Source organism: Oliverpabstia intestinalis (assembly GCF_009696065.1).
Lineage (GTDB): Bacteria > Bacillota > Clostridia > Lachnospirales > Lachnospiraceae > Oliverpabstia > Oliverpabstia intestinalis.
The window spans coordinates 1-57671 of sequence record NZ_VUMS01000003.1 but is presented as its reverse complement, the minus strand read 5'-3'; the positions used below and the strand labels follow the sequence as shown (position 1 = coordinate 57671).

The following is a 57671-nucleotide window of genomic DNA, read 5'->3' as shown; positions in this document are numbered from 1 at the left end:
TGATAGAGGTTTTCTGACTGCTGATACTTCTGTCTTCGGTCTTCCCTGGTATTTTCCGCCTGATTTCGGCGTTCTCTCTCTTTTTCCACCAGTTCCTGGCTCAGATTCTCGGAAACCGGCTCCGCCGGAGCCGGATGATGGAGGGAACCACATACCGGACAGGGATAATTGTCCTGTAGCCCGGAAGCAAGAATCCCTGCCTGTCCGGCAAGATATTCCTGATACAGAGTTTCATAACGTTGGGCCTGCTGCCGGTAAGAAAGGTCTGCTTTCCGGTAACTGTCTGCTGCCTGCTGCCGGTGTATTTCCAGACGCTGTGCTTCTTTCAGATGGCTCTGCAACTGTCCGTACTGTTCAAGTGCCTGTCGCAGCCGTTCAAGCACCGGCACTTCTTTCTCCTCCAGTTTCTGCACATAACTATTCCAGGTTTTCTCCTTTTCTTTCAGTTTTTCTGTTTCCTCTTTCCGTTCCTCCAGCCACGCTTTCAGCTGTTTTTCCTGCATCTGCATCCGTTCTCTGCTCTCTGCAGTCTCCCGGTAGCCTACATAAACCATTTCTACTTTTGCCGCCCGCTTTGCGGCACCGATCCGTTCCTTTTCCTGTTCCTTTTCTTCTCTTTTCTCTTCCAGCACACGAATCTGTTTTTCCAGCTGCGCAAGTTTTGAAAAACTCTCTGCTCTCTCTTTTTCCACACTGTAGCGCTGATTCAGTTTTTCCAGCGTCGCAGTTGTTTTTTTCATTTCTTTCCGGCTCTGTTCATACTGCAATTTATCTTCTTCCAGCATGCGCTCTGCAAAAGCAAGCACAGCCTCAAGATCCGGTTCTTTCTGTCCTGTCCGGAGCAGTTCCTCCTTTTCCTGAACCGTGCTTTCCGAAACTTCCAGCTGTTCTATCTCCCGCAGACAGGACTTTCTGTTATCCTCCAGCTCACCGTAACACCGTTTGTTCCTGTTTTTCAGTTCCTCCTGCACCCGTCCGAAGATTCTTGTATCAAAGATCCGGGAGAAAATTTCTTTTCGCTCATCGGACTTTGCCAGCAGCAGCCGCAGAAAATCTCCCTGTGCGATCATCGCGATCTGCATAAACTGCCTGGCATCCACACCGAGGATTTCCACCAGTTTCCGGTTAACTTCCTGTCTGTTTCCCGGATACAGACTGCCATCCGGCTGATACAGCTCCACGCTGCCCCGCTCCTTTGTCATCGTCCTTCCACCGTCTTTGTTCCGTCGTTTGCTCTCCCTCTCATACTCCGGACTTCGAAGCACCCGCCAGACCTGTCCCCCGGTGGAAAATGTCAGATCCACATATGTCTTCGTCCCATCCGGCGCGTACTGGCTGCGCATCATGGTTCCGTCTCTCCGTCCACCGCTGGTCTGTCCATACAGTGCATAGGTGATCCCGTCAAAGATCGTTGTCTTACCTGCCCCGGTATCTCCCGTGATCAGAAACACACCCTGCTGCACCTGCCCGAAATCTATTGTCACGCAGTCCGCATAAGAGCCAAATGCGGACATCGTCAGTATCATCGGTCTCATCCTTCTTCCTCCCTGATTTTCGCAAATACTTCTTCCAGCACTGCCGCCTCTTCTTCCTGCAGCTTCCGTCCCTGAATCTGGGAAAAGAACTGTTCAAAAACCAGTTTCGGATCTGTCTGTGTATCCTCTGCCTGTCCGTCTTCCCATTCTTGTACAAGCTTCCGGTTTCTCTCTGTCCTCACTTCCAGAATATGCGTAAAGATCCGTTCCAGCTGTTCCTTCGGCTGATACAGTTCCTCTTCATCCGTCAGAACAATACTGACATAATCCTCGCAGATACTGTCTTTGTTCGCTTCCAGAATCTCTTCCAGTCTTCCCCTGATCACGCATATCTCCCGTAACGGATGCAGCGGATGCAGCTGAATCACCGGTTCCTGTCCCGGTGCTTTCAGAATCACTTCTGTCACCGATTTTTCCTGTTCCCACTCACTGAGCGAGTATTTTAACATCGAACCACAGTAACGGATACTTTCTCTTCCCATCGACTGCGGGCGGTGGATATGTCCCAGTGCCACATAGGAAAACGGCGCAAGACACGAAATATCCACCTGATCAAGTCCTCCCACACTTATCGTCTCGGAATCACTGGTTTTCGGTGTCTCACCACCTGCAGTATAGAACTGATGGGAAATCAGTATATTTCGTTTCTCCGTATCCACCTGCTCTCTCTCCAGAAGAAATTTTACCGCCTCATTATAATCCCTGCGTATCTCTTCCCATCCGTTTTTCACTTTTATCTCTGTTTCCCCGTCGCGGTCTCTTTGTTCTCCTGCTCCGTCCTCTCTGTCTGTTTCCTTTTTGCTCTCTTCCATTAGTTTTCGCACATATCCAGGTTTCACAAACGGAAGCATCCATACCTCTGTCTCTCCCCATTCATCTTGAAAAGTGACCTTTTTCAGATGGTCTTCCGGTATCTGTGGACAGGTTCCCGCCACATAGATCTGTTGCCTGCTCAGAATCTTTGCACCGAACGCCAGTCGTTCCGGAGAATCATGATTCCCGCTGATGATCAGCACCGGAATCTTCGGTTCCAGCTGGCTTACTTTGGTAAGAAACCGGTCAAATACCGTAACCGCTTCCGCTGCAGGTACTGATTTGTCATACACATCACCAGCGATCAGGACACCGTCCGGTCGTTTCTCCCGGATCAATTCATAAATCTCTGTCAGGATCCACTCCTGATCTTCCAGCAGAGAATATCCATATAACTGCTTCCCGATATGCAGATCGGATAAATGAAAAAAATGCATTGCCTCGCCTTCTTTCTGTTAGATTTCTCACATTATCGCGACAGTCGTCAAGGTCTCGTGCAGGCACGGACTTTGACTCGTTGCTCGCATAGACTATGAGAAACACGCTCCGCGAGTTTCTCAAACTACCGCGGCAGTCGTCAAGGTCTCGTGCAAGCACGGACTTTGACTCGTTGCTCGCGTAAACTATAAAATTCCCCACACAACCGGTCATTGGCCGGATGGCAGGGAATTTTGATCCTTATTCTTGCTCCTGTGTTTCCTTTTTCTCTTCTTTTGTTTCTGTCACTTCTGCAACCTCTTCCTCAGATGCTTCCTGAACCTCTTCTGTTACGTTGGCATCTTCTTTCTCCAGTTCCCTGGTCAGTTCCAGTGGTGTGATATTCTCCGGTGTTACCTGTGTTGCATGCTCCATCAGACTTTTCTTCTGTCCTGCTTTTTTCGGTTGAACGGAAGTTTTATCTGCTTCCTTTCCTTTTTTCCGATTGTTCGGTTCTACCGCATAGATACGATCCGGATGATTTTTCGCTACCTTTTTCAGGCCACTAACCGCCCAGAGCAGAAACAACGGTAACAGCAGATTGGAAATGATCATAAACGGACTGATCATATGCATTGCTGTCAGTGCAACACCCGCCAGAACTTCGAGACCCAGAATTCCCAGGCTCATTTTCCACAAAAGTGCAACCTTATCCAGCCGATTGTTTAACCGGAAACAAAAGATTCCAACCATGGTTTCGATCACTGCCTGAATATAATATACTACGCTGCATGCGCGAAGTGTTCCGCTTGTAATGTCAATCTGTTTTAATGCCTCCAGAACCTCTTCATTCCCCTTGTCCGCCATTCCTGCCATTGACCAGCACCGCATACCGTAGGACAGGCTGGATGTCAGAGCTGTCATAACCAGCATGATTCCCACCAGCATAACGATCATCTTGCCGTTAAGGGCCCGGCGCATTTCCTTCTGATCCTGATATTGATACATAGTTTTCCTCCGTTCTCCTGTTTCTTTTTCACTGTCCGTAACTGCTTTATAACTTTACAGTTACCACTATTTTTCAATTTTAATGAAGAATCTTTTGTTTGTCAAACTGAAACAGAGACTTTATTCTTTTTTTACATTTGTTTTCTTACGATCCGATATTCGTCGTCCAGCTGATAATACGGACACTGGTAAAAAGTATCACTTAAAAACCGATACATCTCATCTTCATCCAGATCCACTTCGCAGCAGTAGCAATCGGATTCTTCATCGTATACATAATTCGCACAACTCTCACAGTTTGTCTGTTCTGCCATCACTTTTCCCCCGTTTTCTTATTTGCAGTCCTTTTTCCGGCTCTGCTTTCGCTGTGTAGAGAGCCCTGTTTTTTATTATATCCGCTCTCTTACTCCGATACAAGTGGAAATCTATTTTTCCATCTCAAAATAAAATGCTTGCTTTTTATCCGCTGATATGATATTATAAAGGTCGGTTTTAGCGAACCGTTTTTCATGCCGCTGTGGCGGAATTGGCAGACGCACTTGACTCAAAATCAAGCGGTTAACAGCCGTGCCGGTTCGAGTCCGGCCAGCGGCATCCGAGCTGTTGCATACATCATATGCAGCAGCTTTTTCTTTACACGGACGTATATTTCTGCTAATAAAATCAATCCATTGGATTAATTATTGATATTCACTGAAAAAAATCCCCTGTTGGAAATCCTGAACTTCCACAGGGGATTTTTTTATTGTATATCAATAAAACATAATTCTTCCCGTTTTCCTGAAATTAGTTTACGTGAATGTGTTCTCTTGATTTTTCTGCAATCTCTGCTTTGATCTTTTCTACAAAAGTATCCAGTGGCAGAACCGTAGTTTCTTTTTCGCCATGCAGACGGAAGGAAACGGTTCTGTCGTCTTTTTCATTGAATCCGACAACCAGCAGATACGGTACTTTTTCTACCTGACCTTCACGCATACGATACCCAAGTTTTTCTGCACGGTCATCCAGTTCCACACGGACATCTGCTGCTTCCAATGCATCCACGATTTCCTGTGCATATGCATTCAGACCTTCATCGTCGGTCTTAACCGGCATAACACGTGCCTGAACAGGTGCCAGCCAGGTCGGCAGGTTTCCTTTGGTCTCTTCCAGAATGTATGCCATGAAACGATCCAGAGATCCAAGAATTGCGCGGTGCAAAACAACCGGTGTCTGTTTTTCTCCGTTGCTGTCGATGTAGGACAGATTGAATTTCGCCGGCAAGCAGAAGTCCAGCTGACAGGTAGACAGGGTAATCTCGTTACCGATGGCAGGCTGTACATTGACATCCAGTTTCGGGCCATAGAATGCAGCTTCTCCGATTTCTTCGGTGTATTCGATTCCGATGCTGTTCATTACATCACGCAGTGCATCTTCTGCTGTGTTCCACATCTCATCATCATCATGATATTTTTCTTTGTTTTCCGGATCACGCAGAGACAGTACACAACGATAATTGGTGATTCCGAAATCTTTATAGGTACTGAAGATCAGTTCTACTACTTTTGTAAATTCATCCTTGATCTGTTCCGGTGTTACAAACAGATGGGCATCGTTCTGACAGAAATGTCTTCCCCGTTCGATACCTTTCAGCGTTCCGCTGCTCTCATAACGGAAGTCATGCGCAATCTCGCCGATACGGATCGGCAGGTTTTTATAAGAATGTCTTTTATTTGCATAAATCATCATATGATGCGGACAGTTCATCGGACGAAGAACAAAAGATTCCCCTTCCATCTCCATCGGCGGGAACATGTTCTCTTTGTAATGATCCCAGTGGCCGGAAGTCTTATACAGGTTGACAGTACCAACACAAGGTGTCATAACATGCAGATAACCCAGTTTACGTTCTTTTTCCTTGATGTAATTTTCCAGCTCCTGCCAGATTGTATATCCTTTCGGCAGGAACATCGGCAGACCACGTCCAACCAGATCGTCAACCATGAACAAATTCATATCTTTTCCAATCTTTCTGTGATCTCTTTCTTTTGCTTCCTCCAGTAACTGCAGATGTGCTTCCAGTTCTTCTGCGGTCGGGAAACATACACCGTAGATACGCTGCAGCATTTTGTTTTTACTGTCACCCTTCCAGTAAGCTCCGGAGTGACGAATCAGTTTAAAATGTTTACAAAGTTTTACATTATCCACGTGAGGTCCACGACACAAATCGGTAAAGTCACCCTGATCGTAAACAGTGATATTTCCCTCTTCCAGATCTGCGATCAGATCCAGTTTATAAGGATCATCGGCGAACATTTCCAGTGCTTCTTCTTTAGACACTTCACGACGGATGATCTTTTTGCCGGATTTTACAACTTTTTTCATCTCTTTTGTGATCTTTTCGATGTCCTCATCACGAATTACATCCTCTCCAAGATCAATATCATAATAGAAGCCCTCTGCAACAACAGGTCCAACCCAGAACTTTGCCTGTGGATACAGATGTTTGATCGCCTGAGCCATTACATGGGCACAGGAATGATTCAATGTTTTTAACTGTTCATCTTCTTTAAAATTTACCATTTTTCTTCTCCTTTTTACCATTGTCAGCGAGAAAAACACGCTATTGCGGCAGTAGTCAAGATTCCATGAAAGAACAGACTTTAACTCATTACCCGAGTAACGAAAAAACACCCTTAGATGACAGACTGCCACCTAAGGGTGCTATTATGCACGGTTCCACCTTATTTTTCTCTTATTGCCTGTAACAGAGCAACCCGGTAACGCTTCGGATGAAATCTCATCCTTCTACGCACAACTCAGAAGTGGTTTTCCTGCAACCTGTCCATAAGAAACTTCCACCATACATTTCTCTCTCTGTATAGATCTGACTGCATTACTTTCTTCGTCAACGCTTTTTCATACTATTTTCTAAACCGAGTTCATTATAATATAATACCGATGGAAATTCAATGCTTTTTTACTCAATTTCCACTTCGTTTCCTGTTCTTTCCCCTTTTGTAAACGCCATTGCATTGTTAAGAGTTGTCTCACTGATGGCATCCAATGCTTCATAAGTGAAGAATCCCTGATGAGAGGTAATAATAACATTCGGGAAGGACAGCAATCTCGCCGTCACTGAAGTCTCCATAATCTCATCGGAACGGTCTTCAAATACATTTTTCTTTTCTTCTTCGTATACATCCAGGCCGACTGCAAAGAATTTTCTTGCACGGATTCCCTCGATCAGATCTTCTGTCTTTACCAGACCACCACGGGAGGTATTGACCAGGATCACACCATCTTTCATCTTTCTGATAGATTCCCGATTGATCATATGATAGGTCTCATCCATCAGTGGGCAGTGAAGGGAAATCAGGTCACTCTGCGCCAGCAGTTCATCCAACGATACGTATTTTACGAAATCCAGTGCCGGATTCTGATATTTATCATAGGCAATGACATTCATGCCAAATCCATGACAGATTCTCGCCATTGCCGCACCGATTTTACCGGTTCCCACGATACCGGCTGTTTTCCGGTAGAAATTTACTCCCTGCATACCACCAAGGCTGAAGTCGTTTTCGCGAACTCTCACATAGGCTTTGTGGATTCTCCGGGTGGCAGCCAGTGCCAGTGCCATCGCGTGTTCTGCTACAGCTTCCGGGGAATATCCGGGCACACGCATGACTTTGATTCCACATGCGGTCGCTTTCTCCACATCCACATTGTTAAATCCCGCACAGCGCATCAGAATCAGTTTCACTCCACACGCAGACAGGACATCGATCGTTTCGGTTCCCACATCACTGCTGACAAATGCACAGATCGCATCGTATCCTTTTGCCAGTTTTGCAGTACTCGGAACCAGTTCAGATTTCAGATATTCGATCTGAATATCCGGATAGTCTTTTGCTTTTGCTTCAAAAGACTCTTTATCATAACTTTTTGTATCATAAAATAAAATCTTCACAGCATGCTCCTCCTTTTTCTGTTTTTTTCATATAGAAACATTATTTTCCAGACAGTTTTCTGTCTTTCTTATTATATCCTTTCTTCTTTTTCCTGTATACATTTTTTTAGAAATTGATAGATTTCCTCATCAGTAGGCGGACATCCCTGCAGACAGGAAGCAAACCCCCTGGTGCAGCTGCCGATTCCAAGCGTTCCTGTCTTTCCCCGATATCCCTGTCCGATACATATCTTCGTATCCAGTTTTTCCAGAACGCCTTCTTCTTTTAACTGGTCGAGTGCAGGAATCAGATATCCGTAACAGGCACTGCAGGACTCCACCTCCTCTACGGCATCCGCTACTTCCACTACTTTTCTCCTTCCGGTCTTTACCACCTGTGAAACCGGTGGATTCAGTTCCCGGATCCGGGCCTGTGTCCAGTCTGCACATCCGGCCCCCAGCGCTTCTGCCATTCGGATATACGGCACTTCTTCCACCCCATACCCCATCTCATGGCAGACAAATGCATCGACCAGTACCGGATCTCTTCCGGCGATCAAACGGTTCATCTCCACCGGATTGCCTCCGTCCTCAAAGTCCCAGTCCCCGCAGATATTGTCAACCAGAATAAAATCCTGATGCAGCCCGACTGCCAGGTGTGCAATCGGTTTATGCAGTCCCATCGCGTGAAAATGACGTTTTTCCCGGTTTGGAAGCAGTCCCTTCATATTCTTCAGTGCACAGGTGATCTTCGTCTGGCAATGCCCCTTCATCACCGGTACATTGATCAGAAAATCGAGACTTTTTGCCTCCCGGCAGATCTCAAGTTCCATCCCTCCGCACTCCGTCAGTTCTCCGGGATCTGCCTGCATATCTTTAAATGGAACCTTGTACATTTCGCTCAGCTTCTCATATCCACAGACTTGCATGGATTCTCTCGTCTTATCCCCTACCCAGGAACCTTCCAGCATGATGATATTCTGAAATCCCGCTTCCTGCAGATATTCGATGATTCCAGCCACAATTTCAGGATGAGTTGTTGCCCCCAGAAAAGCCTCCGACGGAGCCACCAGGTTCGGCTTGATCCCAATCTTTTTCCCCCTCGCTCCGATCTGTGCTTCCAGTCCGGCAGCATACAGGATCTCTTTTGTCATCTCTTTATACTCTGTTCCATGAATCAACAGTAATTCTTCTTTTTCCATATCTGTTCCTTTCTGTCTGCTTTTTACGTAAGAGTCAAAAAACCCCGGAGTTCACCCCGGGGTTTTTATTTTTCTGTTTTATCGTAACTGTTCAGTACTCTCGCAGAATGCTACCTACTGAATAGTTGCGCTTTATCTTCTTTTCAGGAAATCCGGAATCTGGATATCTTTTCTCGGAACAGTACTGCTGGTCGGTGCTCCCGGATTTGCTTTTGGCATCTGGAAACTCGGCATCGTCATACCCTGGGAAAATGCAGGTTTTTCCGGTGCTGCTTCTTTTACCTGTGCAGTCTGTACTGGCTGAGCAGGTACTGCAGAAGCTTTGCTTACGCTTGCCTGTTTTGCAGTTGCATCATTCAGTCCGGTTGCAATAACCGTGATCTTAGCAGAATCTACTGCGGTATCATCATACATGGCACCAAAGATGATGTTTGCATCTTCGCCTGCCAGGTTCTGTACATAGCTTGCAGCATCATTTGCATCCATCAGGGAGATATCTCCGGAGATGTTAATGATCACATGGCTTGCACCCTGGATGGTTGTCTCAAGCAACGGACTGGATACAGCCTGCTGTACAGCTTCCAGTGCTTTGTCGTCGCCCTTTGCCTCGCCGATACCGATATGAGCGATTCCTTTGTCTTTCATGACAGTCTGAACATCTGCGAAATCCAGGTTGATCAGTGCCGGCATGTTGATCAGGTCTGTGATGCCCTGTACTGCCTGCTGTAAAACTTCATCTGCTTTCTTCAGTGCTTCCGGCATCGTAGTCCGACGGTCAACGATCTCAAGCAGTTTATCATTCGGGATAACGATCAGAGTGTCTACGTTGTCTTTTAATTTATCAATTCCCATCAGAGCGTTGCTCATACGGGTTTTTGCCTCAAAACGGAACGGTTTTGTCACAACACCGACAGTCAGGATGCCCATCTCTTTTGCAATACCTGCAACAACCGGTGCAGCACCTGTTCCGGTTCCGCCACCCATACCACAGGTAACGAATACCATGTCAGCACCTTCCATCAGCTGACGGATCTCTTCCATACTCTCTTCTGCCGCTTTTTCACCGATCTCAGGCTTTGCTCCGGCTCCAAGACCTTTTGTCAGTTTCTCACCTATCTGTAATACGGTAGGAGCTTTGCAAAGAGTCAAAGCCTGTTTATCAGTGTTTACCCCGATAAACTCCACACCGCCGATTGTTTCTTCTACCATGCGGTTTACTGCATTATTACCGGCTCCACCTACACCAATTACTATAATCTTTGCAGATGATTCCGCTTCATTTGTCATAATCTCTAACAAAGTACTTCCTCCTTTTTTGCTTGCGCTTATATTTATTCCCTTCAGGGTACTTTTGCCTTATCTTAAAGAGTTACATATGGTTATATAATATAATTTCTTCTCTGATTAATCAACTATTTTTTTCAGATTTCATGTTTTTTTTCGAATTTTGTAAGGTTTTTCCGGATTTTGTTTTCCTGCGGTTTACTCCCCCGCAGTTTTCTGTGTCTCCGACGTATCTGTACCGTTTTGTTCTGTTCCTGCCCCGGTGTCCGTCATCCCCCCGTCCTCTTCGGTAGTACTGTTATCGCTTCCGTCTCCGGATCCGTTGTCCTGTGTGCTGTCATCCTGTGTCTTTGTATCTTCACCGGAAGCATCAGGATCTGTCACGGTGTCTCCTTGTGTATCACTTTCATCTGTTGCAGAATCTGCGCTGCCCTCTCCCTCTCCTGCCGGATCCTGAGATCCGTCTTCAGTTTGTGTATCTGCCGCCGGATCTTCCGTATCTTCGCCGAAGTCTCTTCCCTCAATCTGTGCAATTTCCATTTTCAGTGTATACAGCGTCTCTTTCGAAAAGATAATGTTGGTAATATCCGTTTCATAATCTTCCAGGTGGAGAATACCCGTAAAATCAGATAATTTTGGAAGAATTGCCGCTACTCTGGTAATCTTTTCCTCCAACAGCGTATCTTTTCCCAGATTGCAGTGGATGTTTCCGTTGTTATACACCAGAATAATCTCCTGATTCTCATCAAAACACACCATCTCCGGAAGAATTTCATACTTTTCCACCATACGGGTGATTCCAAGAATTGTATTATAGATACCATCTGCAATCGCCGGAATCGTATCTCCGAGTGCGATACCTTTTTCCTTATCTGTGATGCCGATAACTCTTGGCACATCTGTTACTGCTGCCTTAAATTTTGTCGCGTTTTCATTCCCGGTATCAGACTCTACAGCCTGCAGTACCTGTCCCTCTGTACTGTCTGCCTGTTGCGTATCACTCTCTGTACCATCTTCTTTCTGTGCATCTTCTGTATCTGCCCTGTCCGTTGTATCGGCACTTTCTCCTGTCAGAGCTTCCAGTGCCGCATCCGCTTCTTTTGCGGCAGCTTCCTGTGAGGCCTGCTCCTTTAACTGATTCAGTTCTTCTTCTTCCTGATCCATGGAATCAATTTCATCCTGCTCCATAGCAGTCACTTCCACCACAAGTCCGTCCTTGTTAAAATACAGCCTCTCTGTTCCCTGTGTGATATAACCGACAATTTTTTTCTCATTTACATGGATCCGAATGGTATGGGCATTGACTCTCTCAAGATCAAAAGAATCCACAAACGGAATATTTTCTGCATTTTTATGTCTTTCAAATAACATCGCAAGCACCGTGTTAGATGTCAATGGTGTTGTCATCACATATTCTTTTACTTCTTCATCGGTGTATCTGGTATTTCCCACCACATACACTTTGTCCACCCGAAACAAAAAGAAAAATGCCAGCAGAGCCGGCAGCACGATGGCTGCCACAGCTCCGGCTGTAATCATTTTTCCTTCTTTTGTCAGCTCTATTCTTCTGAATCTTTTTTTCATTCTTCCACCTGTTCCCTTATTCTGATTACCGCACCCAATTGCCCGAACAACTGATCCGGTCGTTCATATCCCCGTTCTATATACTCCGCATGTTTCACGACGCTTTCTCCCTGTGCTGAAAGCCCCGCCACCACAAGCGCAGCACCTCCACGCAGTTCCCTGGCACATACCGTTGTCCCCGTCAGTTTTCTGCCACCACAGACAACCGCCTGTCTGCCGGTAACCGTGATCCTGCCTCCCATTTTTCTCAGCTCTTCCACTATCTGAAAGCGTTTTTCAAAAATCCTTTCTTCGATCCTGCTTTCTCCCGGAACTGTAAGAAGCACCGACATCAAAATTGACTGCATATCCGTGGGAAATCCGGGATACGGCATCGTACACACCTGCTCCACCGGAAAACGGATTCCGGCTGCATTCGCCCTTAGTGTACCACTCCTCATCTCCCATTGTCCACCCATTTTCTCATATACCCGAAGTACAGATTTCATTTCCTGCGGATCCACATCTTTCAGACCGATCTGACCTCTTGTGGCTGCAGCAGCATACAGACAGGTTCCCGCTACGATCCGGTCTGTAGGAATCGTATATTCCACATCCCGCAAAGCCGCGGCTCTGCGCATCCAGATTTTTCTTGTTCCGATCCCACGGATTTCCGCTCCCATCGCCTGTAAAAAATGACATAGATGCATGATTTCCGGCTCCAGGGCACAGTTTTCAAGAAGCGTTTCCCCCTGTGCCGTAACACCTGCAAGCAAAGCATTTTCCGTAGCACCCACACTGGAAATCGGAAAATGAATATGTGCACCGGAAAGACCCTCCGGACATTCTCCGCAGATCTCCCCCTCTATTTCCCTGATCAGGACACCCATTTTTTTCATTGCATCCAGATGCAGATCAACAGGACGTGCCCCGATCGTACAGCCGCCGGGATAACCGATCCGGATCCGCTTACATCTTCCAAGCATACTTCCGAGCAGCAGGATGGAAGATCGCATCGTGCGCGTCTCTTCTCCGGGAATACCGGTCTCACAGATCTTATTACAGTCCAGCTCCAGTGTATGGCCACTCCACGCGGTCTTTACTCCGATCGACCGCAGGATTGCTTCCATTTCAAACACATCTGCAATCCGGGGACAGTTGTGAAGCACGGTCCTTCCCTCATGCAGCACTGCAGCCGCCATCATTGGCAGGGCAGCATTCTTCGATCCCTGAACCTTTACTTCTCCTTCCAGCGGACCATTTCCACGCATCCATATTTCACTCACTCGTTTGCTCCCACATGCCCTGTTATCTTATTCTATGCAGCACGGGAATATCTGGTGACTGACAATGCAAGCCCCATCTCTCCCATCAAAAACAATACAGATGTTCCTCCATAACTGATAAACGGCAATGTAATCCCGGTATTGGGAATCGTATTTGTAACAACAGCAATATTCAGGATTACCTGGAGTGCAATATGGCCCATGATTCCGGCGCCTATCAGTTCTCCCAGCAGATCCTCTGCCCGAACTGCTGCCACCATGAGTCTCCAGATCAGGCCTCCAAACAGAAGGATAACCAGTATAGCTCCAAACAGTCCTGTTTCCTCACAGATGATGGAAAAAATCATATCATTTTGTGCTTCGGGTACAAATCCCAATTTTTGCAGACTGTTTCCCATCCCACGCCCGAAGATTCCCCCACTTCCGATCGCATACAAGCCCTGGATCGTCTGAAACCCTTTTTCATATTTTTCCGGATCCCTCCAGATGGCAAGGCGTTCGAGCCGATAACTTTCCATACTCAAAAAAATCGCGACAAATCCAATCCCCGCGGCTCCTATTCCAAGAAAAGGCAGATACCTCGGGTGTGCCACAAAGATCAGAATCACGCCGATACCAAGAATAATAATCGCCGTACTCAGATTATTTGTTCCCACCAGCCCGACAATCGGTAACAGCGCCGCCATCGTCCGGAGCATAAACCAGAGACTGTCTGTCTTTTTCTTCCGGTTGCTGATCCTGAATGACAGAAACAGTATTACCGCTGCTTTTGCAAATTCCGCCGGCTGAAACGACAATGGTCCCAGTGCCAGCCAGCGTTTTGACCCATTATAGGATCTTCCTACAAATAAGACAGCCGTAGACAACGCGATGGAACACAGATACAGTACCGTGGCAAAAGCCGCCACCCGATGATAATCGATCCGTGCCATCACCCAAAAAGCAATCATGCCCAGCACACTGGCAAATAACTGCTTTTTCAGATAGTATCCTGCATCTCCAAACTTTACTTTTCCATTATATGTACCTGTACTATATAAAAAAAATAATCCGGCCAGTGTCAATATCGCTACGAAAAGGATCAGAAGCTCATCTTCCTTCCCTTCTTTTTGTACTTTTTTCATAGATTTTACACGCTTTTTTTTTCAGTCTATGAATCGCAAAAATATTCAGTACTTTTTTAATAAATTTCCATTGACAAATATCGTTTTTTTTTTATAATTGATTTTAATAATAGTAAACACAGAATTTAGTAATACGATACTTTCCCGATTATCGGTAAGACGGGGCTCTTTACCTGCCACATGGCTGATAATCGGGATTTTCGTGTGCCTTTTAAAGGAGTTTTTATGGACATTGGAACAAAACTGAAAAGTCTGCGGACACAGAATGGACTGACTCAGCAGGAACTGGCAGACCGGGCTGAACTTACCAAAGGATTCATCTCCCAGGTTGAGCGAAACCTTACCTCACCATCCATCAGTACCCTCGCAGATATCCTGCAGTGTCTTGGCAGCAACCTTCAGGAATTTTTTACAGATGACACACCGGAACAGATTGTCTTTCGAGAAGAAGATTATTTTCTGAAAGATGATCCTGAACTTGGACACCAGATTGAATGGCTGGTTCCAAACGCACAGAAAAATCAGATGGAACCCATCCGTATGACCCTTGCTCCCCGGGGGCGTTCCTGTGTGGAACCCCCTCATGCAGGCGAGGAAATGGGCTATGTGCTGGAAGGAAGTATCCTTCTTACGCTGGGTAAGAAAACCTACCGCATACAAAAAGGAGAAACGTTTTATTTTCCCGCCGGCCAGGAACACTGGCTGGAAGCCGGAAAATGGGGTGCTACGATCCTGTGGATCTCCTCCCCGCCAAATTTCTGATGATAAAAAGGAGATAACTGTTCAGTACCTTCACAGTTACGAGCCAAAATGCATAAAAAATCACCTTCGTTGATGGCATTTTGGCTTGTATGTCTCGGGATTTTGACATATTCATGTCAAAACACCTCGCGGGACAGTGGCTACTGAATAGTTACAAAAGGAGACACTATGAGCAATCGATTAATAGATTTACAGCATATTACCAAAATCTTTGACGGTGAAAAGATTCTCGACGATCTGAATCTCTATATCCGCGAGAACGAATTTCTCACCCTTCTCGGTCCGTCCGGCTGTGGTAAAACTACAACGCTTCGAATCATCGGCGGTTTTTTATTTCCGGATGAGGGAAGTGTTATCTTTGACGGAAAAAACATCACACAGCTGGCTCCGAATAAACGCCAGTTGAATACCGTATTTCAGAAATACGCCCTCTTCCCGAATATGAATGTGGCAGAAAACATTGCCTTCGGTCTCAGGATAAAAAAGAAAAGCAAAGCCTATATTGATGACAAGATCAAATATGCACTGAAACTGGTGAATCTGGATGGCTATGAAAAGCGTAAAATCGATGCTTTGAGCGGTGGTCAGCAACAGAGAATCGCCATTGCCCGTGCCATTGTCAATGAACCGAAAGTGCTTCTTCTCGACGAGCCCCTGGGTGCTCTGGATCTCAAGATGCGCCAGGACATGCAGTACGAACTGATCCGTCTGAAAAATGAGCTGGGAATCACATTTGTCTACGTTACCCACGATCAGGAAGAAGCTCTCACCATGTCCGATACTATTGTGGTTATGAACGGCGGTTATATCCAGCAGATCGGTACGCCGGAAGATATCTACAACGAGCCACAAAACGCTTTCGTTGCCGATTTTATCGGTGACAGTAACCTTTTAGGCGGTACCATGATCCAGGATCGTCTGGTGGAAATTCTCGGTGCCAAATTCTTATGTGTAGATGAGGGCTTCGGAACTAATAACCCGGTAGACGTAGTCATCCGTCCGGAAGATGTAGAACTGGTGAAACCGGAAGTCGGTATTATCAAAGGCCGTGTGACTTCCGTCATCTTCAAAGGCGTACATTATGAGATGACTGTTCTGGCCAATAATTTTGAATGGCTGGTACACAGCACGGATATGTATCCGGCAGACAGTGAAGTGGGGATTTTTGTCAAGCCGTTCAATATTCAGATCATGCATAAACCGGAATCTGAGGATGAAAAGGCGGTGGATATTAATGAATAGCCCTAAAAAAACCTGGTTTGCTTTTCCCTATATTCTGTGGATCATCGGATTTACCCTGATCCCGCTGGGACTGGTTCTCTATTACGCCTTTACCGGCGCAGACGGTGGTTTTACTCTGGCAAATGTTCTCGCCATTACAGAACCTGTACATCTGAAGTCTCTGTGGACTTCTCTTAAAATGGCGTTTCTTACGACTTTGATCTGTTTTATCCTTGCTTACCCGCTGGGACTGGTGCTATGCAGTTTGAATCTGAAGAAAAGTAATTTCATCATTTTTCTTTTTATTCTTCCGATGTGGATGAACTTTCTGCTTCGAACCATGGCATGGCAGCTGATTCTCTCTACTAACGGCGTATTAAATACTCTGCTTGGCTTCCTGCATCTTCCGAAGGTGCATATTATTTATACCTTCCAGGCAGTTTTAATTGGTATGGTTTATGATTTTCTGCCATTTATGATCCTTCCGATTTATAATTCTCTTTCTTCCATCGGAGACGATGTTGTGGAAGCCGGAAAGGATCTGGGAGCCGGCTATTTTACCATTCTGCGAAAAATCATTTTCCCGCTGTCTCTTCCCGGAGTCATCAGCGGGATCACGATGGTATTTGTTCCGTCCATGACTTCCTTTGTTATTTCAAACATTCTGGGTGGATCCAATACCTTACTGATCGGAAATATCATTGAACAGGAATTTACCTACAATTTTAACTGGAATCTGGGCAGCGGGCTTTCCTTTGTACTGCTGGTATTTACTCTGATAAGTATGGGGCTGATGTCCGTCTTTGATAAATCAGAAGGAGGAACTAACAAATGGTAAAAACATGGGTCAAACGACTGTATATGGCATTCATCTTTCTGTTGTTGTATCTGCCGATTATCGTTCTGGTTGTACTGTCTTTTAACAAATCCAAGGCCAGAGTTACCTGGAGTGGATTTACTTTTCAATGGTATGCAAACCTTTTTGATAACAGTCGGATCACGGATGCCTTCACCACCACCCTGACACTGGCTTTCGGCTCTGCACTGGCAGCCACCATTATCGGTGTGGTTGGTGCCATCGGCATCAGCGCAATGAAAAAGCGAAATTACTCTATCATGCTGGGAGCTACCAATATCCCGATGTTAAATGCCGAGATCGTTACTGCATTGTCTCTGACACTGTTATTTATCCGTTTTATCAAATTGGGAATTACCACAGTATTTATCGGGCATGTGACATTCGGTGTTCCGTATGTGATTTTAAATGTCCTGCCCCGTCTTCGGACTCTCAATAAAAATGCATATGAGGCTGCACTTGATCTTGGAGCCACCCCACTGTATGCCTTTTTCAAAGTCTGCTGGCCGGAACTGATGCCGGGCATCATGTCCGGTTTTCTGATGGCAGCCACAATGTCGATGGATGATTTTGTGATCACCTATTTTACCAGAGGGCCTGGGATCAACACCATCTCTACGATGGTATATTCTGAAGTGAAACGTGGAATCCAGCCGGAAATGTATGCACTTTCCACGCTCCTGTTTCTGCTGATTCTTGTTCTGCTGCTGCTCTTTAACTTCTTATCCGGAAGAAAAAACAGTATGGAGGTGTAAAAAGAGACTCATGAATATGAAACATAAATTACTGATAGTATCGGTACTTTCCGGATCCCTTTTTCTTCTTGGCGGGTGTGGCTATAACAAAAATAATTCTTTGGTTGTTTTTAACTACGGAGATTATCTGGATCCTTCCATCATCGATTCTTTTGAGAAAGAAACCGGCATCAAGATCCTGTATGAAGAATATCAGTCCCCGGAAGAAATGTATATGAAATATAAGGCAGATATTGTGGACTATGATGTAATCTGTTCTTCCGATTATATTCTGGAAAAGCTTCGTACAGAAGATGAACTTCTTCCGATCAACTTTGACAATATTCCGAATGCTGCCAATGTAGACGAACATCTCTGGGAATTTTCGAAGACATTTGACCCTGAAAACAAATATACGATTCCTCATTACTGGGGTACACTGGGCATTCTTTATAACACACGTCTGGTGGATGAAAAGGTGGATTCCTGGGATATTCTTTTTAATTCAAAATACAGTGGCCAGATCATCATGGAAAACAGTGTCCGGGATTCCTTCGTTCCTGCGCTGAAGATGCTTGGGTATTCCATTAATACGGATAATACGGATGAACTGGATGAGGCGGAAAAGATTTTAATTGAACAGCGACCGATGGTACAGGCGTATCTGCTGGATTCCGCACGTGACGAAATGATCGCTGAAAATGCTGCTATCGCACTGGTGTATTCCGGAGAAGCTCCTTATGCGACAGAGTATAATGACGATCTGGCTTATGTGGTTCCGAAAGAAGGATCCAACGTCTGGGTAGATTCCTGGGCAGTCACAAAGGACTGTAAGAATACGGAAAATGCGGAAAAGTTCCTGAATTATCTGCTTCGGGTGGATATTTCAAAGATCAGTTTTGAGTATAATCATTATGGAACGCCGAATAAAAAGCTGGCTGAGATTCTGCCTGCAAAGTATACGGAGGATCCGGCACTGTTTCCTCCCAGTGATGTGCTGGATAATTGTGAGATTTTCAGGTCATTGGACCGGGGGACGCAGGATTATTACAGTAAGTTGTGGAAGGAGATTAAACTGGACTAAAAAGTTTGATTTTTCCCTTACGCCGGACGCAAAAAGCACCGGACTCCAGGGGCAGGCAGCGTGGGCAGTGCAACTTTGAACTAGCCACTAACTGCGACTATATTCACTTGGGTCAGCTGACCCAAGCGAAAGTCTCCGTAAGTGTCGGATTTCAAAGCTTGCCCTAAACGCCCACAAAGTGCTGCCTGCCCCTGGAGTCCGGTGTTTTTTGCTGTTGTTTGGAAGGGGAAATCCAGATTCCGCGCCTAATGTGGAATCTGGATTTGATTTTTTACTGTTTCTTTGATTATAATTTGATGATTTAAATTATTTTAATCTTTTCAAATTATCGGTTTTGTATTTACTGTCTTAGATATTTGTATAAGTTTATCTAAGAAAAATAGTAACTATTCAGTAGCCACTGTCCCGCGAGGTGTTTTGACATGAATATGTCAAAATCCCGAGACATACAAGCCAAAATGCCATCACCGAAGGTGATTTTTTATGCATTTTGGCTCGTAACTGTGAAGGTACTGAACAGTTACGAAAAATGTATTTTTACCCCAGATCCAGGTTTCGGATGTCTTTCGGGATGGGAGCTGTCAGGTGGAGTTTTTCGCCGGTGTAGGGTTGATACAGGGTGACTCCGTAGGCGTGAAGAGCTGCCCGGTGGAGTTGGGTCTGATCTCCGCCGTAGAGGGGATCGCCGAGTAGAGGGTACTTCAAGGTTGCCATGTGGAGGCGGATTTGGTGGGTTCTGCCGGTTTCCAGGTGGAGGGCGAAGCATTGGTTGTCTTTGCCGATCCAGAGGGATTTATAGAGGGTTCTGGCGGGTTTGCCGAGAGGAGTAGGAATCATGCGCAGACGGTTTTCAGGATCAGGAGCCATTGGAGTGTCGATTCGAGTCCATCCGTCCTGATCTGCCGTTGTCTCGTATTCTTCCATCCGCCGGATGATTTCACTCCATCCGGGGAATTTTTCCACTTTGTTTTTTTCTTCGACATCTTTCTTATGTTTTTCTTCTGCCTGACCTGTGTGTTCCGGAGTTCTTTCGATGTTTTTCAGATTACCCGTCTGGTTTTTGTGTTCACGGAATGGTTCCCTGCGTACAGGAATTTCTCCCTGCTCCTGTTTTTTGGTATCATCGTTCCATTTTACAGAAATCTCTGTCACGGCAAGATAGGTTTTCTGTAATTCTCCCCGCTCTCTCTGTTTTTGCAGTCTGGCGGCTGCGGTCTGGTTTTTGGCGAAGAGAACGATGCCAGATGTGTCTTTATCCAGGCGGCCGATGGGGCGGACGGTGTGGGACTCCTGCCGAAAAGCATAGTAGGCACTTACCTGGTTTGCCAGGGTGTCTTCATAGTGGCCGCCCTGAGGGTGAGTGACCACACCTGCCGGTTTGTTGACAGCTAAAAGGTCCTGGTCTTCGTAAAGAATATCCAGGACCTCTGTATTGACTGCCAGATGAGCGGAAGTCTGTGTTTCCGTCTCCAACAGGATCTCTATGATATCACCGGGCAGAGTTTTTTCTGTGACTCTGCACCGGGTACCATTTTTCCGGATTCCGTCAGGATGGAATTTTGCACGGCTGATTTCTTTTTTTGTGAAACCTGCCTGTTTTCTCAATACTTCCTGTACGATTCCTCCTTCTTCTACCTGAAGGCTCCATACCCTCCGGCTCTCGTTACGCATCTGCCTCCGGCAGGGCGTATACATATTCTTTGAACATCCGACCACGCTGTTCGTAGTTGTCGAACTGTCCCCAGCTTGCACATGCCGGTGATAAGAGAACCGCATCGCCTTTGTTTGCTTTTTCGGCACAAATCTTTACGGCTTCTTCCAGATTATCAGCCAGAATCGTATTCATAAATCCACACTTGTGGGCGGTCTCTTCGATCTTTTCTCTCGTTTGACCAATCAGCACCAGGAAACGAACTTTTCCGTCAAAAGCTTCGATCCACTCGTCGTAAGAAGACTGTTTGTCATATCCTCCACCGATCAGCAGTGTCGGACGGTCCATGGCCTGGATTCCTTTGATAGCCGCATCCGGGTTGGTTCCTTTGGAATCGTTATAATATACCACTCCGTTTTTCTCTGTCACATATTCGATCCGGTGCTCTACTGCCACAAAGTTTTCCACACTTTTTTTGATATTTTCCACCGGAACACCTGCATAATATGCCATGGCTGCTGCCGCCATTGTATTTTCGTGGTTATGTCGGCCAAGGATCTTCAGGCGGTCTGTGGTCGTGATCACGAATTCTTTTTCTCCGGCTCTTAAAACAATCTCTTTTCCTCTCAGGAAAATACCCTGTGGAAGTTCTCTGAGGCTGGAAAAATAGACAACCTTTGCTTTCACCTGTCCGCTTTCCCCGAAAGTTCTCAGCACCTCATCTTCATAATTCAGTACACAGACCTGATCTTTGGTCTGGTTGCCGGTAATCAGTTCTTTCACACGGATATATTCTTCCATCGTATGATGACGGTTCAGATGATCCTCTGTGATATTCAAAATTGCACTGACAGCAGGCTGGAAGTCCTGGATGGTCTCTAACTGGAAGCTGCTGATTTCCGCCACTGTCACAGTCTCTTCTTTTGTGTCCAGAGCTACAGAAGTATACGGTGTTCCAATATTTCCAACCACATAGACACTGTCCAGATAATCACTCATGATTTTTCCAAGCATGGCAGTTGTCGTTGTCTTTCCGTTGGTTCCTGTGATCGCCAGGACTTTTCCTTTACCCATCTGATAAGCAAGTTCTACCTCACCCCAGATCGGAAGTCCCTGTGTGCGAAGTGTCTTCACAATCGGAAGATCCGTCGGAACTCCAGGACTCATCACTACCAGATCCAGTGTTTTTCTCGCCTCTTCAGACAGTTCTCCGAGAATAATATCTACATTCTCCGGCTGTTCCAGTCTGGCTTTGATCGCCTCCGGATCCTGTTTGTCGTTTCCATCATAAATCACCGGACAAGCTCCCACTTTACAGAGCAGATCCGCTGCACCGATACCGCTGATACCGGCGCCAAATACTAATACACGTTTTCCTTCTAACTTCATGGTTCTCTCCCCGTTCTTTCAATGTGCTTAGAGTGCCAGCAGACCGATCATACACAGGATTGCTGTGATAATGGAGAAAACTGCCACAACTCTTGTCTCAGACCATCCACACAATTCAAAATGATGGTGGATCGGTGCCATCTTAAAGAATCTCTTTCCTCCGGTCTTTTTAAAATACGTAACCTGTATAATAACAGATGCCACCTCAATCAGATAAATAAGGCCTACCAGAATCAGAAACAGCGGCATCTGCAACATGTAAGCAGTACCTGCAACAAATCCTCCCAGTGCCAGTGAGCCGGTATCTCCCATAAATACTTTCGCCGGAAATACATTGAACAGCAAAAATCCCATCAGTGCGCCGACAACCGCACAGGTAATCGGTTCAATACCGCTTTGTGTTCCCACTGCCACTACCGTAAAGAATGTTGCCACCATTACGGTTACGCTGGATGCCAGACCATCCAGACCATCTGTAAAATTGACACCGTTTACCGTACCGATCACCGCTACAAATAAAAGCGGTACTGCCACCCAGCCGATATTCCAGTAATATCCATGACTGAAAGGTACCAACAGTGTCAGTTTAACGTCAGTAAAGCGAATCAGATAAAAAGCAAAAATTGCAGTTACCACGATCTGGCCTGCCATCTTCTGTGCCGGAAGCAGTCCATCGGAGCGTTTCAGCACAACCTTCAGATAATCATCCAGAAATCCGATCAGACCAAATCCCAGCGTAAGAAATAAGATCGGAATGATCTTCGGATAATCTTTTATATAAAGCAAAGATGTCACTGTTACTGCAATCAGAAAGATCAGACCACCCATGGTCGGAGTTCCCGCCTTGGAAAGATGGGACTTCACACCGTCGGTACGTTCCGTCTGGGATGCTTTCAGTCTCCTCAGAAACGGAATAATCACTGGTGCCAGAATCACACTGATCACAAAAGAAATAATCACCGGTATCACAATTTTAAAATCCATACTTCACCTCGTACATTATGAACATTTTTCTGTTCAGTTTTTTTACGTTCTAAGTATAATACTTTTCCCTCTATTCATCAACCGTTATTCCACACGCTTCACACAAATGCTTCCGAAAATTCCGTGATTCTGTCATTCTGTTTTGCTCTCCTCTATCACGACTACTGTTTTATCTATTCCCAGATACGGCAGCACATTCTCAAAAATCGTTTTCATCACCGGGGCTGCTATTGTTCCGCCATAATAGATTCCCTGCGGATTATAGATGATACAGACCCCGAGGATCACCGGATCATCGGCCGGAGCAAAACCGAGAAAAGAGGAAATATACCGGTTGGCACTTCTGGGCAATGTCTGAGAAGTAGCTGTTTTCCCGCCGATCCGATATCCTTCCACCTGCCCGTTTTTTCCTCCACCCTCTTTCACTACCATTTCCAGGGCATAGCGCATTTTCTCCGATGTCTGACCCGAAAGAATTTTCTTTTTTTTCTCATATGAATACGTTTTTATGACCTTTCCATCCCGGTTTTGCACCTTTACTCCGAAATGGGGTGTGATCCTCTCCCCACCGTTGATCAGAGAGGCGGCTGTCGTTGCCAGCTGCAGAGGAGTAATCTGGAATGACTGACCGAATGCGATAGTTGCCAGTTCCACCTGTCCGATATTTTCTTTTTTATGCATAATGGTTCCCGCTTCCCCCGGCAGATCAATACCTGTTTTTTCCAATAAACCGAATTTTTGAAAATAATCGTAATATTTTTCCACACCCAGCCGTAATGCCACATCAATAAAAACCGGATTACAGGAATTTTCAATTCCCTGTACAAAGGTCTGTGCTCCATGTCCGGTTCTTCTTGCACAGTGAATCCGCCGATCTTCCACCACCCGAAAGCCAGGACAGGAAAACTGATCCTGCAACGTTACCACACCGGCTTCAAGCCCGGCTGATGCCGTGATAATTTTAAATGTAGACCCTGGTTCATACGTGTCATTGATACAGGTATTTCGCCACATCCGATTTAGCGCATCCGTCCGTTCCTTCCGGTCTGATGCAGTCACAGACTCCGGCAGTGTGTACGGATCATTCAGATCAAATTCCGGTACATTTACACAGGCATAGATTTCGCCGTTTTGAGGATTAAGCAGAAGAACCGATACTTTCTCCGCTTCTTTTTGTTCCATCACACGTTCAGCCTCCTGCTGGGCATACATCTGCATATTATAATCCAGACTGATACAGAGATCGAATCCCGCTACCGGTTCCTTTCGTTTTTCCCCGATTCCATTTTGCTCGATTCCTCTGGCATCCGTTGTTGTGAGAATTGTCCCGTTGATTCCTTTTAACACTTCTTCGTATTTTACTTCCAGTCCGATGATTCCCTGATTATCTCCTCCGGTAAATCCAAGTACCCGGGAAGCAAGCCCGCCATACGGATAAAATCTTCGAAAATCCTCGTCCACTTTTACGCCGGCAAGCTGATATTCCCGGATCTTATCCCCCACTTCTTTTTCCACATTTGTTTTTACTCTTTCGATCGAGGATATTTTATTCACCCGTTTTCGTGCTTCCGCCTCATCGATTCCCAGCTCTTTTGTCAGCATCGCAATTACCTTTTCCGGTTCTTTGATCTGGCTGTGAATCACGGATATCGTACAAACTGTTTTATTATCTGCCAGTACAACTCCGTTCGCATCGAGAATTCGCCCTCTCGCGGCCTTGATCTTACGCTCTCTTTCGTGCAGATCATCGGCTTTTTTCGCATAATATTCCGACTGTACTACCATCAGATTGACCAATCGCCCTATCAAAGCTGTCAGCATAAACATACATCCCAGAAAAACCACCAGCGTTTTTTTCTTATGAAATGTTTTATTTTTCTCCATAAAAAACCCCGCAGAAGCTTTCCATTTAATGTATGGTCACTTCTGCGAGGTTATTCGTATTCCTGTTTTTACTTAATTTCCACTTTGTATGGCCGCTTCTTCATCAGTGATACCTTCACTCTCCTGCTTATTGTCAAGCTTGGTTTCACTGTCATCCTCCGGCGGTGCAGCCGTTGTTGTATCATCGGTGCTGTCAGACTGTCTGTTGGACTCTGCCTTCTGATTGATCAAATTTTCCAGATAAGTCATCTTTGCATTTGCTTTATCCGTTACCTCTTCATCCTGGAAAATGTTCAGATACGGAAGAATCTCTGTCATAACACCTTTATAAATATACTGTGCATACAGGCTATCTGCCTGATATTCTGTATTTGGTTCGTCAACAACCACATACACAACCACCTGCGGATCATCCAGCGGTGCGAAACCGATAAATGATACCAGATATTTTTTTTCCTCACGGGGATATTTCTGTGCAGTTCCTGTTTTCCCGCCCATACTGTAACCGTCTACCTTCGCTGCTGCTCCGGTACCATCAGACTCCATAACAGTCCCCATATACTGGCGGATCAGTGCTGATACATCACTGGATACAGTCTGTTTTGTTACTACAGGCTGCACATCTTTGATCACATCACCGTCCTCGTTCAATATTTTACTGACCACATGTGGCTGATAATAATATCCACCATTGATCACAGAACAGATTGCCGCAATCTCCTGAATCATCGTACAGGTATATCCCTGTCCGAAGGAAGCACTGGCAAGTTCGGTACTTCCCGATGAAAGACTTTCTTCGGTGTGAAGTATACCTGTTGCTTCTCCCGGAAGATCAATACCCGTAGTAGCACCGAAATTAAATATTTTCTGGTACTTCAGGAATTCCTCCGATCCCAGAAGAGCGCCGATTTGCATCAAACCATCGTTACAGGAATGCTTGATCAGATCTGACAGGGTTTCCGTTCCATGTGCTCCCGGATAGATAGCGCATCTGATTCTGGTCCCGCCAAACATCTGGTAACCGTCGCAGACAAACGTATCCGATGGCTGCACCACATCCGCATCCAATGCTGCACCAATGGTCAGCGGTTTTACCGTTGAGCCCGGTTCAAAAGCATCGCTGATACAATAATTTTTCCAGATACCGTAAAGATTCTCCAGCATCGTATCATTATCCATCCCATTGATCTCATCCTGCGAATAATAGGAAGTAAGATCTCTTGGATCGTTCAGATCATACGGATTATCCGTCGCCATGGCAAGAATCTCACCATTTTTCGGATTCGCAACAATGACACCTACATTTGCCGCTCCTTCGGCCCCTCTCGGACCATTTGCCATACCATCCATAAAATTGCTAATATATTTTTCTACTACCTGCTGAATATTAAGATCAATAGTTGATTCCACACTGTTGCCGTTAATCGGATCGATAATATTCTGTTCTACATCAGCATCTGAGTTGTAATATCCGAACTGTCTTCCGTTAACTCCGTTCAGAGTACTGGAATAATAGCCTTCGATTCCCCAGTCCGCGCTGTTTCCCGTATACGTAAATCCAACCAGATGACTGGCTGTGGAATTCAGAGGATATACTCTCCGGTAATCTTCTTCAAACCATACCCCTTTGATGTTCGAACGCTCTGCAATTTCTTCTTTTGTCAGTTTTTCTTTTGCTTCTTCACCGGATACATCGGTATAATCTTCAAACGCTTTCTTCTGATTGATAGAAACATTGCTTTGCAAAATCTGATACTGACTGTCTTTTGTAGTCTCATCTTCCAGTTTCTTTCGAACAGTTTCTTCATCCAGCCCCATCACATCAACCAGCGCTTTTATGGTTGGTTCTACATATTCTTCTTTTGTGTTGACTACTTTGCAGTCCAGAATAACTTTATATACTTTCTCACTGGTCGCCAGTACTACCCCGTTTCTGTCTGTGATATCTCCACGTTTGAACGGAATCACACGGCTGTCGTACTTTTGCTGCGACTGACTTAATACCTGTTTGCTGTACTGATTTCCCTGGCTGGCATTGATCACTGTGATTCGTATACCTAAACCTACGAAAGCCAGTACGACCATTCCAAACAGCCATACCAGCTTCATACGCATCTTACTATTTATCTTTCTTGTTAAAAGGGGATTCCCCCTTTTCTTTCTTCTCTTTCTTTGCACGCAACCACCTTATTTTGTCGTATCAGGTACATCTTTATACTGACGTACATAACTGTTTCCTGCAGTATCAAACTGATAAATCTGATCTTCCTGCGGATAAGTCATCCCCAGTTCGTTCATCGCCTTATCTTTTATCTTTTCCAGATCCACTGATGAAATGACACTGTTGTATAATGCATCATTGTCTGCTTTCAGCTGACTCAGTTCTGACTCTGCAGTGGCAATCTCCTTTGTCTGTGTCGTGATCGCAGACTTCATCTGCAGATAACGGACACACATAAACAGAGCTGCCGCTGATACCACTGCCAGAAACATTACATAACCGCGGCTCATCGCTCTGGTTCTTGCCCGATTTCTGGAAGTTGTCCGACGAACCGGTCTCACTTCCGGTTCTTCCTGTGGTATGGCCTGAATCTTGCGGACAGTATTACCATCTATCACATACTGTTCCACTGTTCGTTCCGATCTGGAATTTACCCTTCTGTTTTGCTTTCTGGCCATTGTTGCTGTCTCCTTACTTAGCTTCGGATATCTGACGTTCAAATACCCGCAATTTTGCACTCTGTGAGCGACTGTTCCACTCCAGTTCTTCCTCAGACGGAAGAATCGGTTTTCTTGTTATCACTCTGCCCTTGGATACTTTTCCGCATACACACACAGGAAAGTTCGGCGGACAGGTACATGGATTTTCATTTCTTCGGAAAATCGTCTTTACGATACGGTCTTCCAGAGAATGGAAGGTAATAATGCAGATCCTTCCTCCGTCATTTAAAAAGTCAATCATTCCATCCAGCGAATCACGCAGAACGTCAAGCTCATGATTCAGTTCAATCCTGAGCGCCTGAAATGTTCTCTTGGAGGGATGTCCTCCCGTTGCCCGGACTTTCATCGGAATGGCTCTTTTTATAATCTCCGTTAATTCTCCTGTGGTATGAATCGGTGTCTCCTGTCTTGCCAGACAGATATGTTTTGCAATATTTTTTGCAAACTTGTCCTCTCCATAGTCACGAATAATCCTGTACAGTTCACTCTCGCTATAAGTATTTACGATATCTTCCGCAGTTTTGGTCTGCCGCTGATCCATACGCATATCCAGAGGCACATCCTCCCGGTACGTAAAACCGCGTTCTGCATGATCCAGCTGATAGGAAGATACTCCCAAATCCAGCACAATACCATCAACAGAGTTGATTCCCCTTTTTTTTAATTCCGGGACCATGTGGCAATAATTACTGCGAATGATCATCGTGCGATCCTGATAGTCCCGCAGTCGTTCACTTGCCGCCTGTATTGCCGCATCGTCCTGGTCTATTCCTATTAATCTCCCCGTGGCAGATAATAATTTGCATACTTCCGAGGCATGTCCTGCCCCTCCCAAAGTTCCGTCAACATAGATGCCGTCCGGCTTCACATTCAGATTGTCTATGGTCTCTTTCAGTAATACCGATTTGTGTTTAAACTCCATCTAACACTCTTACTCCTTTTTTCACCGGATCTAGATGATAATTCCCATCTCCTGCATATCTTCTGCAATCGCATCCATATCATCATAGTCATTATTTTCACTCCACTTCGCCTTGCTCCAGACTTCGATCCGGTTCAGATTACCGGTGAGTACCACATCTTTCTCCAGACCTGCAAATTCCCGTAACGTTGCCGGTACCAGAATTCTCCCCTGTCGATCCAGTTCACATGTTGTCGCACCTGCCACAAAGAATCGTGAAAATTTTCTCGCATTTTTGTTTGTAAGCGGTAAAGCTTCCAGTTTCTTCTCAAAGATCTTCCACTGTTCCATAGGATAAATAGAAAGGCAGCCGTCTAAACCCTTTGTTAACACGAATTCATCTCCCAGTTCTTCGCGAAACTTAGACGGAATAATCAATCTTCCTTTTGTGTCAATTGTATGACTGTATTCTCCCATGAACATAGAATCTACCCTCTTTGAGTGCCGGGGAATTCCCCGGAATCATGAAATAAACGGTTCTCCCCAACCTTTTATTTCAGGTGCTTTCTGGAATCGGCTGCCACACACTCTCCCTTTCGCACCACTTTTCTCCACTTTCTACCACTTATGCTCTTTATTTTAAACCAAATGCAGTAAGAATACAAGGGGAAATTTTGGAAAAAAAATGAGGAAAAGCTTATCTTTTCCTCATTTTTCTGCATTTGTAACTGCCCGGTACCATCGCGGGATACTGCCTGTCGAACAGTTGCCTATATTTTTTTCTGTTTATTCGCTTATACATTGAAACGGAATAAAATTACATCTCCGTCTTTTACCACATACTCTTTTCCTTCCATGCGGACCAGACCTTTTTCTCTTGCTCCGGCATAAGAACCGGACTCCAGAAGGTCTTTATAGTTGACAACTTCTGCCTTGATAAATCCTCTCTCAAAATCGGTATGGATCTTTCCGGCTGCCTGCGGTGCCTTTGTTCCCACTTTAATCGTCCATGCACGTGTCTCATCCTCACCGGCAGTCAGATAACTCATCAGTCCCAGCAGTTCATAACTTGCTTTTATCAGTTTCTCCAGACCGGATTCCTGAATTCCCAGATCATCCAGGAACATTTTTTTCTCATCATCTTCCAGCTCGGCGATCTCCTGTTCGATCTCCGCACAGATAACAAACACACCACTGTTCTGCTCTTTTGCCAGTTCCCGGACAGCCTGTACATGCGGGTTTGAAGCACCATCATCTGCCAGATCATCCTCCGAAACATTTGCTGCAAAGATAACCGGTTTTGCTGTCAGCAGATTATACTCCTGCAGCCATGCCTCTTCATCTTCGTTTTCTGTTTCCAGGGTAATCGCCGGTTTTCCGTCTTCCAGATGTGCTTTGATTCTCTGCTGCAGTTCCAGCTCTTTCGCTGCTGTCTTATCCATTCTGGCTGCCTTGGTTGTCTTGGCAATTCTTCTCTCCAGAATCTCCAGATCCGAGAAGATCAGCTCCAGGTTGATCGTCTCAATATCACGTACCGGATCAATCTTTCCATCTACATGGATAACATTGGAATCTTCAAAACATCGAACCACATGAACGATCGCATCCACCTCTCGGATATTCGCAAGGAACTGATTGCCCAGGCCTTCTCCCTTGGAAGCACCTTTTACAAGACCCGCAATATCCACAAACTCAATCACCGCCGGAGTCACCTTCTTGGAATGATAAAAATCTCCTAACAATTTCAGTCTCTCATCCGGCACTGCCACAATACCCACATTCGGATCAATCGTACAGAACGGATAATTGGCAGACTCAGCCCCTGCCTTTGTCAGTGAGTTAAACAAGGTACTCTTTCCCACATTCGGAAGCCCAACGATACCTAACTTCATACTATATACCTCTTTCCTAAATTTCCTTTATTTTATAGCCTTTTGCTCTTCGCAATCGCATCGAGTGCCACAATAAGCGCCATTTACACAACACCATAAAGTCTATCATATTTCCCCCACACAGGCAAGTTTTCTTTTCTCCCCATTTGAATCCTCTCCCCATACCAGCCTCCTTCCCCCTTTGAACACCCAGCCGTCAGCCCACCCCATCCTCCACCAACCGCCCGCTAGTTGAGCACGCGTTTGAGACTACAGGCTCAAACCGAGCGTAGACCCGGGCAGCTGGTGGAGGATGGGGTGGGCTGACGGCGTCCCCTGTGTCCCAAAAAACTATCTTAATAAAATATAATAGCCGGGTGACCTCCCAGTGCAAGGGGAAAAGCAAAACATACACACTGGGAGTCCCCGGTTACTACCAAAAATCTATTCAGTTTCCGAAACCTCAGACTGGAATCCCGTCTTTTTTAAAACGTAACCTTCAACGTCTTAATCTCATAAGGTTTCATCTCGAAAGTCGCCTGATTTCCTGTAAATTCTACAGGATCTGCTCCTTCCTCCATCATATTACACTCGACAACAGATGTCAATTCCTTACCGAAAATTAGTGTCACCGGAGTTCTTCTGTTATAGCACTCGTACAGACGAACGATGACAGCATCTGAATCTTCCGCTTTTTTTACAACCTCAATCACTGCATTATCCTGATCAGAGGAAACCAGAGAATATTCCGGAGCAAGTGTTCCTCCTTCATTCTCTTTCCAGCTGTAGGTCAGAGGGTTATTGATCTGGTAAGCCTGTTTTACCGTACCGGCTTCTCGCCAGCCACCCTGATGTGGATAAATAGAATAGGTAAATTCATGCAGTTCTTTATCAGCTTCCGGATTCGGATGAATAGCAGATTTCAGCATGGACATACCGATCACACCATTACGGACACCAACACCATACTTGCAGTCATTTAACATACTGACACCGTAGCCATCCTCGGACACATCCATCCATTTATGGTGGCAAACTTCAAATTTTGCAAAATCCCAGGAAGTATTGTCATGGGTATCACGTTTTACGTTACCATACTGGATATCAAATGTAGCTTCGTTGGTATGTACATCGATCGGGAAGTAGTCTTTTACAAAGATCTGATGCTCTTTCCAGTCAATTACATTCTTGATATCGATTCTCGGAATGTCATGATACAGATAAATAAACTGTGTGATCGTGGAATCCAGATATTTACGCTCTACTTTTACGCAGGCTCTTACCGGACCATTTTCCACTACTTCCATCGCAGATACCTGATCGATATCCCAGGATTTTTCTGTATAATAATTGTTTACATCCCATGCATCATAGTTATGCGGGCGGTCTTCGTAACTTACGATCACGTTACCTGCTTTGCCAGGTTTCAGTATATCACGGTTTGCTTTCTTATCATAGATCTTCGCAAACTGACCTTTTTCATTATATTCCACCTTGAAGTATTCATTTTCCATCACTTCTGTGGAAACTTCCATGGACGGTGTTGTATCTGCTGCTTCTTCTTTCACGATATAAGTCTTATATCCTTTTCCTGGGACGCCTGCGGCAAAGAATACATATGTGCCGTCTGCGGTTTTCTGAACAGCCAGTTTGGTCTCGCCATCGTAAACTGCAGGTTCTCCCATTCCTTCCGGAACAGTAAAGGTTACCAGATCGTACGCTGCTGCACTGTTCGGGTTATATACAACCAGCGAATGCTTCGGTGCTTTTACACCGGCAGCGATATGAGCCAGCGTTGCATCAGTCAGCGCTTTATTTTGTGCAAAGATGCCTTCGTACTCTGCTTTGGAATCATCATACACTTCTTTGATCGAAGATCCCGGCAGAATATCGTGGAACTGGTTACGCAGGATGACCTCCCAGCCCTCATGCAGCTCTTTTTCCGGATATGCACCGCCTGCGGTCTGTGCATCCAGCATTGCGTACATTTCTTCGTTCTGATATGCAAATTCTGCTTTCCGGTTGAACTTTTTGTTTCTTGCCATAGAAGTATAAGTACCTCTGTGGTATTCCAGATACAGTTCACCTACCCATGTCGGCAGATATTTTTTATCGGTTACATGTTTATCCAGAACATGGAAGAATTCTTTTGCAGTAGACATCTTGGTTCTCGGCATACCCGGGAGACCTTTTGCCAGACGTCTCTGGTTCTCCAGCATATCTTTGGTTGGACCGCCGCCACCATCTCCGAAGCCGAAGCTGCAAAGTACTTCTTCGTTCAGATATTTCTGGCTGTATCGTGCCCATGCACCCTTCATCTGGCTCGGATTGATATATCCGTTATAAGTGGTAAAGTGTTCTGTCTCTGTACCACCCTCTACTGCTGCCTTATTATAGTCACGGGTCGGAACAAAATGTGTCAGTACACGGCTTCCGTCGATACCTTCCCATTCGAATGTATCATACGGCATCTTGTTAAACTCGTTCCAGCTGATCTTTGTTGTCATGAAATACGGAATTCCACATTTCTGCAGAATCTGCGGAAGTGCTGCGGAATAACCGAATACGTCAGGAAGCCACAGGATCTCATTGTCCACGCCGAACTCTTCTTTGAAGAATCTCTGTCCGTGTACAAACTGGCGAACCAGTGCTTCACCGGAAGCGATATTACAGTCTGCCTCTACGAACATACCACCGTCCGGCTCCCAGCGTCCTTCTTTGACTCTTTCTTTGATCTGTTCATACACATCCGGAGCATTTTTCTTCACATATTTGTACAGCTGTGGCTGGCTGGACATAAATACATATTCCGGATATTCTTTCATCAGTTCCAGTACGGTAGAAAAACTTCGGACTGCCTTGTCTTCTGTCACGCGCAGCGTCCACAGCCATGCACAGTCAATGTGTGTATGTCCTACACAGTAGATGATCGGGCTTTTCTCACCGTCACAATATTTCTCATAAAATTCTTTTGTGATGTACTCCTGTGCTTTTTCCAGGCTTTGATAATACTCTTTGGAACCTTCTTTTCTCATATCCAGCAGATTCAGAGATTCGTTCAGTGCCTGAATAATCGTAATATATGCCTGATCTTCCGTGTTCAGCAGTCTGGCACTCTGGTACGGAACTTCCAGGTCATAGTAATATTTCTCAGTCTTACGATCCAGTACTTTCAGGCTGGAGTTCATCTTCAGACTGAAGTTCTGGTCTCCGGTAAATGCGGAAAGAACAATGCGATAGGTGTCTCCTGCTTTGGCAGGCTCTGCCAGAATGATTTCTCTGTGGTTGACATCAAGCCCCTGTACTCTCACACCGTTTACAAAGATGGAAAACTGTGGATTCGTTGCATCCCACTCTCCTTCTTTTCCGGTTTTCAGTTCATACACTACACACTCTCCGTCAAATTCTTCCGGAATCGTCACTACGGTCTCAAACCAGTAATATTCTCTGTGTCCGCCCCACAGTTCCTGGTTCGTAATCTCTGTCCAGGATGAGGTATCCAGATTGTTTACATCCAGACATCTCTCATCGGTGCGGATCATCTTGTAACTCGGAATCGCAACCTGCTTCGGATATACCTGTTCCTGCAGATATTCCAGCATTTTACCGATTCTTTCTTTTAGCAATATCATTTTTGCTACCTCCTGATAAATAATAACTTATTGGCAACCGTTTTCTCTCTTTACCCCCTGCGGTTGCACAAAAAAACATCACCAATGCCTGTGCACACAGCAAACATTAAAATAAATCTGTGTACTTTTCTGCATCCGGCGATGTTTTTTTATAGCGGTTCTCTTAGGAAACAGAACATACAGCAGAACTGACAGCTTTTCGTCGAGAACTTTCCCATCACGGAAAGCACTGCTGGTAATATTATACCATACACTCTCTCCTTTTTAAAGTTCTGATGTTATCTTTTTCCTATATTTATTCATTTTGTCAGGTTTTTTTTCGTCAACTTTACTTTTTCATAGAAAGCGCAAATAATGCAAACAATGAGTTTGCCCATGCGAACCATTCTCTGGTGAATTTCTTCGGATCCTGACAGTCAAATCCCTCGTGCATCACTTTACAGTCTGCATCGGTAGCCAGAAGGGTTTCCAGCAGTTCTTTTCTCTCTTCTTCGTCATCAGAAGTCAGTCCCTGCATCGTCAGTGCGATGTGCCAGATATACTGATCCGGTGTGTGCGGACTTCCGATTCCTTTTGCGCTGACGCCTTCAAAATAATATGGATTCTTTTTGCTTAATACAAAGGCTCTTGTATTTTTATAAATCGGATCGTCTTTTCCGCAATATGACAGCCATGGCAGGGACAACAGACTCGGTACATTCGCATCGTCCATCAGATTGTAGTTGCCAAGACCATCTGTCTCGTATGCATAGATCTTTCCGAAGGTTTCATCTTCCACGATACCATATTTCCGGATACCTTCCTGGATCTCTGCCTGTAACTCTTTTGCTTCTTTTGCCATCTGTGGATCCTGGAAATCTTTCTCCAGGAATTCTGCCATATAATCCAGAACTACGCTTGCAAACATGTTGGACGGAATCAGATAACCATACTTGCACGCATCATCACTCGGGCGGAATCCGGACCAGGTCATACCGGTGTAACCTACCGGTGCACCCTTTCCATCGTTACTTAAGGTATCAGACGGGGGACAGTTGAGACGTACGAAAGAATACTCGGAGTTCTCATGGTACTGCTCTGTCTGCCATACATCCAGAATGTCGCGAAATGCCTGTTTTACTTCCGGTGTAAAGACATCCCTTGCTCCGGAATTCTCCACGTACTGTTTGATCAGCCAGATCGGGTAGCACAGGGAATCAATCTCATACTTTCTCTCCCAGTTCCACGGATTGTATTTTGTCAGGTCTTTCTCCCAGCAGTTTCCGTTGTCTTCTTCGTTAAATGCATTGGCATACGGATCAATATGTACATACTTTGCCTGACGGGCGATCAGCCCTTTTACCATCTCTTTTAAGATTGGATATTCTTTCAGATATGGCAGATAATGAACGACCTGTGCAGAAGAATCTCTCAGCCACATTGCTGCGATATCTCCGGTAAATACATACGCTTCTCCGCTCTCAAGAAATTTTGTCGTGGTTTTTGCAGTACTTACATAACAGTTCTGGAATGTTTCCTGCATCTTCGGATTCCCTTCCCAGTATGCTGCTTCTTTTCCGGCGATTTCTTCTACCGCCTGAACCAGTGCTTCTTTCTTTTCCTGTGTGTTCATGTAAAAATCCTCCTTGTCACTTCAGTCTTTGCTTTGTATCATCAACAGTACACCCTGTTCCCAGCTGACATCTGCCACATCCGCTGTGATCTCATTGCTCACCCCCAAACCTTCCCGGTCTTTTAACTGATAGTGATCCAGCGGGTATTTAAAGCCCTTAAGTGTCAGTCCTTCCACGGTTTCACCCATGGGGAACAGAGACACATAAGTACCATACTGTTCTTCTTTTTTGAGAGAAAATGTTTTTTCTACCGGAAGACCGATCTTATTTCTGCTGTCCACGATCCATACCGGTACTTTTTTCTCCCATGCTTCCTTTAATATCTGCAGATTGCAGACCACGTGATCGATCCTGGTCCCCGTTGCCCCCAGAATCCAGATCTCTGTACTGCCCTCTTCCAGGGCTTTATCCAGTGCGATCTTTGTATCTGTCGCATCCTTTACCGGATTGTAGGTACGGATCGGGATCTCTCCCTCCTGCCGGTAACGTTCCAGAATCTCTCCCGGAAGACTGTCAAAATCTCCCACGATATAATCCGGACGGATGTCATATTCATAACAAAACTGTAACCCTTTGTCTACTCCGAGAATGTAATCTGGTTTCAACTCCTGTATAAAGGAGAGAGCAAAATCTGCTTCGATCATGCCCCCTGTGATAATCAGCGTTTTCATTTTTATCTGCTCTCCATTTTCTCTTTCAGGCAACGGACGTTTTCTCCAATATTTCCGCCAAAGACAGCAGATCCGGCAACCAGAATATTGGCACCTGCATCCAGTACTTTATCGATGGTCTTTTCGTTAATTCCGCCATCTACCTGAATATCCACGTTCAGTCCTGCCTCCGTGATCATTTTTCGTAGTTTCTGTACTTTTCCGGTACAGCTTTCAATATAACTCTGCCCACCAAATCCAGGATTGACTGTCATGATCAGTACCATATCTACCAGATCCAGCACACATTCCAGCTGACTGACCGGTGTACCCGGATTGATCGCCACACCGACCTTCATTCCGGCTTTACGGATCTCCCGTAATGTGCTGTCCAGATGCTTACATGCTTCCGCGTGTACGGTCAGCATATCCGCTCCGCTTTTTTTGAATTCTTCAATATATCTTCCCGGCTCCTCGATCATCAGATGGACATCAAAAAACAGAGAACTGTTTTTACGAATGGATGCGATCACCGGCATCCCAAAGGAAATACTCGGAACAAATGCTCCATCCATCACATCTATATGAAGCCATTCCACTCCTGCTTCTTCCACCTGTCGGATCTGTTCTCCAAGACAATTAAAATCTGCTGCCAATATAGATGGTGATAACTGATACATCGCTTAATATCTCCTTTTTTCCTGTTCTTTCAGCTCTTCATAAAAGCTGACATAATTTTCATAACGCTGTCTGTGAATTTTTCCTTCTTCCACTGCCTGTTTAACCGCACATTCCGGCTCATGAACATGCACACACCCCTGAAACCTACATTTTCCTTCATATTCCGCAAACTCCGGATAGTGGAACCGCAGTTCCTCTTTTTCCATTCTCTCCACAAACAGAGAACTGAATCCCGGTGTATCCATCAGATAGGTGTGTTCTCCCACTGTCAGAAGCTGTGCATGGCGGGTCGTATGACGCCCACGTTTCAGTTTTTTACTGATCTCGCCTGTCTCCATGCTGACTTCTTCCTGTAAGAGATTTGTCAACGATGATTTTCCCACACCGGATGGTCCTGCAACCACTGTTGTTTTTCCTTCCAGAATCTTACGGATCTGGCTGATTCCTTCCTCCTGTTCGGCACTGGTAAGAAGCACCTGGTAGCCACAGGAAATGTAGATCTGATACATCTGATCCAGTTCTTCCTGCTCTGCCAGATCTTTTTTATTGAAACAGATAATACTTGGAATCTCCTGCTGTTCCATTGTAATCAAAAAGCGGTCCAACAGCTGGTAATTCGGATCCGGCTGACGGACTGCAAAAATCACAAGTGCCTGATCCACATTTGCCGCTGCCGGCCGGATCAGTTCATTTTTTCTTGGAAGAATCTGTATCAGATTGCCGGTCTTTTCTTTTTCGTCCAGAACTTCAATCTCCACATTATCTCCTACCAGAGGTTTTTTCTTCTCTTTTCTGAAGATTCCCTTTGCTTTACATTCATAAACTCCGGACTCTGCTACGTCCACGTAGTAGAATCCGGCAATTCCTTTTATAATTTTTCCCTGCATAGATACCTCTTAAGACTGTTTAAACGGCACATTAGAATAATGTCCACGTTCTACATAATCTCCGTCTACCATTTCCCTCAGATATACGGTTCCGGTATCCACCCCATCTGCACCGGCAATTGCCAGTGTATAAGGGAATGTAATCGTCTGTCCGTCCAGAATCACAGTCTCCACGTTCTGTCCATTGACATTCTGCACCAGAGTCAGCTGCACCGGTCCCCCGGTATATGTAGATGGCTGATCCAGTTTTACATTACAAGTCCAGCTTCCGGTATCGCTGTCGGAAGCATCCCCCTCTGCAGGTGCCTCATTCGGAAGAGTTGTTGTCTCAGGCGCATGATAAACCTGAAGCGTAATAGTAGATCCCGGATCTACAGAAGTTCCCGCTGCCACACTCTGATTTGCCACACAGCCTTCCGCCACATTACCGGACGCATCTGTAGTTGTCTCTACATTTACCTGTAATCCCTGATCATTCAGTGATTTCTTCGCTGTTGCTTCATCCTGTCCGATGACATTCGGTACTTCTACCTGTTTGTTCTCTTCTCCCAGACTGACAACCAATGTAATGGTGGATCCTGCATCTACCTTTGTTCCTTCGGAAGGATTTACACTGATAACTTTTCCGATGGCTACCGTATCACTGTAATCCTGCTGAATCTCAGTATTCAGACCTAGTGCTTTGATCAGAGCTTCTGCCTCACTCTGTGATTTACCGGTTACACTCGGCACACTCGGTGCATCTGTTCCCGAACTTACAACATAGTTAATTACCGTTCCCTGATCTACTTTTGTTCCTGCCTCTGTTTCCTGAGACATGATGGTTCCTGCTTTATATTCGGAAGACTGACTTTCTCCGGTCTTGTTTCCCTTTAAGCCAAGCTGTTCCAGAACACTCAACGCATTTTCTTCTGTCATGCTGGTCAGCTTCGGTACAGATACCTGTCCGTTTTCATCTACTGTATCATCAATTTCTTCCTGTTCTGTCTGCTGAGTGTCATCTTTTTGTGCAGTTCCACCGATATTTACCAGACCTGCTGCCCGTGCAATAAAGAAAATCAGAATACAGATAATGATCGCACCGATAATAAATCCGCCGATAGTCATAGCTTTTTCCAGTTTGGAACTTACTTCGCCTTCCTCATCGTCTTCCTCATCGTCATCATACTCGTCATCATATTCATCATCATCATCTTCTTCCTCCTCATACGTATCTTTCTGAGGAGTGGCATATCCTGAACGTCCTTCCCTGATGGCTTCCAGTTCATCATCGGAAAGCATCACCGTCTGTGCATGCTGTGCCAGCGGTGTCACTACAACAAAATTTCCATTCGGATCCAGCAGCGAATGTTTCAGATCTTCAATCACTTCTGACATATTTTCATATCTGCGGTCAACGCTTTTCTGTGTACATTTCAGAATGATCTGTTCCAGACTGTATGGAAGATCCGGTACATATTTTCTGGGTGATACAATTTCTTCCTGCAGATGCTTAATTGCAATTGCAACAGTAGTATCCCCGTCAAACGGAACATGTCCCGTTACCATCTCATACATGGTAATACCAAGCGAATAAATATCACTCTTGGCATCACTGTAACCACCACGTACCTGTTCCGGTGAACTGTAATGTACCGATCCCATCACATTGGAACTGATGGTATTGGAAGAAGCTGCTCGCGCAATACCAAAGTCAGACAGCTTTACTTTACCATCTACAGATATGATAATATTCTGCGGTTTTACATCTCTGTGCACAATATTGCTCTTATGTGCCGCCTCCAGTCCTAGAGAAACCTGAATCGCAATACTCGTTGCCTCTCTTACGGAAAGTTTTCCTTTTCTTGTAATATAGTCTTTCAGGGTAATCCCCTGTACCAGTTCCATGACAATATAGTAAATGCCGTTATCCTCCCCAACATCATAGACATTTACCACATTCGGATGCGCAAGACCTGCTGCAGCCTGTGCTTCCTTGCGGAATTTGGAAATAAAGCCTTTATCCTGGCTGAATTCCGCTTTCATTACCTTCACTGCTACGAGACGGTTCAACTTATGATCTTTTGCTTTGTAGACATCCGCCATACCGCCGCTGCCGATTCTGCTGATGATCTCGTATCTTTCTCCTACAATCATTCCCTCTTTTAACATTCTTTCACCTCGTTTGTAAATGGTTCGATTAGAATTACTGATATATTATCTCTGCCCCCGTTTGTATTGGCAGTTGCCACCAGTTGTCTGCCGGACTGTTCGATATCCGGTGAATCCCCCAGAATTTTCTGGATCTCCTCATCCGCCACCATATTACTCAGTCCGTCTGAACACAGCAAAATCCGATTCTTTTCCTCCAGCTGCACATCGAAGAAATCGATATCCACCGCTTCGGACGCTCCTAATGCTCTAGTGATAATGTTTTTATCCGGATGATTCCGGGCTTCCTCTTTACTGAGTTCTCCCCGCATCACCATCTCGGCGATCCAGGAATGGTCTCTGGTGATCTGCACCAGGCCCTGTTCACCGGAAATATACAGACGACTGTCTCCCACATTGGCCACATACGCATAATATCCCACAATGGTCACCGCCACGAGGGTTGTCCCCATGCCGGCTTTTCCTGCATCTGCTTTCGCCAGCTCATGAATCTTTTCATTCGCTTCCTCAATTGCATGACGCATGATCTTTATAGGATTAAAACTCATATCTTTTTTTACTGATGCCTCGATTACAGAAACGGCACAGCGTGAGGCAAAATCTCCGGCATTATGCCCGCCCATTCCATCGGCAAGCACAAACAGATTTGGAAGATTTCCTATCGGCTGCTCGGACGCATATACATAATCCTGATTCTGACTTCTGACCTGTCCTACATCTGTCAAAGAAAATGACTTCATGCCAGCTTCTCCCTTGTCTTTTTATTTGTAACTGTTCAGTACCTTCACAGTCACTTTTATTTTTCTTCGGCGGAGTCTTTTGTTGTATTTTCCTGCCGGTCACTGTATTTTTTTCTCAGCTGACCACAGGCCCCATCGATATCCCTGCCCATTTCTCTTCTAATAGTAACATTAATTCGATATTTTTCAAGTTTATTTTTGAAATTCTCTATTACTTTTTTGTCAGACTGTACAAAATTCCGTTCCTTTATCGGATTAACCGGAATCAGATTAATATGACAATTTAATCCGTGTACAAGTCCGGCCAGCTGTCTGGCATCTTCCTGACTGTCGTTCTTTCCGCCCACCAGGCTATATTCAAAAGTCAGTCTTCTTCCTGTTTTTTCAAAATAGTATTTGCATGCCGGAAGAACCTCAGACAAAGAATATTTATAGGCAATCGGCATCAGTTCTTTTCTCTTTTCATCATTTGGTGCATGAAGAGATAATGCCAGTGTAATTGTCAGATCTTCCTCTGCCAGTTGTCGGATCCGCGGTACCAGGCCGCAGGTTGACACCGTAAGATTCCTCTGGCTGATATTCTGTCCTTTTTCATCGCTCAGAATTCTGATAAATCGAATCAGATTATCATAGTTATCCAATGGCTCTCCTGTTCCCATCACAACCACATTCGACACACGCTCCCCGGTCAGTTCCTGGATCCGGTAGACCTGATCCAGCATCTCGGACGGCAGAAGGTTTCTGGTCAGTCCACCGATCGTGGATGCACAGAAACGGCATCCCATCCGACAGCCAACCTGGGAAGAAATGCATACGGAATTGCCATGCTTGTATTGCATCCATACACTCTCGATCACGTTACCGTCTGCCAGCTGAAACAGATACTTCTGTGTGCCGTCAATCTTTGAAGTCTGAACTTCTACAACTTCCAGATGTGTCAGTGGCTCCTGTTCTGTCAGCTTTTTTCGCAAACCTTCTGACAGATTTGTCATTTTCTCATAGCTTCCCACCGCTTTCTGATGAAGCCACTGATACAGCTGTTTCCCTTTGAACGGTTTTTCTCCAAGAGAAATCATCTTTTCTTTCAGTTCTTCTTCATACAGCGATTTGATATCTAATTGTTCCATTATTTTTCCTCTTTTTATCACTGATGTATTCACAGCATTTTCCGCATCTGTTTCTTACAGAACTGTCCATCCGGCGCTTCTCTTACTTTTTCCGCATCCTTGCCAGAAAGAAACCATCTGTCTTATGCACTCCGGGAAGCAGTTGCAGCCAGCCCTGGGCGGTGGTTTCACTGTGCAGTTCTTCGCACAGATACGGATCCAGACTTTCCAGTACAAATGGATAATTCTCCGTAAACCATGCCACATTGCTCTGATTTTCCTCCGATGTGATCGTACATGTGCTGTAAATCAGAATGCCGCCGGGTTTTACATAAGAAGCTGCATTGTGAAGGATCTGTTTCTGAAGCACTGCCAGCTCCTGAATCTTATCTTCATCCGTACGATACTTGATATCTGTTTTCTTTCCAATAACTCCAAGACCGGAACATGGTACGTCTGCCAGTACAATATCTGCTTTTTCTACGGATTGTTTATCTAAAAGTGTGGCATCTTTCCGATGCGCACGAATATTCAGTGTCTGTGTTCTTTCAATATTTTCCTCAATGAGACCCACTTTATAATCTGTAAGGTCTCTTGCATCTACCATACCCTGTCCCTGCATCTTATCTGCCATATGAAGACTCTTTCCTCCCGGTGCTGCGCAAAGATCGATCACATAATCTCCCGGTTTCGGATCTGCTGCTTCCGTTACCAACATTGAACTTACATCCTGCACTACAAACCGTCCCATCACAAAAGATTTAAGCCCTTCCAGATGGCTGTAATCTGACAGATAGAATGCATACGGAAGATATGGTGCCTGTTCAACCGTTGCTCCCTGGCCTTTCAGACTGTTGACCGTCAATTCCTGCTCCACCCGATACAGCTGGCATCGGATCGTCAACGGATGATCCGTCAGAAAATCTTTTAACATGCATTCCGTTGTTTCTGTTCCGTAAGTCTGTACCCATCGTTTTACCAACCACTGTGGTACCGAATAATAAACCGACAGATATTCCTCCGGATCCCTGTTCTTATCCGGATAAATAATCTCTTCTTTTTTTCTTGCCACATTACGCATTACGCCGTTGACAAATCCCTTCAGGCTGTAAAATCCTTTTTTCTGTGCCAGTTTTACCGCTTCGTTGCAGGCTGCAGGGTCCGGCACGCTGTCCATAAACATAAGCTGATAAACACCGCTTCGAAGAATGTTACGGATCACCGGTTTCATCTTATTTACTCTGACACTGGAAAACTGATTCAGAACATAATCGATCCGGAGCATATATTCCAGAGTTCCCTCCACAAGCCGGTTGATAAATGCACGGTCCTGTTTCGGAAGATACTGAACTTTATTCAGAGCATTTCGGATTGCCAGATGGCTGTATTCTTTTTCCTGTGTAATTTCCAATAATATCTCCAGGGCGATTCCCCGAAGTTCTGTTCCATTTGCCACGTTTTTTTCCTCCGGTTGTTTCTGTTGGCATCGATTTCCACTGATTCACCGGTATATCATTGATACCGGTATACAGTTCTGAAAACACAGACGCAGCAGTGGCTACGCTGAATCTTCGAGAGCTGTGCAATCGGATCCGCCGCCAAGTCTATGGCGCATTTATTTCGAAAACGATATACTAACAGGGAAGTATCATCCCTTTTTCCACCGTATAGCCACGCAAAAATGCCTGCGCATCCATTCGTTTTTTTCCCTCCATCTGCAGGGTATCAATCTTCAGAATTCCCTCTCCGGTCTGAATCCGGAATCCTTTTGCATCTACCTGCAGTACAGTTCCCGGTGCTTTTTTCTCACCGTTTTCTTCTTCCACAGATGCTTCCCATATTTTCAAAGTTTTTCCGTTCAGATGGGAAAATGCACTTGGCCACGGATTCAGTCCGCGAATCAGGCGTTCCAGTTCTGTTGCTGATTTTGCCCAGTCCAACTCACCCATTTTTTTACTGATCATGGCTGCATACGGCGTTGTACTCTCTTCCGGCTGTTTTTCAAAAACGGCACTGCCGTCTTCCAGCATCGGAAGTGTCTCAACCAGAAGTTTGGCCCCTGACTCACTCAGACGGTCAAACAGACTGCCGCCAGTCTCTTTTTCATTCAGCGGAACAATCACTTTATTGATCATATCTCCGGTATCCACACCTTCATCCATCCGCATAATAGTAACACCGGATTCTTTATCACCGTTAATCACAGCCCACTGAATCGGAGCCGCACCACGGTAGGCCGGGAGCAGGGATGCGTGTACGTTAATACATCCATATTTTGGCATATGCAGAATCTCTTTCGGAATAATCTGTCCGAACGCCACCACAACGATCACATCCGGATTCAGTTCTTTCATCACCTGAATAAATTCCGGATCTCTTACTTTTTGGGGCTGATATACCGGAAGTCCCAGTTCCATCGCCGCCTCTTTGACCGGTGTGGGCTGCAGGTTCTTTCCCCTGCCCTTTGGTTTATCCGGCTGGCTGACCACACCGGCAATCTCATGACCGGCCTTCGCCAGCTCTCTTAATGTCCCCACAGAAAAATCCGGGGTTCCCATAAATACTACTCTCATCTATTCTCCATCCTCTTCTTCGTAATTCACATCGTGCAGCTCACCTTCCACGTGTTCCACGTACAAGATACCGTCCAGATGTTCACATTCATGACAGATTGCACGTGCCAGAAGTCCTTCTCCTGTCAGAATAAACGGTTCCATATTAATATCCAGTGCTTCTACGGTTACTACATTCGGTCTTGTCACCACACCGGATTTGCCTGGTACCGAAAGACATCCTTCTTCCCCTGTCTGTTCCCCGGAAGTCTCTTTGATCACCGGATTGATCAATACATACGGACCATTCTCATCTCCGATATCAATCACAACAATTCGTTTTAACATTCCCACCTGTGGTGCCGCCAGTCCCACACCATAAGCATCATACATGGTCTCCAGCATATCTTCTATCAGTTCCTGAATCTTTGGTGTCATCTCTTCCACCGGTCTGCAGACTTTGTTCAGGATTCTGTCTCCCATAGTTCTGATTTTTCTGATTGCCATTCTTTTTCCTCCTGTCAGTGATTAAAATCCAGCTGAATCCGAATTTCCCTGAATCCGCTGTTTACTTCTATATATTGTTCCAGTCTGCTCTTTGCCCGCAGCAGCAGCTGGTGATCCTCCTGCTTTATATAAATTACTTTTCGATACATATCGGCGATCTTCGATACGGTTTCATCTGCAGGTCCGATGATCTGCAGCTGTCCGTGACTGTCCACCCGGTTCAGGAATTTTTTTATATATTGCATTCCTGTCTCCAGTAGTTCCTCATTACCACAGCTTCCATGGATCGCCAGTAGATTGGATACCGGTGGATAACCCAGAAGTTTCCGATAACCGATCTCCTCTTCATAAAATGCCCGGTAATCCTGATGCATCGCTGCCTGAATACTGTAATGTTCCGGTTGATATGTCTGGATAATCGCTTCTCCGGGCTTTTCTCCTCTTCCTGCTCTTCCCGCTGCCTGCGTCAGTAACTGAAAAGTCCGCTCACTTGCCCGGTAATCATTGATATTCAGTGAAAGATCCGCCGCCAGCACTCCGACCAGCGTCACTTTCGGAAAATCATGTCCCTTGACGATCATCTGCGTACCGATCAGGATATCTGCGTCCTGGTTTGCAAATGCAGCCAGAATATTTGCATGTCCTTCTTTTTTTCTGGTTGTATCCAGATCCATCCGCAAAACCTTTGCCTGTGGAAACCGCTTTTTTACGATTTCTTCGATCTGCTGCGTTCCCGCACGAAATCCTCCGATATAGGGTGATCCGCACACCGGACACTGCTGTGGTTGTCTCGTCTCATACCCGCAATAGTGGCACACCAGTTTTCCGTTCCGGTGCTGTGACAGAGAAACATCACAGTGGGGACATTTCATCACAGTCCCACAGGAACGGCAGGAGAAAAATCCCGCATATCCGCGACGATTCAAAAACAACATGATCTGCTCTTTCTTTTTTAACCGTTCTTCAATTTTTTCCTGTAAAATACTGCTCAAGATCGACCGGTTTCCCTGTTTTAATTCTTTCCTCAGATCTACAGAATAAACCTTCGGCATCTGCCTGTTTTCATATCGGCTGTTCAGTTCAAACAGCCGATACGTTCCATTCTGTGCCTGATAATACGCATCTACCGATGGTGTGGCACTTCCCAGTACCACCGGACAGTGTTCCAGATTGCCTCTCTCAATCGCTGTCTCTCTGGCATGATAACAGGGCACCGTCTCACTCTGGTACGTAGTTTCGTGTTCCTCATCGATCACGATCAGCCCGAGATTCGGAAACGGGGTAAACAGTGCAGATCGCGGTCCAATCATCACCTGCAGTTCCCCTTTTTTTGCCCGTTCAAACTGATCGGAACGCTCACCGGGAGAAAGCCGGGAATGTAAAACAGAGATTCTGTCTCCGAACCGCCGATAGAAACGCTGCACTGTCTGATAAGTCAGCGCAATCTCCGGGATCAACAGGATCACCTGCTTTCCCTGGTTGAGCACTTCTTCCATCAGTTCCATATATACCTGGGTTTTTCCGCTCCCGGTTACCCCGTGAATCACCACCGGGCGAAAATCGTTTTCTCTCCAGCCGTTCAGAATCCCATCCGCCACTTCTCTCTGTGCCGGTGACAGTAGTGCTTTTGTCTGCTCACATTCCGTAGTCTGGATGGGATTACGATACACTTCCGTAGCCTGTACCCGAATCATCCCTGTATTCTCCATGGCCTTTATCACACTGGCTGTCAGATGCAGTTTATCCATTGCCAATGTATAAGAGATCGTATCATTCTCAAGCAGTGCCTCGAGAAGTCTCTGCCTGGCCACATAATGTTTTTTACGGCACAGTTCCAGCTGATTTTCTGCTTCGTCTTTTTCGAGCAACAGACGGATCCAGCGTTTTTCTTTCTGTTTCATCTTCTGTTTTACCGGAAGTACCGTCTTTAACGCCTGAATCATCGTGGCGCCATACTGCTCCCTCATCCAGGCAGCAAGTGCTATCAGGCGGGATTCAATGGAATTGCTTCCTGTCTCCACTCCCCGGATCTCTTTCATGCGGCTGACATCAAAAGAAGGCTGATCCGTCACCCGGATCACGTATCCTTTGATCATCCTTCCTCCATTTCCGAAAGGAACCTGCACCTGCATCCCCGGCTGTAACCTCCCCTCAAGATGCTGTGGAACCAGATACTGAAAGGATCTATCCAGTTTTTCACTGGTAATATCTACAATAATATCCGCATATGTCTTTATCATGCTTTTTTCTTGGCATCTTCTTCCAGAATCTCACGGATCAGTACACGTTCATCCATCGGATATTTCTTTCCTTTGATCTCCTGATAGTCTTCGTGACCTTTTCCTGCAAGTACAATGATGTCTCCCGGTTGTCCATGATGAATGGCGTAAGCAATAGCTTCTTTCCGATCGATGATCTCAACATATTTTCCTTCTGTCTTGCTGATACCTGTTTTGATATCATCAATAATCGCCTGAGGCTCTTCATTTCTCGGGTTATCGGATGTGATGATCGTCAGATCTGCCAGCTTACCGGACACTTCTCCCATCTCAAACCGGCGGTCACGGGAACGGTTACCACCACAGCCAAACAGACATACCAGACGGTTCGGTTTATATTCTCTCAGTGTGGTAAGAAGGGATTCCAGGCTCATCGCATTGTGTGCGTAATCGATCATCAGAGTGAAATCATCGGATACCTTTTCCATCTCGATTCTGCCCTTTACTTTTGCACATTTCAGGGCTTTGCATATGTTTTCTTCAGATACGTTAAAATGTCTGCAGATTGCAATAGCCGTCAGCGAATTGTAAATACTGAATTTTCCAGGAAGATCGATCTCCACCGGAAAATTCAACAGTCCCTGCAGATCATAGGAGATTCCCAGCACTCCTTTTTTTGTAAGCAGTTCAGGATTGACCGCGCGAAGGTCTGCCTCCGGTGAAAATCCGTAAGTCTCCAGGCTGCAGGTATGTCCGTCAATGATCTTCTCATAATGTTCGTCATCTCTGTTGACAATACCGATCCGGCACTGACGAAGTAACATCTTTTTACAGGACAGGTAATGTTCAAAGCTGGTATGTTCGTTCGGTCCAATGTGATCTGGTTCGATATTGGTAAATATACCGATATCAAAGGTGAATCCTGCGGTTCGATGAAGCATCAGTCCCTGGGAGGATACTTCCATCACTGCACAGTCACAGCCTTCATCCAACATCTGTCGCAGATATTTCTGCACCAGAAGAGATTCCGGTGTGGTATTTGCAGACGGGATCACGGTATCTCCGATGATTGTTTCGATGGTTCCGATCAGACCCACTTTGTAACCGGCATTTTCCAGAATGGATTTTACCATGTAGGTCGTTGTGGTTTTTCCTTTTGTTCCGGTGATTCCGATCACACGTAGCTTATCTCCCGGATAATCATAGTAGGCTGCTGCCACAAGTGCCATCGCATACCGGCTGTCCTTTACCTGGATCACTGTCACATCCTCCGGCACTTCTACCGGTTCTTCCACGATAATTGCCTTCGTTCCCTGTCCGGCTACACTTTTTGCAAATGTATGACCATCCACAACGGCACCACGGATACAGATAAAAAGAGAACCTTCCTTTGCTTTTCTGGAATCCGCAACGACTTCCTCTATTTCCTGATCGAGAGTGCCCTGCAGACATGTATATTCCAAACGTTCTAGAATCTTTGATAATTTCATCAACTTCAACCTCCTTTGGATCGCGGGCAGGTCAATTGCCCATAGATATTTATAGAATAGCATATTTTGCACAAAAAAAGAAGAGGGGGATGGGATTTTGCGGGGAAATGGTTATGAGGCGGACGCCGGAGAAGGGGACGGGCGGGAGCGGGGAGGGAGGGACGACGCGTGGGCAGGGGAACTTTGAGCTAGCCGCTAACTCCGGCTATTATTCACGAGGGTCAGCTGACCCTCGCGAAAGCCTATGTAAGCGTCGGATCTCAAAGTTTCCCCTAACCGCCCACCAGTGCGTTCGCCCCTTCCCTCCCCGCTCCCGCCCGTCCCCTTCTCCGGCTGATATTGGCTAAAACTGATAATGTATTCCCCTTGAAAATCAAAAAGAACTACCGTCTTCAAAACACTTCATTTTGAAAACGATAGCTCTTTTATAAAAAAGGAATATACGCTCTTAGCAGATCACTGTACCCGTCCGTCCAAGGTACGCATCCACAGCCTTATCGATTGAAGTAATCACAGCCTTCTTTCCTTCGCCCTGTTCCACGAACTCGACAGAAGCCTGGATCTTCGGCAGCATGGTGTTGGCTTCGAACTGTCCCTCAGCCATATATTCTTTCGCCTGTGCAACAGAAATCTCGCCCAGTTCTTCCTCATCCTGCTTGTGGAAATTCACAGAAACCTTCTCCACACTGGTCAGGATCAGCAGTTCATCTGCATCCAACTGTTCTGCCAGACGACCGCTGGTATAATCTTTCTCAATAACCGCACTTGCGCCCTTCAGTTCCGTACCCTGCTCCAGAACCGGGATTCCGCCACCGCCGCAGGCGATAACGATCTGTCCGGCATCAAGCAGTGCACGGATCGCATCGATCTCCACGATCTTCTGTGGCTTCGGTGCGGCTACGATTCGGCGGTAACCATCACCGATCTTGGTAACGTAATTACCCTTATTTTCTTCCTCTTCCGCTTCCTGCTCATTCAGCACACGTCCGATGACTTTAACAGGTTCAGCAAAAGCTTCGTCATACGTGTCTACGGTTACCTGTGTCAGGATCGTGGATACCGGTTTGTAGATACCTTCTTTCATCAGTTCTGCACGGATCGCATTCTGCAAGTCGTATCCGATATACCCCTGGCTCATGGCAGAACACACGGACATTGGTGCGTATGTATAATCCGGATGATACTTTCCGAATTCATTCATTGCCATATGGATCATACCCACCTGGGGTGCATTACTGTGAGAAATCACGACCTCTGCGCCCTCTTTTACCAGCTGCGCAATGATTTTTGCAGTTCTTTTTGTAGCTTCTTTCTGCTCCGGCAACGTATTACCAAGTGCCCGGTGTCCCAGAGCAATGACAACTTTCTTCTTCTCCATGTTACGCCCTCTTACTTTCTCTCATACATAATCGGGTAAAAATACCTTTTGCGAATTTCACCCGTCACTGTCACGGTATTTACCGAATTCCATACAGACATGGGTTTCGGTTTATGATCTGCCGATACCGGTTTCTGTTACAGATCAACACCTCTATCGTTAGTTTATTCCTGTTTTCTACTTTATGCAAGCAGGAAATAAGCAAGTACCACAACACCAAGAGCGATCCGGTACCATCCAAATACCTTGAAATCGTGTTTCTTGATATAACCCATCAGGAACTTGATTGCTGCAATGGAAACGCCAAAAGCGACAACCATACCAAGCAGCAGATACACAACCTCTGTTCCGGTAAAATGCAGACCAAATTTTATCAGTTTCAGAAAGCTTGCTCCAAACATAACCGGGATGGCAAGGAAAAAGGTATATTCCGCTGCCAGTTTTCTGCTCATGCCGAGGAGAATACCTCCGATGATGGTTGCACCGGAACGGGAAGTACCCGGAATCAGGGCAAGCAACTGGAAGATTCCGATAAACAGTGCATCTTTGAAAGAAATATCACTGAGCTTTGTTCTGCTGGGCTTCCGGCTTTTATTGTAGTTTTCGATAACAATAAACAGTACACCGTATACGATCAGCATCACGGAAACGACCCAGTAATTCATGAATGTTTTCTCGATCCAGTTGTTAAACGGAAGTGCCACGATGATTGCCGGCACACAAGATACCAGAATCTTTAACCACAGCACGATCTTATTCATGTTGATGTATTTGTCTGCAAATTTCTGTAATTTCCCGATGCGCTCATTCGTACTGATATAGTTCCAGTTACTCTCTCTGGACGGATCATTTTTATGAAATGGCCATAATTTTTTAAAATCCAGTACCACAACCGCCAGTACGGCTCCCAGCTGGATGACCACAAGGAACATCTGCCAGAATTCCTCACTGACTTTCAGTTTCATAAACTGATCCACCAGGATCATATGGCCGGTACTGCTTACAGGAAGCCATTCGGTGATTCCCTCCACAATACCGAGAAAAATTACTTTCAGTAATTCGATAATATCCATATTTTCCCCTTTATTTAGATCTGTGCGATATCAATCAGCGTAAGCCTGTTCAGATCTGTATTTTCCAGACTGGTTACCAGTGCTTTGGCTGTATCCATAGCGGTCAGAACGTTAACACCTGTCTCGATAGCATTTCTTCGGATCAGGAAACCGTCTTTTGCGTGTTCCACACCCTGAGAAGGTGTATCGATGACCAGATCGATCTTGTGACCCAGAATCAGGTCCATCAGGTTTGGTGACGGCTGTTCGAGCTTATTGGTACGGATTGCTTTTACGCCGGCTTCCTGCAGCGTTTTAGCTGTATTTCTGGTTGCATAGATGCGGTAACCCAGTGCTTCAAACCGTTTTCCGATCTCAACTGCCTCCTCTTTATCCTCATCACGAACGGTCATGATCATATTTTTATGTTTCGGCAGATTGATACCTGCGCCAAGGAATGCTTTGTACAGTGCTTCGTTGAAGCTTTCTGCGATACCCAGGCACTCACCGGTGGACTTCATCTCCGGTCCAAGACTGATATCCGCACCACGGATCTTCTCGAAGGAGAATACCGGCATCTTGATCGCAAAATATTTTGCTTCCGGCTGCAGTCCCGGTGTATAACCCATATCTTTCAGTTTGTATCCCATGATGGCTTTTGCTGCCAGAGGAACGATCGGGATACCGGTTACCTTGCTGATGTACGGAACGGTACGGCTGGAACGTGGATTAACCTCGATGACATAGACTTCTTCACCACATACGATAAACTGAATATTGATCATACCGATGACATGCAGTGCTTTTGCCAGACGTTTGGTGTATTCTTCGATGGTAGCTTTTGCAGTCTTGCTGATGGTCTGTGCCGGATATACAGAGATACTGTCTCCGGAATGGATACCGGCTCTCTCGATATGCTCCATGATACCCGGGATCACGATGTCTTCGCCGTCGCATACCGCATCAACCTCGATTTCTTTACCTACCAGGTATTTGTCGACCAGGATCGGATGTTCCTGTGCGATCCGGTTGATGATACCGATATACTGTTCCACATCTTCATCGTTGATCGCGATCTGCATACCCTGACCACCCAGAACGTAAGAAGGGCGAACCAGAACCGGATAACCCAGTTCGTTGGCAGCTTTCTTAGCCTCTTCAGCGGTAAATACGGTCTGTCCCTTTGGTCTCGGGATCTGGCACTGTTCCAGGATCTCATCAAACAGCTCACGGTCTTCGGCTGCATCTACATTTTCTGCGGATGTTCCGAGGATCGGCACACCCATCTTCATCAGTGCCTCAGTCAGTTTGATAGCGGTCTGTCCACCGAACTGCACCACTGCTCCGTCCGGTTTCTCGATATTTACGATGTTTTCCACATCTTCCGGTGTCAGCGGCTCAAAATACAGTTTGTCAGCGATATCAAAGTCTGTACTTACAGTTTCCGGGTTGTTATTAATAATGATGGTCTCATAACCTTCTTTTGCAAAGGCCCAGGTACAGTGTACAGAACAGAAGTCGAACTCGATACCCTGTCCGATACGGATCGGGCCGGAACCAAGTACCAGAACCTTTTTCTTGTCCGATGTGCGTTCTGCTTCATTTTCTCCGCCATATACAGAGTAATAATACGGTGTGGTGGCTGCAAACTCAGCGGCACAGGTATCTACCATCTTGTAAGCTGCGGTGATACCGTATGTTTTACGCATTTCTTTTACCGTTTCTTCTGTCTTTCCGTTCAGTTTTGCAATCACATAATCCGGAAATTCCATGCGTTTTGCTTCTCTCAACAGATCTTCGTCCAGTTCTCTGGTCTTCAACGCATATTCCATCTCGGTCAGGATCGCGATCTTATCGATAAACCACAGATCGATCTTGGTGATCTCATGGATCTCTTCCTGAGAAATTCCGATACGGATCGCCTGTGCAATTCTCCAGATTCTCATATCATCTACAATATGAAGAGCTTCCAACATCTCTTCTCTGGACAGATTGGAAAAATCGTAGGACATCAGGCTGTCTACATGCTGTTCCAGGGAACGAATGGCTTTCATCAACGCACCTTCAAAGTTATTGCAGATACTCATAACTTCACCGGTGGCTTTCATCTGTGTGGTCAGGGTACGTTTTGCACTGATAAATTTATCAAATGGCAGACGCGGGATCTTGACAACACAGTAGTCTAACATCGGCTCGAAACTTGCATAAGTTTTTCCGGTAATAGCATTCGGGATCTCATCCAGGGTATAGCCCAGAGCGATCTTTGCAGCTACTTTTGCGATCGGGTATCCGGTTGCCTTACTTGCCAGTGCGGAAGAACGGGATACTCGCGGATTTACCTCGATGACACAGTATTCGAAGCTGTCCGGATTCAGCGCATACTGTACGTTACATCCACCGGTGATGCCCAGCTCTGTGATAATATTCAGTGCGGAAGTTCTCAGCATCTGATATTCTTTATCCCCCAGTGTCTGCGACGGTGCCACAACGATACTGTCACCGGTATGTACACCAACCGGATCCAGGTTTTCCATATTACAAACGGTGATGCAGTTGCCTGCACTGTCACGCATTACTTCGTACTCGATTTCTTTCCATCCGGCGATACATCTTTCTACCAGAACCTCGCCCACACGGGAAAGACGCAGACCATTTTCCAGAATCTCGATCAGTTCCGCTTCGTTATGAGCGATACCACCGCCGCTTCCACCCAGCGTATAAGCCGGACGAAGAACAACCGGATAACCGATCGTATTGGTAAATGCAATACCGTCCTCTACGGTTGTAACCACCAGGGAAGCTGCAACCGGTTCACCGATTTTTTCCATGGTATCTTTGAATTCCTGACGGTCTTCTGCTTTTTTAATTGTCTGGGAAGTAGTACCGATCAGTCTTACATTATGTTCTTTTAAGAATCCTCTCTCTTCCAGTTCCATCGCCAGGTTCAGTCCTGCCTGACCACCCAGTGTCGGAAGTACGCTGTCCGGTTTTTCTTTCAGGATCAGCTGCTCCACAACTTCTACAGTCAGCGGCTCGATATAAACTTTATCAGCGATATCTTTATCGGTCATGATGGTTGCCGGGTTAGAGTTTAACAGGACAACTTCCACGCCCTCTTCTTTCAGAGAACGGCAGGCCTGTGTTCCCGCATAGTCAAATTCTGCTGCCTGGCCGATGACAATCGGACCTGAGCCAATCATCAGTACTTTTTTAATCTCTGGATTTTTTGGCATTACTCTTCTCCTCCCATCATTTTGATAAACCGGTCAAACAGATAACCGGAATCCTGTGGCCCCGGGCATGCTTCCGGATGGAACTGTACTGTAAAAATATTTTTTCCTGTATATTTCAGTCCTTCGTTGGTTCCGTCGTTGACATTGATAAATGCCGGAACGGCAACTTTCGGATCCAGATTGTCGGTGTCTACCACATATCCGTGGTTCTGAGAAGAAATATACACTCTTCCGGTTTCCAGATCTTTTACCGGATGATTGCCTCCTCTGTGACCGTATTTCATCTTATGGGTATCCGCACCGGTTGCCAGTGCCATCAGCTGATGTCCCAGACAGATTGCAAAGATCGGTGTGTCGGATTCATATAATTTACGGATCTCTTTGATCACTTCCGTACACTCCTTCGGGTCTCCAGGGCCGTTGGAGAGCATGATACCGTCCGGGTTTGCAGCCAGGATCTCTTCTGCTGTGGTGGATGCCGGATAAATGGTTACCTCGCATCCTCTCTGATTCAGAGATTTTGCGATATTGTTTTTTGCACCCAGATCCAGAAGGGCTACTTTCTTTCCGCTGCCTTTCAGCACGGTCTTTTCGGAGCAGGTTACTTTCTCCACTACTTTTCCTGTAGTATATGCTTTCAGTCTCGGAATGATAGCATCCAGATCATAATTTTCATCCGTTGTGATCATACCATTCATGGTTCCTTTTTCTCTCAGGATTCTGGTCAGAGCGCGGGTATCGATCCCTGCGATTCCCGGAATGTCAAATCGTTTCAGAAAGTTCTGAATTGTATCTTCACACCGGAAATTGCTTGGTGTTCTGGAAAGTTCTCTTACAATATATCCATCCGGCCATGGTCTCAAAGACTCCGTATCCTCATAGCAAATACCGTAATTGCCGATCAGCGGATAAGTCATACATACAGCCTGTCCTGCGTAAGACGGGTCTGTCAGTACTTCCAGATAACCTGTCATGGAAGTATTGAATACGATCTCGCTGATGACTTCTTTTTTGGCTCCAATGCTGGTTCCGGTAAATACATGTCCATCTTCAAGTATTAAAAAAGCTTTCATCATTCCGTTTCCTTTCTTTTTTCTTATGTAGGCTGTTTACAGCCTGTTTATATCTTTTTCCGCATAAAAAGGGAGAAATTTCCTGTGAAATCACTCCCCCTTGCGTAATCTTAGAAATTTTACCACAAAGTCTTTTTCATTTCAATACTCTATTTTAGAAAAGTGTCGCTTTCTGCAGGAGAAATATTTTTTAATCTTTTTTATAAAAAAGTATTGACACTTCGTGTTTTATACTGTATAGTATCACTTGTCGCTGACGAAGCGGCAAACAATTTCATAATTAAAAGTTGTGCAGGAATGGCGGAATTGGCAGACGCGCAGGCTTCAGGTGCCTGTGGTAGCAATATCGTGCGGGTTCAAGTCCCGCTTCCTGCACTATTTTTTTATGCAGATCTGTTCTCTCATGTTTCTATCTATCATACCCTTCCCTTGGTCCAGATAATACAACTTTTCACACAATATCCTTTCCGGATTCCTGTCCACGTATTCCTAACATAAATTGTCTTTTTTATCAGAAAAGTGTTGACAACTTCAACAATTTCATGTATAGTATATTTTGTCGATGAGACATACAGAATTTCATAATTAAAAGTTGTGCAGGAATGGCGGAATTGGCAGACGCGCAGGCTTCAGGTGCCTGTGGTAGCAATATCGTGCGGGTTCAAGTCCCGCTTCCTGCACTATTTTTTTCTTCTATTTTACCAAAATCCATTTGGAATTGTCACTCTTCAGGCTGTATCCACAGAAGGAGCAGCAATGATTCTCATCCGGTACAAAGTTGGCTCCACAGGATGGACATTCTTTCTCCATGAAGAAAACGCCGTCTTCTCTTCTTCTTTCCGGGTAACGGGCTCTTTGCATGATAAGTGTTCGCTTCACTTTTTTCGTATATGGATTTCTTCTATCTGGCAAATAGGTCTCGCTTGCACAGACTTTTACTTTTATTTTTGTAATATCTTCTGTGTTGACCACTTTCTTTAACGTGATATTTCCGATTCCATAATCCATCAGTTCATCCGATTCTGTTTCGTTATAAATGGCATCACCGATACAGGACCTGAGATAATTCTCCGAGTATCTTACTATGGAGTCCGCCATCTTTTCCTGTCTGTTTCGGAAAAACTGATTGGATACCAGGATCAGCACAAAAACCAGAAGAGCTGCACCAACACCAGCTGTCAGGGAAACTTCTGTATCCTCGATCATATACAGGCACAAAAATACGCAGACATACACGATTCCCATAGCCCCTGTCAAAAGCAATGCACGCTGAAGATTTGTTCCTATTCGCTCATATACCTCAAATCTTTCCGTCTGCCAGTCATAAAACTCGCTTCGGATCACACCTCCGCAGTACTCACAGACCACCTGCTGACCGGTCAGTTCCACCGACGCTCCACAGGATGGACAGATGATTTTCTGTACGGTGGAATAATAACTTTTTTTCTTCTGGACACGATCTGAGTTTCGGATATGCCGAGACTGAAGGATCCGAAGATAGGCATGTTTTCGATAATTCTCATAACGGATTTTCCCATCTTCAGTGGAAATCAGGATTCTCTCGAAGGCTTTCCTTATATCACGGCGTATCCCTGACTTTTGAAGAGTGGTATCGCCGCGCTGTTCCATCATTCTTTTTATTTTCCCCTTTTTCCGGTTTTTTGCCAGAAAAACAGAAAAATCGATATCCAGTATCCGTTCACCGATATAAATCCCTAACAAAATGGCAACTGTTGCAGCAAACCACGATGCATCTGATAGTCCCATATGTCGCCTCCCATTTCATGTTATCTATTTCTATTTTTATCCTTATTTTTCTTTTTTTCTGATTCTTCACCGTTTTCCGGTTCTTTCTCGAACATCTCGGCTATGAAGATCGCTGCAAAACCTGCTCCAAGGATAATAGCTACACAGCAGAACAAGAATTCCAGGGGATCTCTGTCCGGCGCAATCTTATATTTTCCTTTTGACGTTCTGTAAACTTCCACGTCGATCTCGTCCCCTGTATTGATCTCCTCATCGTTCCGGCAGTATACGGTGTCTCTGTCTTGGTAGGTTTCTCCATCGATCTCAAAAGTGACTTTCACTCTGTATTCCCGTAATTCTCTTTCACGATGATATCCATCCTCATCCTTGTCTTTATTTACGACTTCTCTGCAATATCCGACAACAGCCGAAACCTCCCGAATATCCGTACTGTTTTTATACTCATGGCTTGCTATCCGGCTTGAGACCACACCATAAATTCCTGCGCCACACACAACAAGTCCCACCAGAATACCCAATAGAATAATTTTTATATCTTTCTTCTTACCATTTTTTACACTACTCATCGCTATCCCTCCTTCCATTCTTTATATTAGTCGTTTGCGAAACGCCACAAGCCGCATAAATACGGCATTTTTTAACTGCAAAAAACAAATAACCCCTCACCGGATATGGTATAATAGAGTTGACGAGAAACTATAAACCATACATCCAAGAAA

General features: G+C 45.4%; 44 protein-coding genes and 3 tRNA genes (1 of these 47 running past the window's edge). 8 read left to right on the top strand and 39 right to left on the bottom strand.

Annotated elements, in window-relative coordinates; genetic code table 11:
- The 4 genes from FYJ57_RS02075 to FYJ57_RS02060 form a co-directional block, all read right to left on the bottom strand.
- A protein-coding gene (locus FYJ57_RS02075) for an AAA family ATPase (protein ID WP_154431351.1) crosses the window boundary here: on the bottom strand, positions 1-1535 show its 5' portion. The gene continues 1177 nt to the left of window position 1, outside the view; the window shows 1535 of its 2712 coding nt (coding positions 1-1535); the start codon lies at positions 1533-1535; its stop codon lies off the left edge, out of view.
- Positions 1532-2785, bottom strand: coding sequence for an exonuclease SbcCD subunit D (locus tag FYJ57_RS02070; protein ID WP_154431350.1), 1254 nt, complete (start codon positions 2783-2785; stop codon positions 1532-1534). Before FYJ57_RS02070 ends, FYJ57_RS02075 begins: the two co-directional genes overlap by 4 nt.
- A gap of 241 nt (positions 2786-3026) precedes the next feature.
- On the bottom strand, positions 3027-3773 hold the full coding sequence (locus FYJ57_RS02065; protein ID WP_117525083.1) for a hypothetical protein: 747 nt from the start codon (positions 3771-3773) through the stop codon (positions 3027-3029).
- A 131-nt stretch (positions 3774-3904) separates the two neighbouring features.
- Positions 3905-4087, bottom strand: a complete 183-nt coding sequence (locus FYJ57_RS02060) for a DUF6472 family protein (RefSeq protein ID WP_154431349.1) — start codon at positions 4085-4087, stop codon at positions 3905-3907.
- A gap of 197 nt (positions 4088-4284) precedes the next feature.
- On the opposite strand from FYJ57_RS02060, the gene FYJ57_RS02055 reads away from it, so the two are divergent.
- Positions 4285-4367, top strand: a tRNA-Leu gene (locus tag FYJ57_RS02055).
- A gap of 192 nt (positions 4368-4559) precedes the next feature.
- Here the strand turns inward: FYJ57_RS02055 and thrS are convergent.
- From thrS to FYJ57_RS02020, 7 genes are all read right to left on the bottom strand, one after another.
- The gene (gene thrS, locus FYJ57_RS02050) at positions 4560-6335 is read right to left on the bottom strand and encodes a threonine--tRNA ligase (protein WP_022171108.1); all 1776 of its coding nucleotides are present in this window, start codon (positions 6333-6335) and stop codon (positions 4560-4562) included.
- Between the two features lie 397 nt (positions 6336-6732).
- Positions 6733-7725 (bottom strand): 2-hydroxyacid dehydrogenase, encoded by a 993-nt coding sequence (locus FYJ57_RS02045; protein ID WP_277663235.1) that lies wholly within the window; start codon positions 7723-7725, stop codon positions 6733-6735.
- A 71-nt stretch (positions 7726-7796) separates the two neighbouring features.
- Positions 7797-8906 (bottom strand): DUF362 domain-containing protein, encoded by a 1110-nt coding sequence (locus FYJ57_RS02040; protein WP_154431348.1) that lies wholly within the window; start codon positions 8904-8906, stop codon positions 7797-7799.
- Between the two features lie 132 nt (positions 8907-9038).
- Positions 9039-10193, bottom strand: coding sequence for a cell division protein FtsZ (ftsZ, locus tag FYJ57_RS02035; protein WP_106491605.1), 1155 nt, complete (start codon positions 10191-10193; stop codon positions 9039-9041).
- 195 nt (positions 10194-10388) lie between these two features.
- Positions 10389-11774, bottom strand: coding sequence for a cell division protein FtsQ/DivIB (locus tag FYJ57_RS02030; protein WP_154431347.1), 1386 nt, complete (start codon positions 11772-11774; stop codon positions 10389-10391).
- Entirely contained in the window at positions 11771-13039 is a 1269-nt protein-coding gene (gene murA / locus FYJ57_RS02025) for a UDP-N-acetylglucosamine 1-carboxyvinyltransferase (protein ID WP_328597422.1), read from the bottom strand. The genes FYJ57_RS02030 and murA overlap by 4 nt, the downstream gene beginning before the upstream one ends.
- 32 nt (positions 13040-13071) lie before the next feature.
- Positions 13072-14163: an FtsW/RodA/SpoVE family cell cycle protein gene (locus FYJ57_RS02020; RefSeq protein WP_022171102.1), complete on the bottom strand. Its 1092-nt coding sequence runs from the start codon at positions 14161-14163 to the stop codon at positions 13072-13074.
- 225 nt (positions 14164-14388) lie between these two features.
- On the opposite strand from FYJ57_RS02020, the gene FYJ57_RS02015 reads away from it, so the two are divergent.
- The 5 genes from FYJ57_RS02015 (at position 14389) to FYJ57_RS01995 (ending at position 18820) form a co-directional block, all read left to right on the top strand.
- Entirely contained in the window at positions 14389-14925 is a 537-nt protein-coding gene (locus FYJ57_RS02015; protein ID WP_154431346.1) for a cupin domain-containing protein, read from the top strand.
- Between the two features lie 168 nt (positions 14926-15093).
- Positions 15094-16167 carry an ABC transporter ATP-binding protein gene (locus FYJ57_RS02010; protein ID WP_022171100.1) on the top strand — a complete coding sequence of 358 codons (1074 nt, stop codon included), beginning with the start codon at positions 15094-15096 and terminating at the stop codon, positions 16165-16167.
- On the top strand, positions 16160-16984 hold the full coding sequence (locus FYJ57_RS02005; RefSeq protein WP_154431345.1) for an ABC transporter permease: 825 nt from the start codon (positions 16160-16162) through the stop codon (positions 16982-16984). The genes FYJ57_RS02010 and FYJ57_RS02005 overlap by 8 nt, the downstream gene beginning before the upstream one ends.
- Positions 16978-17757 carry an ABC transporter permease gene (locus FYJ57_RS02000; protein WP_154431344.1) on the top strand — a complete coding sequence of 260 codons (780 nt, stop codon included), beginning with the start codon at positions 16978-16980 and terminating at the stop codon, positions 17755-17757. Before FYJ57_RS02005 ends, FYJ57_RS02000 begins: the two co-directional genes overlap by 7 nt.
- Before the next feature lie 16 nt (positions 17758-17773).
- Complete coding sequence (locus tag FYJ57_RS01995) at positions 17774-18820, top strand: ABC transporter substrate-binding protein (RefSeq protein ID WP_154431343.1); 1047 nt, start codon at positions 17774-17776, stop codon at positions 18818-18820.
- Positions 18821-19357: 537 nt separating this feature from the next.
- Here the strand turns inward: FYJ57_RS01995 and FYJ57_RS01990 are convergent.
- The 26 genes from FYJ57_RS01990 to FYJ57_RS01865 form a co-directional block, all read right to left on the bottom strand.
- A complete protein-coding gene (locus FYJ57_RS01990) occupies positions 19358-20491 on the bottom strand; it encodes an RluA family pseudouridine synthase (protein WP_205839890.1) in 1134 nt (377 codons plus the stop codon).
- Positions 20484-21860 (bottom strand): UDP-N-acetylmuramoyl-L-alanine--D-glutamate ligase, encoded by a 1377-nt coding sequence (gene murD, locus FYJ57_RS01985; RefSeq protein WP_118574690.1) that lies wholly within the window; start codon positions 21858-21860, stop codon positions 20484-20486. The genes FYJ57_RS01990 and murD overlap by 8 nt, the downstream gene beginning before the upstream one ends.
- A 27-nt stretch (positions 21861-21887) precedes the next feature.
- Positions 21888-22844: a phospho-N-acetylmuramoyl-pentapeptide-transferase gene (gene mraY / locus FYJ57_RS01980; protein WP_022171094.1), complete on the bottom strand. Its 957-nt coding sequence runs from the start codon at positions 22842-22844 to the stop codon at positions 21888-21890.
- A gap of 132 nt (positions 22845-22976) precedes the next feature.
- Positions 22977-24728: a peptidoglycan D,D-transpeptidase FtsI family protein gene (locus tag FYJ57_RS01975; protein ID WP_154431341.1), complete on the bottom strand. Its 1752-nt coding sequence runs from the start codon at positions 24726-24728 to the stop codon at positions 22977-22979.
- Positions 24729-24800: 72 nt separating this feature from the next.
- On the bottom strand, positions 24801-26837 hold the full coding sequence (locus FYJ57_RS01970) for a peptidoglycan D,D-transpeptidase FtsI family protein (protein ID WP_235904340.1): 2037 nt from the start codon (positions 26835-26837) through the stop codon (positions 24801-24803).
- Positions 26838-26915: 78 nt separating this feature from the next.
- Complete coding sequence (locus tag FYJ57_RS01965; protein WP_022171091.1) at positions 26916-27407, bottom strand: hypothetical protein; 492 nt, start codon at positions 27405-27407, stop codon at positions 26916-26918.
- Between the two features lie 13 nt (positions 27408-27420).
- Positions 27421-28371, bottom strand: coding sequence for a 16S rRNA (cytosine(1402)-N(4))-methyltransferase RsmH (gene rsmH / locus FYJ57_RS01960; protein WP_106491579.1), 951 nt, complete (start codon positions 28369-28371; stop codon positions 27421-27423).
- Between the two features lie 30 nt (positions 28372-28401).
- Positions 28402-28833, bottom strand: a complete 432-nt coding sequence (gene mraZ, locus FYJ57_RS01955; RefSeq protein ID WP_022171089.1) for a division/cell wall cluster transcriptional repressor MraZ — start codon at positions 28831-28833, stop codon at positions 28402-28404.
- Between the two features lie 311 nt (positions 28834-29144).
- On the bottom strand, positions 29145-30242 hold the full coding sequence (gene ychF, locus FYJ57_RS01950) for a redox-regulated ATPase YchF (protein ID WP_022171088.1): 1098 nt from the start codon (positions 30240-30242) through the stop codon (positions 29145-29147).
- A gap of 464 nt (positions 30243-30706) precedes the next feature.
- Positions 30707-33853, bottom strand: coding sequence for an alpha-mannosidase (locus tag FYJ57_RS01945; RefSeq protein ID WP_154431339.1), 3147 nt, complete (start codon positions 33851-33853; stop codon positions 30707-30709).
- Positions 33854-34181: 328 nt separating this feature from the next.
- Entirely contained in the window at positions 34182-35465 is a 1284-nt protein-coding gene (locus FYJ57_RS01940; RefSeq protein ID WP_154431338.1) for a glycoside hydrolase family 125 protein, read from the bottom strand.
- Between the two features lie 21 nt (positions 35466-35486).
- Positions 35487-36137, bottom strand: coding sequence for a thiamine diphosphokinase (locus tag FYJ57_RS01935; RefSeq protein WP_022400335.1), 651 nt, complete (start codon positions 36135-36137; stop codon positions 35487-35489).
- A 2-nt stretch (positions 36138-36139) separates the two neighbouring features.
- A complete protein-coding gene (gene rpe / locus FYJ57_RS01930; protein ID WP_154431337.1) occupies positions 36140-36796 on the bottom strand; it encodes a ribulose-phosphate 3-epimerase in 657 nt (218 codons plus the stop codon).
- A gap of 3 nt (positions 36797-36799) precedes the next feature.
- Entirely contained in the window at positions 36800-37684 is an 885-nt protein-coding gene (rsgA, locus tag FYJ57_RS01925; RefSeq protein WP_106491594.1) for a ribosome small subunit-dependent GTPase A, read from the bottom strand.
- A gap of 9 nt (positions 37685-37693) precedes the next feature.
- Positions 37694-39835, bottom strand: coding sequence for a Stk1 family PASTA domain-containing Ser/Thr kinase (gene pknB / locus FYJ57_RS01920; protein ID WP_154431336.1), 2142 nt, complete (start codon positions 39833-39835; stop codon positions 37694-37696).
- A complete protein-coding gene (locus tag FYJ57_RS01915) occupies positions 39829-40575 on the bottom strand; it encodes a Stp1/IreP family PP2C-type Ser/Thr phosphatase (RefSeq protein ID WP_154431335.1) in 747 nt (248 codons plus the stop codon). The genes pknB and FYJ57_RS01915 overlap by 7 nt, the downstream gene beginning before the upstream one ends.
- Positions 40576-40631: 56 nt before the next feature.
- Positions 40632-41702, bottom strand: a complete 1071-nt coding sequence (gene rlmN / locus FYJ57_RS01910; RefSeq protein WP_154431334.1) for a dual-specificity RNA methyltransferase RlmN — start codon at positions 41700-41702, stop codon at positions 40632-40634.
- An 82-nt stretch (positions 41703-41784) separates the two neighbouring features.
- Positions 41785-43137: a 16S rRNA (cytosine(967)-C(5))-methyltransferase RsmB gene (gene rsmB / locus FYJ57_RS01905; protein WP_277663712.1), complete on the bottom strand. Its 1353-nt coding sequence runs from the start codon at positions 43135-43137 to the stop codon at positions 41785-41787.
- A gap of 178 nt (positions 43138-43315) precedes the next feature.
- The gene (gene fmt / locus FYJ57_RS01900; RefSeq protein WP_154431333.1) at positions 43316-44254 is read right to left on the bottom strand and encodes a methionyl-tRNA formyltransferase; all 939 of its coding nucleotides are present in this window, start codon (positions 44252-44254) and stop codon (positions 43316-43318) included.
- Positions 44255-44740, bottom strand: a complete 486-nt coding sequence (def, locus tag FYJ57_RS01895; RefSeq protein WP_154431332.1) for a peptide deformylase — start codon at positions 44738-44740, stop codon at positions 44255-44257.
- Between the two features lie 14 nt (positions 44741-44754).
- The gene (priA, locus tag FYJ57_RS01890) at positions 44755-46980 is read right to left on the bottom strand and encodes a replication restart helicase PriA (protein WP_154431331.1); all 2226 of its coding nucleotides are present in this window, start codon (positions 46978-46980) and stop codon (positions 44755-44757) included.
- Positions 46977-48449: a UDP-N-acetylmuramoyl-L-alanyl-D-glutamate--2,6-diaminopimelate ligase gene (locus FYJ57_RS01885; protein ID WP_022171025.1), complete on the bottom strand. Its 1473-nt coding sequence runs from the start codon at positions 48447-48449 to the stop codon at positions 46977-46979. The genes priA and FYJ57_RS01885 overlap by 4 nt, the downstream gene beginning before the upstream one ends.
- 448 nt (positions 48450-48897) lie before the next feature.
- Positions 48898-49827, bottom strand: coding sequence for a carbamate kinase (gene arcC / locus FYJ57_RS01880; protein WP_022171601.1), 930 nt, complete (start codon positions 49825-49827; stop codon positions 48898-48900).
- A gap of 182 nt (positions 49828-50009) precedes the next feature.
- The gene (locus tag FYJ57_RS01875) at positions 50010-50900 is read right to left on the bottom strand and encodes an undecaprenyl-diphosphate phosphatase (protein ID WP_117525265.1); all 891 of its coding nucleotides are present in this window, start codon (positions 50898-50900) and stop codon (positions 50010-50012) included.
- A gap of 14 nt (positions 50901-50914) precedes the next feature.
- On the bottom strand, positions 50915-54112 hold the full coding sequence (carB, locus tag FYJ57_RS01870; RefSeq protein WP_154431330.1) for a carbamoyl-phosphate synthase large subunit: 3198 nt from the start codon (positions 54110-54112) through the stop codon (positions 50915-50917).
- Positions 54112-55185, bottom strand: a complete 1074-nt coding sequence (locus FYJ57_RS01865; RefSeq protein WP_106491401.1) for a carbamoyl phosphate synthase small subunit — start codon at positions 55183-55185, stop codon at positions 54112-54114. Before FYJ57_RS01865 ends, carB begins: the two co-directional genes overlap by 1 nt.
- Before the next feature lie 291 nt (positions 55186-55476).
- Between FYJ57_RS01865 and FYJ57_RS01860 the strand changes: the two genes are divergently transcribed.
- A tRNA-Leu gene (locus FYJ57_RS01860) sits at positions 55477-55560 on the top strand.
- 221 nt (positions 55561-55781) lie between these two features.
- A tRNA-Leu gene (locus FYJ57_RS01855) sits at positions 55782-55865 on the top strand.
- A gap of 13 nt (positions 55866-55878) precedes the next feature.
- Here the strand turns inward: FYJ57_RS01855 and FYJ57_RS01850 are convergent.
- A complete protein-coding gene (locus FYJ57_RS01850; RefSeq protein ID WP_154431329.1) occupies positions 55879-56952 on the bottom strand; it encodes a zinc ribbon domain-containing protein in 1074 nt (357 codons plus the stop codon).
- Between the two features lie 20 nt (positions 56953-56972).
- Positions 56973-57518, bottom strand: coding sequence for a hypothetical protein (locus tag FYJ57_RS01845; protein ID WP_154431328.1), 546 nt, complete (start codon positions 57516-57518; stop codon positions 56973-56975).
- Positions 57519-57671: the final 153 nt, after the last annotated feature.

Bases quoted from the DNA above. Each gene is read 5' to 3' on its own strand.
- FYJ57_RS01935 (WP_022400335.1), bottom strand. From the start codon at position 36,137: ATGAAAACGCTGATTATCACAGGGGGCATGATCGAAGCAGATTTTGCT.
- FYJ57_RS02020 (WP_022171102.1), bottom strand. From the start codon at position 14,163: ATGAAAAAAGTACAAAAAGAAGGGAAGGAAGATGAGCTTCTGATCCTT.
- FYJ57_RS01975 (WP_154431341.1), bottom strand. From the start codon at position 24,728: ATGGAGAAAAATAAAACATTTCATAAGAAAAAAACGCTGGTGGTTTTT.
- mraY (WP_022171094.1), bottom strand. From the start codon at position 22,844: ATGGATTTTAAAATTGTGATACCGGTGATTATTTCTTTTGTGATCAGT.
- def (WP_154431332.1), bottom strand. From the start codon at position 44,740: ATGGCAATCAGAAAAATCAGAACTATGGGAGACAGAATCCTGAACAAA.
- murD (WP_118574690.1), bottom strand. From the start codon at position 21,860: ATGAAGTTAGAAGGAAAACGTGTATTAGTATTTGGCGCCGGTATCAGC.
- FYJ57_RS02040 (WP_154431348.1), bottom strand. From the start codon at position 8,906: ATGGAAAAAGAAGAATTACTGTTGATTCATGGAACAGAGTATAAAGAG.
- FYJ57_RS01875 (WP_117525265.1), bottom strand. From the start codon at position 50,900: ATGGATATTATCGAATTACTGAAAGTAATTTTTCTCGGTATTGTGGAG.
- pknB (WP_154431336.1), bottom strand. From the start codon at position 39,835: ATGTTAAAAGAGGGAATGATTGTAGGAGAAAGATACGAGATCATCAGC.
- FYJ57_RS01915 (WP_154431335.1), bottom strand. From the start codon at position 40,575: ATGAAGTCATTTTCTTTGACAGATGTAGGACAGGTCAGAAGTCAGAAT.
- FYJ57_RS02030 (WP_154431347.1), bottom strand. From the start codon at position 11,774: ATGAAAAAAAGATTCAGAAGAATAGAGCTGACAAAAGAAGGAAAAATG.
- thrS (WP_022171108.1), bottom strand. From the start codon at position 6,335: ATGGTAAATTTTAAAGAAGATGAACAGTTAAAAACATTGAATCATTCC.
- FYJ57_RS01970 (WP_235904340.1), bottom strand. From the start codon at position 26,837: ATGAAGCTGGTATGGCTGTTTGGAATGGTCGTACTGGCTTTCGTAGGT.
- priA (WP_154431331.1), bottom strand. From the start codon at position 46,980: ATGATAAAGACATATGCGGATATTATTGTAGATATTACCAGTGAAAAA.
- mraZ (WP_022171089.1), bottom strand. From the start codon at position 28,833: ATGTTCATGGGAGAATACAGTCATACAATTGACACAAAAGGAAGATTG.
- rlmN (WP_154431334.1), bottom strand. From the start codon at position 41,702: ATGGAACAATTAGATATCAAATCGCTGTATGAAGAAGAACTGAAAGAA.
- FYJ57_RS02070 (WP_154431350.1), bottom strand. From the start codon at position 2,785: ATGCATTTTTTTCATTTATCCGATCTGCATATCGGGAAGCAGTTATAT.
- rsgA (WP_106491594.1), bottom strand. From the start codon at position 37,684: ATGCAGGGAAAAATTATAAAAGGAATTGCCGGATTCTACTACGTGGAC.
- FYJ57_RS02005 (WP_154431345.1), top strand. From the start codon at position 16,160: ATGAATAGCCCTAAAAAAACCTGGTTTGCTTTTCCCTATATTCTGTGG.
- FYJ57_RS02065 (WP_117525083.1), bottom strand. From the start codon at position 3,773: ATGTATCAATATCAGGATCAGAAGGAAATGCGCCGGGCCCTTAACGGC.
- FYJ57_RS02000 (WP_154431344.1), top strand. From the start codon at position 16,978: ATGGTAAAAACATGGGTCAAACGACTGTATATGGCATTCATCTTTCTG.
- ftsZ (WP_106491605.1), bottom strand. From the start codon at position 10,193: ATGACAAATGAAGCGGAATCATCTGCAAAGATTATAGTAATTGGTGTA.
- carB (WP_154431330.1), bottom strand. From the start codon at position 54,112: ATGCCAAAAAATCCAGAGATTAAAAAAGTACTGATGATTGGCTCAGGT.
- FYJ57_RS01865 (WP_106491401.1), bottom strand. From the start codon at position 55,185: ATGAAAGCTTTTTTAATACTTGAAGATGGACATGTATTTACCGGAACC.
- FYJ57_RS01945 (WP_154431339.1), bottom strand. From the start codon at position 33,853: ATGATATTGCTAAAAGAAAGAATCGGTAAAATGCTGGAATATCTGCAG.
- FYJ57_RS01885 (WP_022171025.1), bottom strand. From the start codon at position 48,449: ATGAAATTATCAAAGATTCTAGAACGTTTGGAATATACATGTCTGCAG.
- FYJ57_RS02010 (WP_022171100.1), top strand. From the start codon at position 15,094: ATGAGCAATCGATTAATAGATTTACAGCATATTACCAAAATCTTTGAC.
- FYJ57_RS01940 (WP_154431338.1), bottom strand. From the start codon at position 35,465: ATGAACACACAGGAAAAGAAAGAAGCACTGGTTCAGGCGGTAGAAGAA.
- ychF (WP_022171088.1), bottom strand. From the start codon at position 30,242: ATGAAGTTAGGTATCGTTGGGCTTCCGAATGTGGGAAAGAGTACCTTG.
- FYJ57_RS02060 (WP_154431349.1), bottom strand. From the start codon at position 4,087: ATGGCAGAACAGACAAACTGTGAGAGTTGTGCGAATTATGTATACGAT.
- FYJ57_RS01965 (WP_022171091.1), bottom strand. From the start codon at position 27,407: ATGGCCAGAAAGCAAAACAGAAGGGTAAATTCCAGATCGGAACGAACA.
- FYJ57_RS01850 (WP_154431329.1), bottom strand. From the start codon at position 56,952: ATGGGACTATCAGATGCATCGTGGTTTGCTGCAACAGTTGCCATTTTG.
- FYJ57_RS02015 (WP_154431346.1), top strand. From the start codon at position 14,389: ATGGACATTGGAACAAAACTGAAAAGTCTGCGGACACAGAATGGACTG.
- FYJ57_RS01990 (WP_205839890.1), bottom strand. From the start codon at position 20,491: ATGCGTAACGAGAGCCGGAGGGTATGGAGCCTTCAGGTAGAAGAAGGA.
- rsmH (WP_106491579.1), bottom strand. From the start codon at position 28,371: ATGGAGTTTAAACACAAATCGGTATTACTGAAAGAGACCATAGACAAT.
- FYJ57_RS01845 (WP_154431328.1), bottom strand. From the start codon at position 57,518: ATGAGTAGTGTAAAAAATGGTAAGAAGAAAGATATAAAAATTATTCTA.
- fmt (WP_154431333.1), bottom strand. From the start codon at position 44,254: ATGAGAGTAGTATTTATGGGAACCCCGGATTTTTCTGTGGGGACATTA.
- FYJ57_RS01995 (WP_154431343.1), top strand. From the start codon at position 17,774: ATGAAACATAAATTACTGATAGTATCGGTACTTTCCGGATCCCTTTTT.
- arcC (WP_022171601.1), bottom strand. From the start codon at position 49,827: ATGGAGAAGAAGAAAGTTGTCATTGCTCTGGGACACCGGGCACTTGGT.
- rpe (WP_154431337.1), bottom strand. From the start codon at position 36,796: ATGTATCAGTTATCACCATCTATATTGGCAGCAGATTTTAATTGTCTT.